Below are 57,671 nucleotides of genomic sequence, written 5' to 3' on the forward strand. Positions count from 1 at the left end.
GGGACATATTTTTCGGACAGTTAGAAACCGGCAAGGTTGATATCGGCATAAGCGGTTACAAAATGGACGAAGTTGATGGTGGCGATGGTTATCTATGGCCGGATGTGGCTATCTTTCCATCAGGCCACACCGCCGAGCAAATGCGCCAAACCTATGGCTTAATGATGCAGCGCTACGTAACCGAACTTTACCATAAACGCAACCAACGTACCTTCGGACTGGTACGTGCCTCAAATGGCGGTGGCGCATCATTGCCCTACGTTATTTACAACGATTACTACAATCACCAGGATTTCATCACAGCCCTCATTAACAGCGGTTTTGCCGGGGTTTTATGGACTCCTGAAGTACGTGCGTCAAAAACATCAGAAGAGTGGCTACGCAGGTTCCAGTCCAACATCTTTTCGCCAATGGCCATGATCAACGCCTGGTCGAGCGGTACCAAACCGTGGACGTTCCCCGATGTGGCCGAACAGGTAAAACAACTGGCTAACCTGCGCATGCAAATGATGCCTTATTGGTATAGCGAGTTTGCCAAATACCATTTCCAGGGCATCCCGCCATTCCGGGCCATGAACCTCGAACCGGGCTTTAATAGTACCCAAGGTATCAAAGTGGTTCAAACCAAAACTAATCTGGAAGAAAACCCTTACGAGGAATCCGTCTCCAAAGAAATCAAAGATCAATACATGGCCGGCGAATACCTATTAATAGCGCCAATGTTTACTGGTCAAAACAGTCGTACAATCATATTACCCAAAGGCAAATGGTTTGATTTTTATACCGGCAAATTTGCCGGCGATGGCGAGGTGATCACTGTAACACCGGGCCTGGATAAAATACCCGTTTACGTTAAAGATGGCGGTATAATACCCATGATGCCACCCTTATTACATGCACCCAAAGCCAACCAGCAGGTCGATCTGGAAATAAGATATTACGGTAATAAACCCGGCACCTATAACTTGTACGACGATGATGGCGAAACCTTCAACTACGAAAAAGGCGACTACAGCTTCCGCCAGATCAAAGTAACCAAGCAGAACGGAAAAATAACAAGCTCAATAAGCAACGCGGCTCCGGGTAAACCCAACAGCTTTAAAAACATCACCTTCAAAATGATGACGGAATAACATAATATCGCCCGGTTAAACCGAGGTTATCTCAATAACCAAAATAACATACATCAGTATCCAACAGTAATTTCAGGGGGGGGGGATAAAGTAGGTTTTATTAAAATATTTTTCAACGAATTCTTAAAACATTCAATTTCTCAGGGTAACTAACTAATTATTCAATACCCAATATTTTTAACTGCTTGTTTACCCAAACGCTCTGCTAACTGACTTAAATAAAGACTTGCCGGAGTAACGGATGTTCCTTTTGAATCGTAAATACCTTCAGGCTGATTTGCGGCACCAGCATCTGCCGGGAACGATGGTATTGGCTTTTTTTGAGATTCGCCATTACTACCTATTACCCAGTTAACTGCCCCCGGCGGCTGTTGGTTAAGGAATGATTTTGCTATGCAATTCCATGCTACCGCCCAGCCAATGGCCCAGCCATGCCCCGACCCCATTGCACCACGATTCATAAAATCAATCCCTCCGTTTGGCACCTGGCAATTATCTATCAACAACCCCGTAGCCCAGCGCTGATGTGGCTGTATCCAGCCATTACCTTTAAAAACACAATTAAGCAAAACAATAGGGCCGCTAACTTTGGCGCCTGTTGCTAAAAAAAATACATTATCGCCGGTAATATTGCAGTGGTTAAACAGTATTTGCGGTCCGCTCCCATTCAGGTCTGCTGGCTTGGCGGCCCCTACTGTAGGTATAGTGTGATTAATATTAACGCCATCTAAGGTGATACACTTCCCCGTTACGCTAACGCTGTTTACGGTATTATAAATATCTATATCTTTTGCCCATCCATCACTCAGGCCACTCATACTCAGCGCACGGTAATGGGCATCATTGATCGTTACGCTTTTAGCCATACAGGTGATCCGTAAACTTTCAACTCCTGTTTGTGATATTTCTCCAGTAGTTTTAATCTTTACAACAGATACGCCCGGCTTGGTATAAATTGCATCGTACGAGTCGGTTAGTGGAACATCAAGCGCTATCTTCTTACCATCAATCTTACTGATAACCCGATCAATTGTTATATCACCCTTTATCCAGGTTTGTTTTTTACCATCACGCGTCAGGGCATCCATACCCATAAATTTAACCCATTCATCAGTCACCGGGCGTGTAATCCGGATAGTATCACCAACAGAAAAACCACTTGCATTATCCAAACTGAATGAGTTACTACCCGATGGAACATAGGCATCAGTTATTTTAGCCGTATTACCTAACGTTGTAGAATTAACATTCCCTTTTACCGAAATACAAAGATGCGCCGTACCTATCATGTTGATAATAGTGCCATCACCCCCCGAACCGCTGCCCCTTAACACAACACCACTGTTATTGATATTAATTTGCCCCGAACAACTATAAGTGCCTTTATTTAGCAGTATCGCACCACGTAAACCATTAACCAATGGCATTTTTGATACCTGTAATATCGCATTTTGTATAGCTTCGGTATTATCCCCGTCAAGCGGGTTAAGTATTACCTTTACAGGGACAGTTGGTATACTAACACCACCACCCATGTATCCCGCATACGAAAAATCCATGATCTTATCACCCCTATCCATAGTTTTGTAATTGAGCTTGCCGGATTTACCGGCATAAATCCATTCGCTTTTATTTTGAGCGTTTACACTTACAACAACATGAACCAGTAATAAGGACAGGGAGTATTTGAATACTTTCATTGATGATGATTAAACTAATGAAATGAATTATCTTGTTGGGCAAAAATTCTATTAAAACGTTAAATTATGTAATTATTAAGCTAAACCCAACAATAATAACTCAACATCTCATTTGTGATGAAGTACCAGTGTTTGATCCGCATTATGCTGATCCGATAAAATATTGCTTAGCATATTTTGGCTTTGAGATACTGAAAATACAATATCATCAGTATCAACATCATCCCAGGTATTCTGCATTAATTGGATGAGTTGCACATCATCCAGATCTTTAAGCATTGAAAAAAGCTCTACAATTTGTTGTGGGCTGGCCTGCTTTATATAATGCAGGTTAAATAAATAGAATACTCTTTTATTAATACTACCCATTTATACGCCGAAAAAATGATCAAGTAACTGTTTATAATAGCACAACAAAAGGCTATATAATACAAGACAATGGGCTGGATAAAAAAGGGGGTATGCTATACCGGTCTTTCTAAAAAAATTTAAAAAACAGTATCGTTATATCACCACGCCCGAGTGGTTTTCCAAATAAGCGCTGATATGAGAAACAGCTAACTGAAGATATTTTTTAACGGTTTCGCGCGATAGATTCATCTTTTGGGCTATCTCGGCATATTTTAACCTATCGTGGCGGCTCAGTAAATAAACCCTTTGTTGTTGAGGAGGCAGGTGATCTATCGCGATATCTAAAAGCGCATAATAATTATCTATTTCTGTTTTCTGCAATACCAATTGCTCTTCGCAACCTTCCTCTTCCCGCCATTGGGTTTGATGCTTTTGTTCCCTTATCGTTTTTTTTATGCAGTTAAGCGCCTGGTTTTTCGACATTACAAAAAGGTAGGCTTTAAAACACTGTATTTCGCAAAGAGCTTCCCTGTTTGCCCATATTTTAACAAATACATCCTGAACAATTTCTTCAGCCATTTCCATCGAATCGGTTAATCTGAAAATGTATGTACCCAACTGCTGATGATACTTATTAAATAACAGGCCAAAGGCACTTTGATTACCTTGTGTAACTTGTAAAATAAGTTCATGCTCGCTGATAGGTTGAGGGATAGACATGACAATGGGTTTTATTGGTAAATAAATTTACCCCATAAGTACCCTATATCAAAGCAATTAACCCCATTATGGCAATCACTAACAATACAAAGCTAATTACACATAATTAGCTTTTTCAGTATGCAAATTACGCGCTATATATTAATCACGTACACGTACCGATTGCTTTAAAGCACCCGAATTAAAAGCCACAACAGTAGTTACTTTTGATACATCGCCACCATCAATTTTGATATTTTTGATCTCCGCGCCCTCTACAGCTAAAAATACATTTGCGGCATTTTTTAACCGTACAGCTGTAACCAAAACATCGCTGCTATTAATAAACCGGCATGCCGATTCCGCTTTTTCATGCCCATCAATATTCAGTCCGTTTACGGCAACGTCGTGTACATTATCCAATATTAAAGCGGGGCGTAAATCGGCATTAGCCATAGCCAAACTAACATTGTGTAGTATTAAACCTTTCACATTACGCGCATATAAACCGTAGGCAGGGGGTACACCTATTTCGTAATATTCGCCGGCTATTTTAGGTACATCGCGTACAGCCCCTTGCTCAATTGTACCACCACCCGGATAGGTGATATGTACATCATTAAAAGTAATGTTCTCTATAAAAACATTATCCATAGCGTTAAGCGTTACGCTCGAAAATATTTCGCCGGGATTATAATTACTCGGATGCTCGCTATCACGCAACGGAACTGGTTTAACTACAGTTGCTGTAATATTGCTGAAAGAAATATTACGCACAATACCCGGTGCTCTTGGGGTGGTATTTTGCCTGGAGTTTTGAGATCCAAGCCCTATTGATATGGGGCCGGTTACACCCCGCATTACAATATTGGAAAAAGAAATATTTTCAAATCTTGAACCAGGACCGCAGCGCATTTTAATTGGGCAGCCGTAGGTTTCGTATATCAAACAGTTAGAAACGGTAATATCCTCGGCTTCGCCTCCGCCAAATCTAAATACCGACCAGCGTGTGCTAAAACTACAATTGGTTACGGTGATAAATTTGCAGCTGCCAAATAACGCGCAGGCATCATCCTGACTTTGTACATTACAATTACTCATATGCACATACCTGCAACTAATAAAATGAAAGCCATCGTTATTATTGATCACCCTTCCGCGAATATGTAATCCTTCCATTTTTACAAACTCACTCTGGATAACTCTTACCGAATGGAATGCGCTATTCAATAAATAAATATCACGAACAGTTAAATTTTTGCATTGATGAAACAGCAAATGGTATGGTCTGTGCGGGCCACTTATACCCGCAGGGGGTAATTCACCTTTAACCGCGCTGCGAAACCTGGATCCATGCCCATCAATGGTACCAGGCCCATCAATGGTAATATTATCTGCTTTAACAGCGAACAAAAGGCCAACATTTCCATCGTTTAATGTGGAATCTCCGCTTAATGGAATAGCATCGGCTGCATAGTATTGCTTACCATCATCGGTACCCAACAAAATACCCTGAGCGGCAATATATAAATGCACATTGCTTTTTAGTTCAACTGTGCCTATTACAAATGTACCTGCCGGTACCAATACAGTGCCCCCTAAATCATGGGTACAGGCATCAATAGCAGCCTGTAAAGCTTTAGTGTCTAAAGCTTTACCGTCGCCTTTGGCACCAAAATCGCGTATGTTGTAAATACGCGCTCCCTGCATGTTATCAGGCTTGGCAGCTGCATTATTCGGTTTTGCTTCGGCGGTATTGTTCAACAAGCCTATACCAATAGTGGCCGCAACAGCCGGTACAGAAACACGCCCAAACCACTCACGACGTGATATATCGGAGTTAACGTCATGCTCAACTTTTGATCTTCCCGAAAAAAAGTTTGCCATCCCTTTTAAGCTTTTACCTATCATAAAACTATGTTTAAACTGTTATTGATGCTGTTGTTCCGTTTTTAATTGTATAAGTCCGTTTCACACTTCCCTGAGTTACCATAATGTTTAACTTATCTTTTCCTTGCCGGGATATGTGCAGATCGAACACTTTGCCAAACGAGTGGATATTACGTAAAGCCATTTGATTCCATTTTTCAGGCAATCTTGGCGAGCAGTCAAAACTATTAAAACCAGTTGGCCTCATACCAAATAACCCCTCGGTATAAATGCGGCAATACAATCCGCTTTCGGCAGATAGATGCCTTTGGTTACCTTCGGGATAAGCTTCAACAGGGTAAGGCACATGCTCACCCAGCAACCTGCGACGCGAGTAATATGCTAAGAATGTGATTGCCCGTTCTGTTTCACCGGCCTGCAATACGCCGCGTAAGGCGTATAATGTTGATCGATCCCAAAAGGTTTCTTTACCTGCCTGTGTTGCCAATCCATCCGCGGTCCATAAACGTGGCGAGAATAGGGCATCAATAGTTCCCTTGCTGCGGTTATATATTCCTGCTGTTAAGGGCAAACATATCCATGCACGCAAAACATCATTGGTTTCATAATATCTGTACGTTTCAAAACCCTGTACATTAGCGCCAAAATATTTCTCAATATTAGCTTTAAGTTGAGCAGCCTGTTTAACGTACGCATCAATTTGTGCTTGTGGCTGGTGCAATTGTTTAGCTAAATACGTGGCAGATACCAGCGCATCATAATATAAACAATTGGTAGATAGGTTTGCCTTGCCCGATGGGAAGCGCCCTTCCAGCTCGTCACTTTTTGACTCTACCACCCCTTGATCGTTAATATGCCTGTGGCTGTACTCTAAGCACCAGGTTATCAACGGCCACAAAACTCTGGCCGAATCAATATTGCCATTAGCAAGCGCGTATCGCGAAGCTCCATAAGCTATCATAGCCTGATCGCCCCGGTCGCCGGCGCCTTTCCAAACGGCATCACCTTCGGCCACAATTGAACTTGGTAATGGTTTATAATCAGGGTTCATATATTTAGCAAAAAGCCGGTAGCAATTCATCGCCGAAAGATTACCTATCCTATCGCCCGAAAAGGCAAAAAACGGACTAATATATTCAGCCTGGTCATTGGCCCAAATAGCGGCATAATAAGCCAGCCCACCAGGGCCATGCATGTAACCGCCCTTGGTTTTATAAATACTTTCTGTGCCACGTATTTTTGCAAAAGCAAAGGCGGTATTTAAAACATTATCAGGAGTTTGCAACTGTAATGGCGATAAAATTTCGGTAACACGGCTTTCTCGTGCCCATTGTTCATGTTCAATATTAACTTTAAGTGGTATTTGCGGCTCATCTGTAGCCAGGTAACAAACCGCATAAGTAGTAGATTTGCCTGGTTGAATCACCCTGCTACCAGGATCTACAGATTGCATAATGATGCTATGTGGCGCCCCTTTGCTTTTGGCCGTATCGGTTACAATCTGTAGCCTAACATGCTCCATCGAAACCGTTACCGGGATGCTGCTCACATTGGTAAATACAAATTTTTCGATAGCCATAGGTTTATCTACCGATGGAAAAAGGCTGCGTTCTATTTGTACCGATGCGGGGTTTCCGGCTTCTGCAGATACCTGCATAATGCCTTTGTGGCTAAAGCTTTTCACTTTGTAGCTCAACTCATTCTTCCCGCCTCTGGCAACATCATTACGCAATGGCTTATTATTAATGGTAAATTTCGGCAACTCATTATCCCGGAAGGTATGGGTGATATGGCTACGGGTATTATCGGGCAACATGCGGAATGTTGGGAATACCACGGTGCGGTTTATAGTGCATACACCCGCGGTGTCAACTCCATACTCAACCCAAAGCGAAACTTTTTCGCCCGACATTTCGATATGATCGGCATGAGGCAACCTGGCTTTTACATCCCATTTTATACTGCCATCGGTTTGTATCTGCCACCTGTCGGTTTGTTCAGGCAACACCGTATTTTGTGCCCGTACCGCTACGGTAATACAAAAGAACAAGCCAGTAAATATTGCAGCTTTCATCATTGATCTCATAAAATTCACTCAATACAAATGTTTAAACTCTATAATTAGCCTATCATTAATTGGCAGATGGTAAGCTAACATGTTTATCATATTCAATATCCTTCTTTATCCCTGGCAGCTTATTCCCACTCAACTGCACCCTGCTATCACTATTGTTTTCAACACGCACAAATGCCGCGGCCGAGCCTTGCACATTACTGTTATTAATGCTCGCACCGTTCACATTCTCTAAACGGATCACGGCTTGAGCTCCTGTAGTTTCGGGAATCGTCCAGTTATTCAGTTCAATATTTTTCCCGTCTTCGCAAATAAATACCGGGCGCACATCATTGCTACCCAAGCTAAATTTAACGTTGATAAGCTTTAAGCCCTCAACATGCCTTGCCCAAATACCATAAGCAGGTACCAGCGGACCAAAGGTTTTAACCTCCGGATATTTATCAATAGCTTCAGGTACAATCTGCCGTGAATTTTCAACCGTACCGCCACCGGCTAATTGGATATCAATGTTCTGGAGTGTAAGGTTTTTGATGGGATGGTTAGGGATACCAGTGATCAATATACCCGACGGGGGCATCAGCTGGGCATTATCTGCAGCTTTGGCCTTCACATTTTTAATAATAACGTTTTCTAATATTCCGGTTTCCTGTTTAGTATCCTGAGCTTTTCTGAATACGCTTAACCGCGAACCTAAACGAATCAGGATCGGGGTTTTAACTTCAACCATCGTAATATCCGATATCTCGATATTATGCAGATACGCGCCATCAACACTAAGCAGTTTAATACCACCGTTGGTTGTGTTATAAATGTAGCAATTTGATATTTTAATGTTCTCAAAAGCGGCCATTGATTCTGTTCCCATTTTAATGGCGCCCTGGTTACTTTTAATACGCAAACCCGATACAACAATATTGCTGCAAGGCATTTTGCTCGAAGTGGTTTTAAAACACAAGCCGTCATCACCACTTTGAATGTCGCTGTCGCTGATGTGTACATCCTGGCATCCGTCAATATCAATACCATCATTGTGCGCTACGCCAACACTTACAATTTTTATATTTTTGATATTTAAATTTCGCGTTTGAAAATAATGCGATGTCCACGCGGCCGAATAATGCAAGGTGATACCATTAATATTCACCCCATCGCACCTCACCACACGCAGCAAAAACGGCCGCCTACCCCAACGTTGCGATTCGGGGCGGGTATCAGTTAGTATTTGCTCGGCTTTTACTTTTGAGCCCTGCCCATCAATAATGCCTTCGCCCTCAATACCTATATTTTTAACATCAATAGCGGCTACCAATGCCCAGCCCACGTCAATACCCAAACCCTCGGTAAATGGGTCAAGGTTTTGGTAATCATTAATATTGGTACTGCCCAATAAAACTGCATCCTTTTGCAGCCAAAGTGTAACCTTATTTTTTAATGCGATAGTCCCCGATAAAAATTTACCTGCCGGGAATATTACTTTACCGCCACCCGTTTTATTACACTCATCAATAGCCTTTTGTATCGCTGTGGTATTTAGTTTGGTTCCATCACCTATGGCGCCATATTTTTCAATGTTAACATCTGTTGCATACAAACAGGTACAAGTTATTGCAGTAATTACACAGGTAATATAGCATTTTAAAAAATTCATTTTTTAGCGATGTTTTAGGGTGATGATTTATATAAAGTCTTTTTGATATTTTAATGGGGTTTTGCCTGTTATCAATTTAAAATATTTATGAAAACTGGCAAAGTTGTTAAAGCCGCATTCGTAGCACAATTGTTTAATAATTACTTTATTTTCCATCAGTAATTTGCAGGCGTACTCTACTTTCAACTCTATTAAAAATTGCGAATAGGTTTTACGCATTTGCGATTTAAAATACCGGCAAAAAGAGTTCGGACTGATATTAGCTACCGCCGCTATCTCATTAAGGTGTATCTTGGTTCTAAAATTAGCCAGTGAGTATTCATAAATAGCATTAATACGCTCGTTATAGGCATTATCAATTTTATTGCTAAACGGCTGCGATGATAATATACATTGTTCGCTACCCGCTATCTGCAGCAATATTTCAAGCAATATAATTATCCTGTCTGGCCCTTCGGCATCATGTATCTTCTCAAGCATATCAACTACTCTTTTCCGCACAGTTCCCCGCACTTCTATACCCCGGCGTGCATTTTCTAAAACAGCTTTAATACTGCTGTTTTCTTTGAGTTTCAAAAAGGTATCGCCCCAAAAATTTTCACAGAAATGCACTACCCTTACATCTACATTTTTATCTGTTTTCTTGTCAAAAAATTCGTTGTCAAATCTCCAGTAATGCGGTAATTTTTTTCCTACCAAAACAACATCACCACTCCTGAAACGCTTAATGCTATCACCTATAAACTGAGTACCCTCACCTTTAATAAAATAAATAAGCTCAACCTCTTCGTGATAGTGCCACTTGTTGTTAAAATGCGGAGCAACATCCCGCCGCACACTAAAAGAATGCGACGGCCCTGTTGATACCTTTAATAATTGTGGCTTCATAGTAATAGCCTTATATTCGGTTAATTTATTTAGCCTTGCGTAAACTAACCATCACTACACCGTGCTGGTTTACATCGGCTTTAAACTCGCCGTCAAAAGCGCCAAGGTCTTTTTGCCGCCATAAATCGCGCACAATGTATTTGCCTTTTATTTTAAGATCGGCCCAGTTTAATACTACTTGCTTTGAGCCTTCGCCAGGGTTAAATAGGCCAACCGCTTTTGAACCATCTTCCATATCCTTAGCCATTACACCGGCATCGCCCTGGCGGGATATTACTGTAGCCTGTTTACCCAAAGCATCCTGGTTAACAGCAATTACTTCGTCGTTAGTTAATAGACTCAGGGTAAAATCGTCAAGCCTGGTAAGGTCGCATCCTAACAGCAAAGGCACAGACATTAAGCACCACGCGCTCATATGAGTATACTGCTCATCCGCGGTTAAATTGCTTGGGTGATAATCTTTACCCCAGCCAACAACGCCAACAACCATCATATCCGGATCATTCCAATGGCCCTGACCAGCGTATGGTTCCCACTTATCCTGCGAAAACAGGCGAGTACTCAAACTCTTCCAACTATCCCTGATATCGCCACCCGTACGCCACGTATTTGACACCTTTGATAATTCGCCAATACTGGCAAAAGGAGTACTGTTTGATAAGCTGAAAACAATATCGCGGCCACTGGCGCGTAAGGCATCAAACATTTTTTTTGTTTCTGGCAGCTCTATCGGGTTCCAATCATACTTCAAATAATCTACATTCCATTTAACCCATTGTTTTACATCCTTGTCGCCAAAATCATAATCGCCAATTTTGTAAGGGAACAATTTTTTATTGCGTGGTACCTTATCCATTTCTGGAGTTCTTTCAAATTTACCTTCCGGGTTATTAGCCGATCCGCCTACATGGTGCCCGTATGATTCTATCCATGGTGTAGAGTAAATACCCATTTTCAAACCCATCGCATGTATCTCGTCACTGGCCTTCTTTAAGTCCGGAAACGTTACAGGGTTAGGTTGTATCGCGTTCAATTCTCCACCGCGCTCACCTTGCCAAACATCATCAATATTCATATAGCTCCAGCCATGGTTAACAAGGCCCGAGCTAACCATGGCTTTCGCATTTGCCAATAGCAATTGCTGCGTTACCTTGGTAGCATAAATATTCCAGCTGTTCCAACCCATTGGTGGTGTAAGCGCCAATGTTTCGCCTATTACCAGCTTGAATTCTCTCTTGGCTTCGCCCGATGAGTTTTTAGCATGAAGCTGAATAACGTAAGTGCCGGGTTTGGTTACAGAGCCTGATATTTGCCCTGTATTGGCATCCAGCTTTACACCCGTGGGTAACTTATCTGCCGAAAACCTCATTGGCCTTACCCCCGTTGCGGGTATGGTAAATACAATTGGGTTACCGGGATGTACACCGAATATTTTTGGCCCGTTAATACGCGGCTCAGGGCCGGATTTAGGAGTGAGTATTACCGCCGGTGCTTTTGCAACATCCTGAGTTTGCGCTTTGGTAACCGTTGCAACAAAGCAAAGTATTGAAAATATAGAAGCCTTGAATAATTGATTATTCATCATAATAAGGGTTATATGAGGTTTGATTTAGTCTAACTCGCCGGTTTTCATTTTACCGTTACTACCTGCTGTATTGCCAACCATTCCTTTTACTTCCAGCTTAATTACCGAAGCAATAGCATCTGGAGCTTTGGCAGGAAGTTGAATAATCAGCCCATCAGCATTAGATTCCGATTTTAAAGCCGAACCATTAGCCAATAGTTTGGCTGATACCAATTGATTTTTCACACCCGGCACAACCAGCTTTCCATCGGCTGGCCAATTAAATACAGATAGGTAAAGCGTTGTATTGCCACCTACTACTTTTTTGGTACAACGCCCCCAGGCTAAAGGTTGCAGCGGACTGGCAGTAGTTGCATAAATAGCTTCGCTGTTGGTTTTCATCCACACCCCAATGGCTTTCAAATCATCAATACTTCCTTGCGGGAACTCTCCTTCCGCGTTTGGTCCCACATTCAGCAAATAGTTTCCACCTTTCGAAGCAATATCAACAAGGTTGTGAATAAGCGTTTCGGGAGTTTTCCATTTGTTATCATAGCTTTTGTAACCCCAGGTTCCATTCATGGTCATGCAGGTTTCCCAGTCTTTACCATCCAGTTCACTAAGGCTTGGTATCTTCTGTTCAGGCGTTTTAGTGTCACCCGGAAAATTAGGTCGCTTTAACCTATCGTTTGTAATAATATTAGGTTGCAGGGCAAGTACAGCGTTTAATTTTTCTGCATATTCATCCGTCATGTTTGTTGGGGTATCCCACCATAAAACTGCTACTTCGCCGTAATTGGTTAATAGCTCTTTCATCTGCGGAACAGCTACCCGGTCTATATACTCGCCCATAGTTGCTGTAGTTTGATAAGGATCAAAATGGCCGTTGTGCTCTTTTGTATAAGCATCTATTTTTGCCGAATCGGGATTAGCCCACCCTTCAGATGATACTTTTCGCGAAACTGCTCCACCCGGATTATTCCAATCCTGCGCATGTGAATAATAAAAGCCAAGTTTAATGCCATACTTTTTACAAGCGGCAGCTAAAGGCTTAAGTACGTCTTTACCATAAGGTGTAGCATCGGCAATATTCCATTTGCTGGCGTTTGATTTAAACATGGCAAAACCATCATGATGTTTGGCCGTGATCACAATATACTTCATGCCGGCATCTTTTGCCATACGTACCCAGGCATCGGCATCATATTTTACCGGGTTAAAGTTTTTAGCCATAGCCTGGTACTCCGCCACCGGAATTTTTGCCCGGTTCATTATCCACTCACCACCATGCCCAACCTGGTGACCTTTATACATACCGGCCCACTGTGCATAATCGCCCCAATGGATAAACATACCGAAACGCGCTTCGCGCCACCATTTCATCCGCTCATCACGGCTCAGTTTCTTTTGCGCAAATACGCCTGTAACAAGCATAAGCAATGCGGCACATATCAATGTTATTTTTTTCATAGTTGAATATTTTTTATAATTATTTGGTACTCTTTTCGGCTTTGATCATTTCCGTTCCGGCTAATAAAATCGCGCCTAAACCATGCGTATCATTAAGCTCTTTGGGGCGGGTATAATAAAATTTAATAGCCTCGTCCATATTAGTTCCTATACAAACATCTTCCAGTTGGCCATCAGTGGTTACTTTAGCGGTAAGCCCTTTCCAGCCTTCACGGGCTATGGAAATATATTTTTCGTTTATCCAACCTTCGTTAACAGCACGCGCAACAGCGTAAGTATACATAGCAGTAACCGAAGTTTCGAGATAAGAATCTGGTTTATCCAGCAATTGATGCCATAAACCGCTCTGATCCTGGTAACGGGCAAAACCTACTATCTGCCTTAACAACAGGCGTATCAACTCTGCTCTCTTTGGATGATTTGCAGGCAGGTTACGCAATAACTCCGTTTGCGCAACAGCTAACCAGCCATTAGCGCGGCCCCAATGCCCCACACCATTCATTTCTACATCGCTATAATAGTTGTGCCAGTACAGGCCGGTGTTTGTATCGTACAGATACTTGTTAAAATTCTCTACCTGTTTAATGGCATCATCAAAATATTTAGTATTGCCGGTTAACTTACCCATGCGTGCTAAAAAGGGAATACTCATGTAAAGATCATCGGCCCAAATGGTATTTTTCCTGGGATTTGGACGGCATAAAGTACCATCGGGCAGGCGTAGTTGTTTGTTCGAGATATAATCAACTGATCGGTCTAAATAAGTACGGTAATCTTTACGGTTATCCAAAGCATAAACATCCATTAATCCTGCCGACATGGCCCCGCAGGCATCCAGATTGCTGATGTTAAAATACGGGCCATATTCAACCTTAACACTTTTATCCTTACGTACCTCTTCAAAATAAGGCAGGCTATTAAAAATAAATTGGAAATTATGTAAGCTATAATCCGAATACTTTTTATCATTTAGCACAGCAGCGGTCTGCATCATGCCCGCGGTAAGCACTCCGTTCACATACATCCATCTATTGTATTTACTTTCGGCCTTAACATCCCCCGATGGGGCAAGGCCCTTGGTTGAGTCAAACTTTTCGCCGGTTTTACTATTCACAAACTTGAAGGTTGTAGTTTTAATAATGTTATCCGCCACGCGGCGCACCACCTCTTCGGTATTGGTTTGTGCAAACACCGCACCCGAACAAGCGGTTAGCAATAGCACTGATAAAAATTTACGCATAATTATGGTTGTTATAATTCATTAATGATTTGGTTACTATTTTTTATTTTTTGCCCTAACCGCTTTAACCTGCGCCACTGTAATTGCAGTGCCTTTATTGCTAAAACTATTGCGCACATAAGTGAGCACATCGGCTATTTCCTGGTCCTTCAGCATATTTTGAGGCGGCATATTGTTAGAATATGATTCTCCATCAATATTAACATTTTGGGCAAAACCATTTAGCACTACCTTGATCAGGCGGACCTTATCGCCGGTTACATAACTGGTTTTAACCAATGGCGGGTTAAGGTTAGGCACGCCACCACCATCAAGCTGATGGCATGATAAGCAGTACTGGAGATATACTTTTTGCCCGCGGGTAATTGAAGCAGCCATCCCCGCGGCAGGTGCAGTTTTTTTAGTTTGCGCGCTTAAACAAAAGGGTACGGATAGTAATAAGATAACGAGTATTCGTTTCATTGAGTAATTATTTTTTAGTGTATATAATGCGATAAATATTGCCTTTAACATCATCTGTTACGTATAACGATCCATCGATACCTAAGGCTAATCCGCATGGGCGGTGTTGTGCCTGGCTGGGCGATTTTACTTCGTCAACACCAGCAAAGCCTTCGGCAAACACCTCCCAATCACCGGCAGGTTTTCCATTTTTAAACGGCTGGAATACCACGCAATAACCTTTTTGAGGTTCCGGAGCACGGTTCCATGAACCATGGAAGGCTATGAAAGCGCCATTTCGGTATTTCTCCGGAAACATTTTCCCGGTATAAAATAATAATCCGTTGGGTGCCATATGGCCGGGATAGGCCGCGGCAGGTTCCAGGTATTTGGCATCAGCTTCTTTTTTGCCATCGCCGCCGTACTCGGGCATTACTATTTTTTTATGGGTTATTTGATTGTAAAACATAAAGGGCCAGCCAGCATCATCTCCTTTTTTAAGCGCATACATGCACTCGGCAGGTAACTCGGCCGATTCTTTGGTGGTAAATAACTCTGGCCATGAGCTGTTCAAATTATCACGGCCATGCTGCATTACAAACAGTTGGTTATCCTGCTGGTTCCAATCCAGGCCCACAATATTGCGCAAGCCGGTTGCATACCGAACACCATCTTTATAAGTCTGGTTAAGTTTATTGGCTTTAAACTGCCATATACCACCGGCAGAATCCAACAAGGGGCAACCCGGTATTCCTGGCGAATGCAGGCCTCGATCCTGAACCTGGCAAGCGCTTAAAGGAGCACCTATATTGATGTAAATATTATCTTCGTTATCCAACACCAATGATTTGGTTTCGTGCTGGCGGCCGGCTTTCAAACCCATAATTATTCTTTCGGGATGCTCCTGGTCAATCACCTTGTTTTGAGCATCCAACTTGTATCTAAATATTTCGGTATTTGACGAGGCGTACATATAACCATCTTTTATATACATGCCCGTACCACCATAATTGCCAAAACCTCCGGTAATCTCGGCCTTACCATTGCTCCCTTCATGCAAGGTGATTATACCTTTACCTTCCTTCGGTTTAGCCAGCTTTACATAAATATCACCCTGCGGGGTAACACTCAGGTGGCGGGCCTTTGCACCTATGTTGGCAACAGTTAAAGCGCCAAAGCCTTCGGGCAATTTTAAGCCAGCATTACCAGCGTCTGCTACAACTCCATTATCCGCTTTTAAAGCATAAATAATTGTACAAATGACTAAGCCTAAAATCGGTGTTATAATGTATTTTAATAATTTACTTTTCATTAGTTGTCACAGACTGTTATTCTATTTCTCTATTAGTACACTGACAAGTTTAATATAGGAATAGAATAAGCTCAGGTTTATATTGACAGTAATACACTGCCTTTAATTATAAGACAATCCGACAAGAAAAAAGGGGGTATGTTTTTCAATTTTTTTTTAATTAAAATACATTTAAAATAGCACCAGTATATTATATTAAACAAGTTAAAAAGCAAACCCGGCAGTATAGGTGCCGGGTTTTGTAGTAAAACAAATATTTATATTAATCAGGCCTGGTGCATAAATTCCTTTTGGTACGTAAGCGGACTTTTGCCTGTAATTTGTTTGAAAAATTTGTGAAAACTGGCAAAGTTGTTAAAGCCGCTCTCATAACATAATTGTTTAATAACTACCTTATTTTCGATAAGCAACTTACAGGCATGGCCAATTTTCAACTCAATTAAAAACTGAGAATAAGTTTTTTGCGTGTGCGATTTAAAATACCGGCAAAACGAATTTGGACTGATATAAGCAATAGCCGCAATTTCTTCAAGATGTATTTTATTACGGAAATTGGCTATTGAGTATTCGTATATCGCATTGATACGGTCACCATCAGCAGATGCCCCGGTATTATGCCTGAAACCGATAGATGACAGCATGGTAACCTGGCTACAATTGGCAATGGTATTTAAGGCTTCCATTAATAAAATTATTTTTTCGGTGCCTTCGCAATGAAGCATACGTTCCAGCAAGGCAGCAACTGTGCTTTTAGTTTTACCCATAACTTTAATACCACGTGTAGCTTTTTCGAGCACGTTTTTTAACATCTTATTTTCGGGTAACTGCAAAAATTGCGGCCCCCAAAAATCTTCGCAAAAATGAGCTACCCTTACATCAACACTACGCTTCGCATCATCCGTAAAATACGAATCGTCAAACCGCCAGTAATGCGGTAATTGCGAACCAATAAGTACAATGTCGCCGGCTTTAAATTGCTTAATACTATCGCCTATAAATTGTGTGCCTTCGCCATTTTTAAAATGGATCAGTTCAACTTCGGGATGGTAGTGCCATTTGTTGTTAAAGTGCGGAACCAGATCCTGTCGAACACTAAAAGAGTTTGCTGGCCCTTTTGAGACTTTGAGTAGTTGTGGTTTCATAATTGGTTATTAAATGCCTTGGCGGCATTGGTTAATTCTTATGGGATATTTACATATCCCCATTGGTTAAACCAAATATATATGCCAATACAGCTTACAAAACCATGTCGTTCTGGTATAAAATACCCGATAAATCTGTTTTTTGGGATGTGGAAAAAGAAAAGAAATCAAGTTAAATACCTGATTTTAAATTAATTAAATAAAATATATGTAATTAGCTCTCTTCGTTAGTAACAGGATGTTCCTTTGGTGTATGTTTAAATTGTTCTTTAAAACACTTGCGAAAATAATCAACATCCATAAAGCCTACCCTGTACGATACTTCGTTAACAGATAGCTGCCCCTGGGCTAATAACTGTGCCGCGCGTTTAAGCCGCACGGTACGGATAAACTCGACCCCTGTTTGATTGGTTAACGATTTAATTTTTTTATAGAACGAACTCTTGCTCATGGCCACTTCTTGGCTCAATTGTTCAACACTCAATTCCGCGTTGGTAATATGTAACTCTATATAGTTTAAAACCTTGTTTAGAAAAACCCCGTCCAAGTTGCTTATCGCAATATTGTGTGGTTCAAGTTTGATCTCTTTCTGATAGCGCTCACGTAATTTTTGCCTGTTCTCTATCAAATTCCAAACCCGGGCCTCAACCATATTAAAATTAAAAGGTTTAGTGATATAATCATCGGCTCCGGTTTCAATACCTTCTATTTTAAATATCATCTGGGTACGGGCGGTTAGTAGTATCACCGGGATGTGACTGGTATTAATATCCGATTTTAACTTACTGCAAAGCTCAATCCCATCCATTCCCGGCATCATCACATCACTAATAATAACATCCGGACCAGCCTCTGTTGCCAGGCTAAAGCCATCAAACCCGTTTGTTGCCGTGAGCACTTCAAAATCATCATCAAAACCCTCTTTAATAAAGTTTAAAACATCTTCATTATCCTCAACAATCAACATCACAAAACGCTCGCGGTCTTCCTTTTTTAAAATAGTTTGTTTTTTAATCTCAAGCTGCGCTTTGATCGTTTTATCACTCCGGGTATAGCTTAATATATCTTCACTATCTTTAAAATCACCAGCTATTTCATTTTCTTTAAGATGATCTTTCCCCAGCGGTAAGCTTATGGTGAAACGCGTATAACCGGGTTCACCAGGCGTTTCTGGTCTGCTTTCTACAGTAAGCTGGCCGTGGTGCAGATCGATTAATTCTTTCGAAAAGGCTAATCCCAAACCGGTACCTTCAATTTTAACCGCACTATCATAATGATAAAACTGTGCAAATATTTTATCGATGTTGGCTTGATCTATACCACAACCATTATCTTCAACATTGATCAATACCTGTTCATTTTCTGTACGTATTGATATGGTTATTTTTCCGTAATCTGGAGTAAACTTTATAGCGTTTGATAATAAGTTGTATATCACTTTTTCAAACTTATCTTTATCAAACCACAATTTCACATCATGCTGTTTAGCATTTAGTTTAAGTTCAATATTTTTCAGTTTAGCCAAGCCATCAAACGCTAACTGAATCTCTTTAATAAAGCCTACTATCTCTGCTTCGGTCGCCTGCAATTGCATGTGCCCCGTTTCGAGTTTCTTTTTATCGAGCAACTGATTAATGAGCCTTATCAAACGATCGCCATTCCGTTGCATCAACATGAGTTGGTTTTGCACTTTATTATTGCCAATATTCATTTCGATCAGTCGCTGTAGTGGAGCCATGATCATGGTTAATGGCGTTTTTATTTCGTGCGATATGTTTACAAAAAAGTTCAACTGCTTTTTAGCCAGTTCCTGATCTTTACTATGACTCAGCGATTCGTATTTCAGATCATTTTTTAACCGCTCTGTTTTTTTAGAATAAATATTGAACAGGTACAATAAACAAATAGCAATAATCAAATATCCCACAAAGGCATACCATGTTTTATACCACGGCGGCAGTACTATTATTTTCAATTCGCGCGGTATATTGTTCCATACACCATTGTTGTTGGCCGCTTTAACTTTAAAGTAATAAGTACCGGGGTCAAGGTTGGTATATGTTGCTATCCGCTGGTTACCTACGTAATGCCATTCGTTATCAGAAAAGCCTTCCAGCTTAAATGCGAACTGGTTTTTTTCGGGATTGATAAAATTAAGCGCGGCAAACTTTATACCGAAAAAGGCCTGGCTATATTTTAAAGTGATCTCGTGGGTCTCGTCAATTGGTTTAAGTAGTGGCGACGACTTATCGGTAAACGGAACAGACTTGTTGAAGATCAAAAAATCTGTAAAAACAACCTGTGGCTTTATTCTATTTATTTTTACCTTGCCGGGATCAAAAACCGTGATGCCATTAATACCTGCAAACGCCATATTTTTATTAGCCGCTGTAATGGCAGCACCCTGTACAAACTGATTGCTTTGCAAGCCATCGGCAATGGTATAATTCTGAATGGTTAGATCATCTGCATTAAAAGGAAGCTTAAATTTATTTATAGCTATTGATGATATGCCTTTATTGGTACTTACCCATAAACGGCCTTGCCTATCTTCTAAAATACCATGAATGGTATTATTAGCTATGCCCAACCCTTCGTCAATAGTATAAAAACGATTGGTTTTAATATCCAGGTAATTTATTCCGCCACCATCGGTTCCTAACCATAACCGGGCCTTTGTGTCTTTGTAAATAAAACTTACCGAATTATTACCCAAACTGTAAGGCTGATGAATATTTGGCTCATAAGAAACCAACTGCTGTGTTTGCAGATCAATCTTATTTAAACCTTTGTTTTTTAGCCCCACCCATAAGGTATTACCATCTTGCAGCAGAGCGGTAGTATTATGCTCACTGGTTTTATAGGAGTGTAATTTATTGGCATTATCCACAAAATACAAACCACTAAAATTGGTGCCGATCCACAAACCACTGTTGTTTTTTAACAGAACATAATTTTGAATATATCCGGGAATTTCAGGCTTTGCTATGTAGTTTGTAGTGGTAAAGCCACCTGTTGTTTTGTCAAAAATATTTAATCCGCTTGCAGTAGCAATCCATAACTTGTTATGGTCAGCGTGATTAGCTATAGCCTTAATGCTGTTCCCCAATAATTCCCGGCTGGCTCCGTTAAACTGGTAATACACCTTATTATTTTGTAAGGTACTATCTAAATGGTTTAGTCCGCCATCATCCGTACCTACCCAGTAATCGCCATGATCGCCGGCAATAATGGCATTCACAATATTGTATGATAAACCTACATTACCCCCTCTTTTACGACCTAAAGAGTAAAAATTATTAAACTGACTGTAAACAGAGTTTAAGCCACCGTTATAAGTACCTAACCAAATATTATCTTCGTTATCTTTAAAAATACAGCGTATAGAATTCTGGCTCAATGAATTGAGATTAAACACATCGTAAGTAAAACTGCTGATCTTACCGGTTTGAGTATTGATAATGTTTAAGCCCTTTTTTGTACCAACCCATATCATATGGTTGTCGCGCTCTAATACAGCCCTTACCGTATTGCTTAGCAAGCCATTGCTTTGTGTATAATTAAAGCATTGGCTTGTTTTAGGATTATAGCAAAACAGGCCGTCTGTTTCGCTTGCTATCCAGTAATTTTTGTCATGATCCTGAATGATGTTACGCACCACGCAGTTTAGGAGTTTTCCATCTTTCTTGATGGAAGTAGGTAATTCTAAAAATCTGTTGTTTGGCTTATCGTATATTTTTAGGGTTTGGCCCGCACTTATCCATATGTGTTGTTCATGATCAACATATAAACTTGTTATTTTATCATTACCACAGATTTTTGAAAGGGTTATTGAGTGTGTATTCAGATCTGATTGCTCGAGGTAAAACAAACCATGATCGGACGCAACCCATATTATACCTTGCTTATCCTGAACAATATCTAAAACCGTGTAATTTGTTGTGGTATTATTGGTTTTATAGCGAATGAACGATTCTGTATCGGGGATGTACAGGTTTAACCCATTTGTGGTACCAACCCACAGGTTACCTTTATCATCTTCAAGTAGTTTATTTATCCGGTTATTACTTAGGCTTTTGCTGTTTTTAGCTTCGTTTTTATAAACCGTAAATTCAAGCCCGTTATACCTGCTTAAGCCATCATAGGTACCAACCCACAGGTATCCTTTTTTATCCTGCAAAACAGATAACACTGTGTTTTGCGATAAACCATTATCAACATTAATATTCTTAAAAACAAGGTTTTGCGCATACGGGTTGCTTATCTGCAAAAAGAGCAGACATACAATGCCTAATAATATTATACGCAGTTTGATCAAAATAATTGGTGTGTTCGTTTATAATTAAATCGGCACACTAAATTACTCCATTTTTTAATATAAAGGCAACTTTGCCGTAAATGAGGTGCGTGGAATAATTATGGTTATTCGGACCTTTTAATTGAGATATCTGCAAACTTGATGTTTTCATCCTGAATATACGACGGGCTTTTTAAACTGCGGTAAATACCCCATTTAGGTCGGCAAAAACTTGTTTCAGAACGCCAAAGGTCAATATCGGTAACACTAAAGCTTAATAGCGATTTGCCATCGCTTATTCTTCTTATTTCAATTTCATAAGTGCCGTGGCTATCATACTTCAATTTTTCGGTTACTTCAACCCATTGGCCTTTAAAATCCGCAAGGTTTACCGCTTTTAATACCCCTTTACTTGTTTGTTTAGACGACCCTGTGTGTATCACTTCCATTCTATCAGGCGAGCCATATCTGGGTGTAAGTGTAATAATTGGGGCTCCTGCATCGCCATCGCCAGCCTTGATCTGATGGATATGTGTAAAAGTAGGTTGCGCTTTAAAACTGCTATCCAATTTAAATTTCCATTGATAAACATAAGTATCACCAAGCTGGCCCTTCAAATTCCGGACAGATGGGCCATATGTTTTTATCTCGTTACGCTGGCGGTCGAAACTCTTACATCTGTCGTTATCAATTGCCGTGTGGATATGAAATACAAATACGTATTCTTTGAGTTGTGTGTCGTATTCTTCAGTAATGTGCTTAACGGGATGTATACAATCGGGCACCTCACAGGCTGCGCCACCTAAAACCTGGTTAATATGTTGATATGCATCTTCGTTACCACCATTTGCTTTTAAAACTGTTTGAGCGCGGAGCATTGTGCTTGCACAAAAAAGTATCCCGGATAGGCATATAAATTTAGTTCTTACCAATTGTCTGATGTTTTTGTACATATCTATTTAACAGCTTTATAACCAACATCTTCCGGTTTTAATATATGGTTAGCCGGGGTTGTTTTAGCATTAGGATAGTATAGGTTTGCATTTGCTGATACAGGAAGATAATACCCTGCAGGTGTTTTCACCAACTTAGGATCAGTCAAAGCATAGCCACCATCTGGTATGGCACCGGGTTTGGTATTAAACACAATATTACCTTCCCATTTCGCACCCGGATAAGGGCCTGTTATTCCGGCAGCCTCTCCGCCGCCTTGAATTATGTTATTAGCAAATGTGGTATTGGTTGCCCCCATCCCATCCTTGCGTTGGGTCATCACATAGTTTTCGGCATTGTTGATCAGTGTGTTGTAGGTAATTAATACACGATCAGGCCTGTCATGGGCGGTGAGTTGGGCACCATCGGCTACCTCGCCGTCACCGTTACCTATAGTTATGGCAGGTTTACAGTTTTCAAAGTAATTGCCTGTTATCAAATGGTCATCGCCAAAAATGCGCAAACCGGGGGTATTGATAAAATAGTTGCCTTGTACAACACTTTTATTGCCATGGCGCAAGGTAAACTGTGCAGGGCAGCCACTAACAGTATTATACCTTAACGTAACACCCGATGCTTTTACGGATATCAGTTCGTTTTCGCCGGCACAATTCTCAAACAGGTTGTATTCAGCAATACTGTTACTGGTTGATAAACTAAAACCGCTTAAGCCAAACTGGAAGGCTTCGGCTCCATTTTTACCCCCCTGACTTGTAAAGTTGTTAAAGTAATTATGGTGGATATTTAATCTTTCGGCAATTTGCTTCCCAGTACCCCGTATCGCTAAAAAGCGCCCCATGGCATTCTTGTTTTGAAAGGTATTATAGTCCACTTCGTGATCAGAACCCGCAATAGTGAGATCTTCACCATCGCCTACATTTTCAAAAATATTCTGTGTCCATCTGCAAAAGCTACTACCGCCCGCTGTTTTAGCTTTGGATGCTTTATGGGTAAATTTGAAACCTTTAATGGTTATGTAAGCAGCACCGCTGGCCAGGTTAAAGCCACCTTGTCCGGTAATTTCGGCGTTGCCAATAGTTTCCGCGCAAATAACTATCGTTTGTTTCTGAGTCCCTTTTTTATCAACTACAATATCCTCTGTTGTGGTATAAACACCGTTTGCAAGAGTGATCACATCGCCAGGTTTAGCCTTGCTTATAGCGGTTTGAAGTGCCGGGATACTGGCTACTTTAATATTTTGGGCAAATACCGAATTAGTTAAAAATACAACAATACAAGCTAATACTATATTCAATGTTTTACTTCTCATTTTTATATAATGGTTAAATTAATTTATGCGTATATATTTATATATGGTACACAAATTTATAAATAGGTTATAGTTAAAATTATCCCATATAAGCTAAAAAGTAAGGTTTATGTACATCAAATAATGTTCAACTACTTTCATTTTGCAATAATGCTAATTGTACTTTTTGCGGCTGTACTGGTTATATTAGTAAGCTGCTTTGGTTCAATTCCCCATACATCATTGTAATAAATAACGTTATCCGCATTAATGCCCGATGAGTTTTTCAAAGCCATAATAAACGGATTATCCTGTGGATGGATCAGCTTTATTCCCGACAGGTTAACGCCAATCACATCATCAAAAAACATGGCGTAGCGACTATCGCGTTTCTCATAATTAAAGGTGCTATTTTTAACCGTAAGTCCGTTTACATGCCTCACCCATAAACCGTACGATGGCTGAACTTTTAAATCGCCAACGTTGTATTGACCTACACCTAACTCGGGCGCGGTATTGGCCGTATCGGTTACGGCATTACCCCCTTTAACCAAAATGTTAACATCGTTAAAAGTGATGTTTTTCACATAGCCCGTGTGCTTGCCGTTCGGTAGTTTAAAATCCAGGCCACCATCAACATCGGCGGCATCGGGTAATCTGTACCCGGCAATTATCGGGCTCGATTTTTTTTGTGTACCATCATAAGCTTTCCACCTTTTACCGCTGTAGGAGCTACCGCTATAAACCTCATATACATCAACACTGTTAATCTTGACATCCTCAACCTCGCCTATGTTTACGTTTTTAACCAATAACTCATTATGTTTTTTGCCGTTTTCCATAAACGAATACTTTCCAGCATCGGCACCGATCACCCTGCCACGGTTTGATATAGAAATGAAGAAGGGGGTAGTACATCTATACATTTTTGAACGGGAATGAATAGGGCCGGTAAAACCGCTATTTAGCTGCACATTTTTAACATGCGAACCATCATTAGCCGAAATGGAAAAACCCGCTTTGTTGCCACCTAAAACATAAACGTTATCTACATAAACATCGGTAATATCATCAACCGTTTCCGAGCCTATTTGCAGCAGGTTACAATTGGTATCACCAACAATATTGCGCACTTTGTAATTGCGTGCCGGGCGGGTAAAACCCAATGAACAATCCGATCCCAGTTTTATAATATCATCTGATGTTGTTTTTACATAAATGTTGGTGGCGTCAACATTATTACATCCCATAAAATCAAAAATATCCCGGGTGTTTGATGTAGAATGCCTGCCCATATAATTATCGTGAATATTGATATTATCAGTACCGGTGGCCAGCAAAACAAAGTGACCCGAGCGATCTATGTTCAGCATATTATCGTTAGATAGCTTTGCTCCATTTTTACCTCTATAATAGGGTTCGTCCTTTTCTTCATCGTACCATAAATCTTCTTTACGATAGATCCCGCCTATTTCCAGGTTTGTACATTGTTTTAAAACGAAGATCTTATCGGCGCGGTTATCGGGAGCGTTGTTCATTACCTTATCGCCATTTACCAGATTTCCATTACCCGTTATCCGGCCATTTCCAATTATCTTAACATTGTTTAAGCGTTCACCAAAAAACATGGCGTTGTTAAAATAATGGTGACCAACGTCTTGCTTGGTCATATAGTTTTCAGGGTCCTGGTATGGGCCGGAATCTGTAGGTGATAAGCCCGACCGATATTTTTTATCGCTAAACCAAGTGGTTTCTGGTGCATCGTTCCCTTTAAGAGCTTGTATGGTAGCATCTTTATCTACATACAAATAAACATTGCTTTTAAGGTGAACCGTTCTTACCGAATAAATACCCTTACTAAAAAACAAAGTACCGCCACCCAAACGTTCAAGGTAGGCTATGGCTTCGTTTATCTTATCAGTATTATCTTCAACGCCATCGCCTTTAAGCCCATAATTTTTGATATCTAACTTACCCGAATAAAACCATGCTATGTTTGACTCACCTTTATTAGCACCACTGGCAACTTTAAGTTTAAATGCATATTCACGGTTAGCCAATAAACCCGAAACGGTAGCCATAGCATTTTTAACATCTATTTTAGCTGTAGCTGATGGTTTCCAGGTTTTGCCTTTATCTGTTGATTGCATCAATTGAGGAGCCGCCGCAAGTGTTGCACCCCATTTAAAACTTGCTTTGGTATAGGTATCCGGTGTTTCACGATATTGCAGATCCTGATCACTAACGCGTTCAAAGCCTGCAATAGTAGATGTTACTTTCAATACGGCTTGCTCCGTACCTTTACCCAAACTGCTTAATTGCTGAGGTTGCGATGTGGTGTACATGGCGCTAAAAACATAATCTCCAACTTTTTTTAATTCGATGTTTTGAAACACGATCTTTAAATCGGCACCATTAGCAGGGCGAAGATCAAGATGGTTGAAAGTTATAAGCTGGCCGCCATTAACGGTTGGGGTTATGCTAACATCGCCAACTTTAGTATACGAATAATGTGTGCCTGTACGGCCTATGGATTGTGTTGCCAGATCTTTCAATTTCACATCGCCACGGCCAATAACATTTACTGTTGTGTTATCCATAGTGGCATTTATGCCGGCAGGTAAAATCAGTTTCACAGTAGCATCTGGCGTACGTTGCCCCGCTGTAAAGTATAGGGTTAAGGCTGTTTTTGTATTGGCTGTAACGGCGCCTTTTTGTAAAATAAGCTTGCCGGTTAAAGCTCCTGGCACAACTGCAATAAAATAGCTTTGGTTTGTTTTGCCATTGGCGGTTGCAACAACAAAATGATCTCCGGTTATAACATCTCCTTCATTTTTGATATTTCCGTTTTTATCTGTGATCGCATATTTATGAATAGCGCCATCTGCTGCCGCAACTTCTGAAAGCAGTTGATTTACATTAGGATTTGTAGAAACCAGTCCCTTATCTTCGGGAGTATCAACTGTATATTGATAGGTACTCCCCCTAACAACGGCCAAAGTATCCTGATGGATATATGCAATGTGTGATGAATTTCCACGGGCTTTAATTTGCGTCTGCGCTTTTGCAAAGCCTAAAAACCCAACTTGCGAAACAGCAGCAAGAGCTAATATTTTAAATGATTTGGAGTACATTATATTGTTTTAAACTTAATGGTAGGCTTTGCAGTAGCCCCGGTAACCAGCCGGGGCATTGTATTTACTGCCTTGAGAAAAATAAAATCCTTCAATAATTATATAGTTAATTCCATCCGGCAAAAAATCGACTGTTATCATACGCCGGTCCGGTAATTGTCCCGTCTATCTGCGATTGCGGAATTGGCCTTAACACATGGAAAGGTTTAATATTTGCTCTCGCATCGGCATTATGTAGTTTAACACGGTTCAATAATGTACCTGTTCTAACCAGATCCTGCCAACGCGATAGCTCACCACACAACTCGCGCGAACGCTCATCTAAAATAAAATCAAGTGTAATATCGGCTGTGGTAATATCCATGATAGCTGTATTACTGTTTGGATATGCCGCACGCTCGCGGATAGCATTAATGTAAGGCAAGGCTTCACCAGCGCGATTGTCCATAAATAAAGCTTCGGCGGCTATTAAATAAGTTTCGGCAAGGCGGTAAATGATGATAGGGCGGATAGATGGCGCGTTCTGATCGGTGCGTTTATCATCATAGTACTTTATCATAGTAGGATAAAGCGTATTCACATACTTGCTTGGCACCAATACCTGGTAACGATATTTGGCTATTTGGGTTGCAGTGAGTTCAACAGCTGGCATCCATATTGCCGTATCGCCAACGGTATACTTTGGTTTATTACTCGCATCTTTTGGTATAGTAGCAGCATTATTGGCTATCCATGCCGATTGAAACGATTTAAAGTAACGGGTATCATTGGTTTTATCTTTAAAAGCGGTATCGGTAAGCCAGCGGGTTGGCATTACCCGCGCATATGGCCGGCCATCAACAACATCACGCTGCATACCTGGTTGTAGTTCATACCTGGGAACAAACAAGTGAACATACAAATTATCAGGACCGCTATTGTTTTGTGCTGACGAACCATTATAAGCCAGGCTTGAAGTGTGTTCAACCGCCCATAAAACTTCGGTATTGGTTTCATTACCCTGAGCACAAACTTTCCCAAAATCCTGCAAAAGCTTTGCACCGCCTGCGGGTGCAACGGTATTAATAATGCTTGTTGCAGTTGTAGCCGCATTTTTAAAATCGTCACTTTTTTTTGACGCTGAGTACCCACGCGTCAAGTAAACCTTAGCCAGCACATGCATAGCGGCGATTTTTGTTGCCTTGCCTGGAAGTATCCCCGTGGTTTGCGGCGTAGCAGGTAAGGCTGCTATGGCATCTGTTAAATCCTGAATAATAAAGTTGTATACATCGGCTGCTTTATCACGCGTGGCCGATAACGTAGGCGAACTTTGAAAATGGAGGTTTAGCGTAACGTCACCCCAATTTTGCACCAGTATAAAATAGTAGTTGGCACGTAAGAATTTGGCTTCGGCAACCATTTCATTCTTAGTGGTTGCGTCAATGCCACTTAAAGCAGGTGCATTATCAACTAAGCCATTACAGGTGTTAATGTAAGTATAACAATTTTTCCATATCCCGGAAACGGTACCGTCCGAAGTAGTATAACCACTGTTATACCTTACCAGCGCGGCGGTACCATCAACCCCGGCCTGAAATTCATCTGTACCGCCAACACTCAATTCAAAATACGAATCGGGGCCGTAAATTGTGCGGAAACCCGCGTAAGCGGCATCCAACCCGGCTTGAAAACCTTGCTGAGTACTAAAAAAACCGGGCGTTAAGTTGGATATAGGTGTTTCTTCCAGCTTTTTATTACAACCCGAATTGATTGATATGATGATCAGCGCGGCTAATAGATATATAGGTATTCTTTTCATAACTGTTTAATTAGAGAGTTAAATTAATTCCAAACGTCATGGACCATGTTGCGGGGGTATCTTCGCCCAATTTTCCGGCAGACTCAGGGTCTATCCCATGGAAAATATTTTTGTATGGCGAAAATAGCGTGAATGGATTTTGCGCCGTAGCGTAAACTTTTAGCGATTTTGCACCTATGTGAGTGATTAAAGATTTAGGCAGCACATATCCCAAGCTAATGCTCCTGATCTTTACATAAGTTGCGCTAAAATAACTGAGCGTTGATGAATACTGCGTATTGGTAAGCGCGTTGGTAGGCTTAGGAAAATAATTTTCGTGATTGGTTGGTGTCCAGTAGCTATAGTTCAAATTATTATAGTTGCCTTGCAGGGTATTCAAAAAGCTACCGCTTTGATAAATTTGCGAGGTTAGGGTGCCGCCTACACGGTATGCTGCTACTACGGTAAAATCAAACCCTTTATAACCGAAGCGATTAGTGATACCCCCAGAAAATAAGGGTTGATCTGTACCGATGATCATCCTGTCGTTAGCATCAAGCTTGTTATCGTTATTCAGATCCAACACTTTTATAGAACCAATAACTGATTGGCCACCCGTAATGGTCAATCCGTATTTTTTAGCTAAAGCAGTATCCGCTGCTGTATTTTGCCATATGCCTACCTTTTTATAATCAAATATGGCACCCAGCGGCTGGCCCACAAATAAATTGTTGGAGATATCAACTGTAGTTCCATTAGCTAACTCGGTTACTTTGCCACGGTTAAATGTAATGTTGAAATTAGTGTTCCAGCTAAAGCCACGTTTCCCTTTAGCGGCAATGTTAACTGTATTCAAATTGATCTCGATCCCTACGTTCTCTGATTTTCCAACATTGGTTAAAACCGCGTTAGGTATGCCCGATGTTGGCGGCAAGGTTTCGGGTAACAATAGTGAGCGGGTAAACTCGTGATAAGCATCTACACTACCGGTAACTCTATCTCCCCATAGTCCAAAATCAATACCGGCATTTAATGTACGTGTGTATTCCCAGTCCAGGTTGGTATTCGGGGCGCTTGTTGGATACGCACCAATGGTATTTTTGGTGCCATAATTATAGGTAACTGTTGATAAGCCACCCAATGTTTGATATGGATTGATAGCCGCATTACCCACGTCGCCATAGCTTAGGCGAATTTTTAAGTTTGATAAAATTTTGGAATCTTTAAAAATAGGCTCTTTTAATACGTTCCAGGCAAATGCTGTAGAAGGGAACAAATGATACTTATTACCCGGTGCCAGTTTTGACGAACCATCAGAACGCAAGGTTACCGTAAATAAATATTTATCATTATAACCATAGTTTAACCTGCCCATGTACGATATCAGATCATACATGGCATAAGAACCCGTGCCTGTTAAATTTGAGCCAACGGCCGGGTTAAAATACTGTACACCATCAGATAGTAAATTGTTATAACTAAAAGAGTTATTCTGGCTTTGATTTTCCTGCAAGCTATACAAACCCGTAAAACTGATATGATGTTTTTTAGCGATCACCTTATCATAGGTGATGATGTTTTCGATCGTGTAATTGTAGTTGTATTTGCTTTGATTGTTTGCCGATGATTGCGCGCCCTGGTTATTATAAGTGGCAGCCGCATAAAAATTACCATAAACCTCCGGCTTAATTTCAGCACCTCCATTAAACCTGTATTTTAAACCCGGTGCCAGGTTTAGCTCGGCGTAAGCTGTTGTAAAAGTTCCTAAACGTTTACGGGTTTCAACCGAAGCTCCCGGAACAAGGTTAGCCAAAGGGTTCCAAACCTGGTTTGCGCTACCGTTCACATAGCCTACTAAAGCTCCGGTTACGTCATCATAAGGAGTTGCCAATGGGCTCGCTCTTAAAGCCTGACCCAATGGGTTAGCATTTTCACCATCAATATAAGTCAGGTTATTTAGTGAACTCAAGCCAATTTTCAGGCTTTTACCAATGTTTTGATCTAAGCTTACCTTAATAGAATAACGTGTAAATTGCTGACCGCCATAAATACCGGTTTCATTATAATAACCTGCAGATATATCATATTTCGTTTTCTCTGTTCCGCCAGAAACACCTATTTGGTGGTTGGTAAGAAAACCATTTTTATAGATCAGATCTTGCCAGTTGGTATTGCGGCCCGTTTGTAGCGATGTTAATTCTTGCGCACCAAAGGCACCGCTTGTTAATATACGTGGATCATCAGGACTGGTATATAAAGGATTTGCGGCCGCGGCATTGTAATAAGCCCATTTTTTCAGCAAAGCATATTGATCGGCATTCATTACATTATATTGGGCAATTGGTTTTGAATACCCCGCATAAGCGCTGTAGGTAACCACAGGTTCGCCTATTTTACCACGTTTGGTAGTTATCAATATAACGCCATTTGCGCCGCGTGAGCCATATATAGCAGTAGACGAAGCATCCTTTAAAACCTCAACCGAAGCAACATCGTCCAGGTTTAAATCCTGAATATTACCGGTGAAGGGGATACCATCCACAACAAATAAAGGATCGTTGGATGCTTGTTTAGATCGTGTTCCCCTTATAATGATGGATGGCACAGAGCCCGGGTGACTGTTACCTCCGCTTTTTTGCACATCAATACCAGTTCCCTGTCCCTGTAAAGCCTGAACTAAATTTGCCGCAGGTACATCTTTTAACGCTTGCGCGGATATGGAGGTAATTGAACCCGTTACATCCGATTTTTTTTGAACACCGTATCCTACCACAACAACCTCATTCAACGATTTGGATTCGGCTATCATATTTACATTAACTGTGCTTTGGCTACCTACATTAACCTTTTGTGTAGCATAACCTATGTAAGTAAAAACAAGCACAGCATTATCGGGCACACTAATACTATAATTACCATTAAGATCGGTAAGTACTCCGGTTGATGTGCCGTCAATTTTTACTGATACCCCGGGTAATGGCTCGTTGTCATCGGTCACTTTACCCTTTATATTTATATTAGCCTTTTCGGCATTAATGATTGTACTGGGTGTGGTATTAACAGTATTTGCAGCTTTAGCATATATTACGATACTGTTATTAATTTCTTTATAATCAAGTTGCGTTTTGTTTAGCAGGCATTTTAAAATCTGAGCCAGTGTCTCGTTCGAATAATTGTGCGCCTCGGTATTATACCCGTCCAGATCATAAGAGTTGAAAGAGAATTTTATCCGGGTTTGCTTTTCTATACTTTCTATCGAAGCTTTTAGCGCATCACTATTTATACTAACGGTAACTGTAGAATTAGCAATTTGGCTGCTTGCACTTTTTGCAAACAGCAATTCACCAAACGCCAGTGAACCAATTATTGCAATCATCGATAATTTCATAAAAAAAACGAATAATTGAGTTGATTTTTTTATCATATTTGTAAAGTTTTACTTGTTAAAACTATGTATGCCATTGGGTTAGCTTGAGACCCTTTTCCAATAGCTACATTTAATAAACTCAAACAATACCCGTAAGCTTAGGCCCGGGTGTTGTTTATCTGTACCAGGTTAATCTTAATCCTTCAATTCAACCTCCTTCCCGTTTATGGTATAGTTTAAACCATGAATAGTTTTTATAATTTCAAGCGCTTCCTTTATATCATCCGAACTTGAAAAATGTATGGTTGTAATTATATCTTTCATTTTTTCACGGTCGTATTTTACTTTTACACTATATACGTTTTCAATAGTAAGCACCAGATCCTCAAACGGAACATCGTACAGGTTAACCTCGCGGGCTTTCCACGCGGCTACCTTATGCGAGTTGATAGGGCGCGCATTATGGAAGCTGGTTTTTTGATTGTAGATGATCTCTTTATCCGGGCTTATCATACCAAAGCTCTGCTTTGTATTACCCACTTCAACTAATCCGGTTACAACGGTTATGCGTACATCATTCAACTTTTTATAGTATTTAATATTGAAGCTTGTACCTAAAACCTGGGCATGCATATCTCCATAATGCACTACAAAAGGATGCTTTGGATTATGCCGGATATCAAAAAAAGCCTCACCATTTACCAACTCTACCGATCTGATCTTACCAAATACTGCGGGATACGCCAGCGTTGAACCCGAGTTTAGCCAAACCTTTGATCCATCCGGCAACGACACTATCGATATATGCCCTCTATCAGCAGTTACGGTGATCAACTTTTGCGATTGATTACTATAAAAAAATAAAAAACCAATAGCACAAACCAGTAAAACAGATGCCGCTAAAGCATAAATTACCGTTTGATGCTTAAAAAAATATCCAGTCCCGTTAATTTGCAGGTGGATATTTTTGAGCATGTCTTTTTCAATGGCAGCCATTGCATGTTCATCATACAAGTGATCGTCGCCATTTATTGGAGCTCTATCAGGTTTAGCCTTTTTAAACATTTATATATTAAATTTAGGTTTGAAACACGCACTGCAGAGGTGGTATTTGCCTTTTGTATACTAATACAAGTAAGTTGGGCAGAGGTACCAGATTTATTTTAAAAAAAATAAAAGAGTGCAATAATGCACACAGCTGTGCGAAGAATTTTTAATGCGGTTGACAGTTGATTTTTCACTGTACGGGGGGCAATATTGAGGGATTGGGATATTTCACTAATTGATAAATGCTGATAACGGGACAATACAAACACCCGTTGCATTTTATCAGGCAGTAATGTTACGCGGTTTTGCAATGTTTGGGCAAGCTCTTTAGCCAGGTAATCATCTTCAACAGTATAAACCGGATCACGTTCAATTGTTTCTTCTGAATAATGCCTTCTTACTTCGGCCTTTTTATAAAGATTGGTAATACCGTTTTTTAGCGATGTAAAAAGGTATGAGACATGGAACCGGCTAACTTCGATGTTCTCCTTATTGTTCCAGAAACTTATAAACACATTCTGAACCAGGTCTTTTGCATCATCAACCGAACCTGTTGAGCGATAAGCCATGTGGTATAATGGCCTCCAATTGTCTTTATAAAACTTATCGAACGCTTTTATATCACCTTTTTGAATTAAAACTATTAATTCTTCCTGAGACATCTGATCTATAATTAGGTCGCATTTATTGCCATCAGGTTTTGGGGCAATAAAGCAATAATTGGTAGTTATAAATATCAGGATATATTGAGGAGAGGGTATTATGCGCTTTTGGCATTTTACTCCGTGAGTTATACCAAAACATAAAGTAAAAAGAAACAGACTTGCTTATAATTATCAATAATTGAACATCTTTTGTCAATTATTAAAAACCTTCAATTGATCTTCTCTTTATTATTGTAAACAATTATATAACCTGTTTACCATGAAAATTCCTGCATTGTTCAGGCGCGTTACGCGTTCTGGATGGGCTGTTCTAATACGTGTTGACGTAGGGGCGGCACCTTCATAATTTATCTTTCTACAGGCATCGTCTGCACATCATTGCTTTCTATCCAACCACTTCACTAACCAAAAACCAATTATATATGAACATTTTTACTTTTTTTAAACGCTGTCAGCTAATACTGATAGTCCTTTTAATTGCCTGGCAGGCTAAGGCCCAAACCCCTGCCTTCCCGGGTGCTATGGGCTTTGGCAAATTTGCTCCCGGTGCTCGCGGTGCTGCCACCAGAGAAGTATATGTAGTTACCAACCTTAACGACAGCGGTACCGGATCTTTCAGAGATGCGGTGAGTAAATCAGGGCGCATTGTGGTATTTGCAGTGGGCGGTATCATTCGGTTATCAACCGATCTGGCCGTTGCATCAAACATTACCATAGCAGGCCAAACCGCCCCCGGTGATGGCATTGTATTTTTTAACAAAGGCATAAGTTTTACCGGTGCCGATAATACCATTTGTCGCTTTTTAAGGGTACGCCTGGGCGCTACCGGTAATTCAGGAAATGACGCAACCGGTTTGGCTCATGGCAGAAACATTATTTTCGACCACCTTTCGGTTTCATGGGGTATGGATGAGAATTTTTCTATCAACTGGGATAACAAGGGCAACTCGCCTGATAATATCACCATTCAAAATTCCATTATCGGTCAGGGTTTATTCAGAGAAAACCATTCGGCCGGAGGGCTTATCCAAACACCTGATGGGGGCAGGGTAAGCTTGCTCCAAAATTTGTATATGAGCAATAAAACCCGTAACCCAAAAGTAAAAGGTGTAAATGAGTTTGTGAACAACGTGGTTTACGATTGGGGTAATGGCCATCGTTTAGATCAGGATTTTAATTATGACTGGGCTGGCGATGCCTATATTATGGGTGGTTCGGCAGGTGTGTCTGAAGTGAATGTGATCAATAATTACTTTTGCGGCGGGCCTCTTACACCATCAAGTAAAACTACACCATTCTCTCGCGGAACCGGGACATTTAATATCTATGGTTCGGGCAACTACTTTGATAATAATAAGAACGGAATTTTAGATGGCGCGGTAGTGCCGTTTGACACTGTAGGGTATCCCGGCATAACCGGCGATGCATTTAAACAACAGCCTTTCGCTTACCCAACGGCAAATCCGATCATGACCGCCGAGCAGGCTTACCAGCATGCCATAGATAGCGTTGGTGCATGGTATCCACGCCGCGACCAGGTTGACAGCTTGATGATTAGCGAAGTGGCATCTAAAGGAACTAAAGGCATGTATGTGTACCGCGAAACCGACCTGCCATTTTCTAATGGCGGCTTAGGCAATATTTTTGGTGCTCCGGCCCCGTTAGATAGCGACAGCGACGGTATGCCAGATGCGTGGGAAACTGCTCATGGCTTAAATAAGAATGACAAATCGGATGCTATTGCTTTCAGTACAGAAGATCCGCGATACCTGAATATTGAGGTTTATATCAACTCATTGGTAGATAATCCGCCACCTGTATTTGTTAAGCCGCCTACTGGTTTGGCGCTAACCGCTACCTCGCAGGAAGTACCAGCCGGTAGTACAGTAAAATTAACATGGACAGATAACTCAACCAATGAAACCAGTTTTGTTATAGAGCGATCTGCTAACGGCACTACCTTTACCGATGTTGCCCATCCTAACGCTGATGCCACCACTTATTCGGATAACATAGGCCTTACTCCAAATACAACTTACTATTACCGTGTAAAGGCTGTTAATGCAACTGATGTTTCGGCATATAGTTCCATCGTATCTATCACAACGCCACCCATTCCATCGGCACCAGCTGTCACAGCTAATCCAACACCTGTAAATGGGTTCCAGTATGCGGCTTTAACCTCAGGTAAATTGCCCTTAAAATGGACGGGCAGTACCAACACCGTAACTTACTCGGTGTACCTGGGTACCGATCCGGCCAACTTAATTAAGCAGGCCGATGTTGCCTATGCAGTGGCTCCATCCTATACTACAGGTGTGTTATTAGATAATACAACCTATTATTGGCGTGTTGACGCGGTAAATACCAAAGGCTCGGCTGTAGGTCAGGTTTGGTCGTTCCGTACGCCACCAATTATCCCGCAAGGTTTGGTTGGCTATTATGCTTTTGATGAGCCGCTTGATGCGGGAACAAGCCAGGTTACAGACTCTACCGCCTACGCCAATACCGCTACAATAGGTTTGGATGCTGATAATCAAAGTGTACGTATCACCGGTAAATTGAAAAACGGACTCGATTTTGCCACTGCCGATCCAAGTATCTATGTGGTACGCATCCCTAATCAGGATCAATTGTACCTGGATAAAAGTTCATTTTCTGTTTCGTTTTGGATGAAAGCACCTGCAACGTTGCTTCCTCAGGATAATAATACCAGTGCCTATTTGCTTTGTAAAGGCTCTATCACCAAAAACGCCACAACTGGCGCGTTAGGCAAAAGGTTTGACATAGAATTTAAAAACAAACAGATCCGATTCGCGATAGATGATGATAACGATGCAGGCGGAGGCGGGAAAGACGAGTTGCAGGTTAACGCGATTCCTTTCTTTACCAATAGCTGGGTACACGTTGTGGTTGTTCGCGATGTAACCAACAAAAAGCTATTGATGTACATGAACGGTGCTTTGGCTGGGTCTGTAGCCATTACCAAAGCCAACTCAGGCATTGGCGAGGCAAGTGCCCTGGTACTTGGCAATATTGGTGAGTTGGAGTTTTTAGCCACAACTAATAAACCTGCGCCGTACAAAGGTATGCTTGATGAAGTAAGGATATATAATTATGTACTCACTACGCCACAGATAACCGCGTTGGCCAGTGTGAAAAACACGCAAGCTATTACATTTGCTGCTATTGACGACAAAAAAGTAGGCGTTCCTGATTTTGATGCGCAGGCTACTGCAAGCTCAACCCTGCCCGTAACGCTAAGTAGTTCGGATACAACAGTGGCCACCATAATAAGCGGAAAGATTCACATTAAGGCGGCAGGTACATCAACCATTACAGCAAAACAGGCTGGCGACGCAAATTATAATGCAGCTCCAGCCGTAAGCCAGCCATTAACAGTAACTAAATACGATCAAACCATCACCTTTAACCCTTTACCTGTAAAAACAGTAGGAGATACCGCTTTTAGCGCCGGCGCTACTACAAGTTCAGGTTTGCCGGTAATACTCAGCAGTTCGGATACGCTGGTGGCTATTACCAATGCGAACGGCTATATTTTTGCGCGCCATCCCGGAACGGCAATTATTACTGCATCGCAACCAGGTAATGTTAAGTTTAATGCTGCTGGCAGCGTAAGTCAGCAACTTATAGTGAACAAACAATCGCAGATCATCACCATTGCTCCGCTTCCTAACAAAACACTAGGCGATGCCGACTTTGATCCCGATGCGAAAGCAAGTTCGGGTTTAACTATTACGTACTCAAGTTCGGATACCCTGGTAGCTGCAATATTTAACGGGAAGGTGCATTTAAAAAGCGCCGGTACAGCCATTATTACGGCTACACAAACCGGAAATGAGTTTATTGATACCGCTACGGCTGTAAGCCAACAACTTACAGTATTTGGAAGACCACAAACCATTACCTTTAATCCACTGCCAGCCAAAACTATTGGCGATGCCGATTTTACGCTTTCGGCGACTGCAAGCTCTGGTTTGCCGGTAACATTTAAAAGTAGTAATGATCAGGTTGCGACCGTAGTTAACGGTACTGTACACATTACCGGGGCAGGTACCGTATCATTTAAAGCAATACAAGAGGGCAACTCTCAATTTGCTTTCACTTCCTTAACCCAAACCCTAATTGTGCGCGGCCTTAATATTCAGATATTAGCTCAGGATGGCGATAACGGACAGTTAAGTAATAACAACATCAAGCCATATCTTAAAATTGTAAACAATGATTCCCTTGCTGTTGCATATAACCAACTAACCGCACGTTACTGGTTTACTGCCGAAAATTTTGCCGGCATAAACACCTGGATAGATTATGCTCAAATGGGTAATAATAACATCAGCATGAAGTATGTTACTTCTGATCAGCCAAGAAATGGAGCTTTAGGTTATATTGAATATAGCTTTACAACCAATGCTACACTTGCTGCTCATGGTAATTCGGGGCCAATCCAAACAAGGCTCGCCAATAAAGATTGGTCGAATTTATTAGAAGCTGATGATTATTCTTATCAGGGTAACCCAAGTAGTTATACAGCCAATCCGCATATTACCCTTTACCGTAATGGGCAATTAATATACGGTCAGGAGCCTGTGGTTACCCCGGCAATAACTAAGGTTAATGTAGCCTATCAAAGTCAAAACTCCGGCAATAATACCATCAGTACTTATCTTGCTTTAAATAACACGGGGAATACTCCACTTAATTATAGCGATATTAAAGTAAGATATTGGTTTACAAAAGAAGGAACAGCAGGATTAAATTATTTTATTGATTATGCTAAGTTGGGTAACAATATGGTTAGCGGGAGGTTCGTATCCTTATCGCCGGTATTGACCAATGCAGATACCTATTTTGAGCTATCGTTCAATGCATCTGCCGGAACCTTAAATCCGCTAAGTACATCAGGCAATGTTCAGTACCGCATTAGTAAAACTGATTGGTCTGCATTTAACATGACCAATGATTTCTCGTATTTACCACACAGTGCAATGCAAGAAAACAGCAACATCACTGTTTACTACCAGGGCCAGTTGATTTATGGAACGGAACCAAGCGGATACAGTGCGTTTGGAATTGGTAACTCAATGGCTTCTGCTGTTCAGGATACCAAGGTTTCAACAATTGTATTACCCGAGAACATTGTTCTTTACCCTAATCCTTTAACTACTAAACAGTTCTCAGTTAAACTGACTTCTGACCTGTTGAATAAGGATATTGACTTAAAGATAGTGGACTCGTTTGGCAAAACACTTCAAACCAATTCTTTCCATGGGAATGACGGATCGTTAAACGTTGCGTTAAACGGCAACTACATGCCTGGCGTTTACTTTGTTCAGATCAATAATCAATCTATGATACGATTGCTGATCAATCACTAATTAACTATCCTATTTTCGGTAAAGGGGAGAAGTATCGGATACTTCTCCCCTTTTTTATACCTTATCTTTTATTTAATAGTGTGTAATGGTTAAGTTATACATGGTAACCCTTCCGCCATCTGTACTGTTTGGGAACAGACCATCGTTAGGTGTATGCTCTTGCACGTAGTCGCCAGCCGCAAAATGTACCTGAACGCTTGATGAACTAAAGGCTGTTGGCACGGCATCTTGCCAGGTTGATGTGGTGCTACTACCACCCGGAGGGGTTGTGATCACATTAAAATAGATTGTAGCTCCGTTGGTATAGATAGAATAATAGATTTTTGTACCAGTTGATATGCCAGAAATCAAATTCTGTTTATGGTATATACTAGCCGTTAATGATTGCTTGATCACCACCTGAATTATACCATCCTTTAAATGCAGCATCACAAACGGAACACCACTATAGGTATTACTGCAATGTATCTGACCGATGATGATATCAGCCGTATCAATTGGATGCCTGTTTACTACCAGGGTTGATTGAAGTTTTCCTTTTGCTGCCATTGTCCAATTAAGGGTTTCACGTAATTCTGTACGCGGATGATCAGAACCCTGACCGGGTGACGTTGTCGCACCATCCGTTGGACACCAGAATACCACCCCGTTATCTGAGCTGGTATAAAAATAAGATGATGTATACGTCGAATTTAAAACACTGGTTTTTATGGTGGTAGCGCTACCTGTATTACCGCCATTAGAATCAACGGGGACAGATAAGGACCATAATGAAAGATCAAGAATATCTTTAGGAAGCACCGTTGTTGTAAAAACACTGGTATTATTCTTCGCATCAAATGCGATATTAGTTTGACCAGCCGAAACTACATTAGCTTCGTTTTTTGAGCATGATGCTATTGCAAACGTTACAATAACGCTTGCAATACAATAAAACAGTTTTTTCATGATAGCTTGTTTTAAATGATGAAAATATAATTACCACCCCGGATTTTGGGCACTGAAAGGTATACCCGGATTAAGCGTTAACTCACCAATAGGTATAGGGAAAACAGTATCCCTTGCCGTAACATTTTTATAGGGCTGCGCGGCACTTGTGCGCCCGGTATAACCATAGGTTGAAGTGGCATTAGCACTTGGCGCCTGTACCGGGATAATGGCGGCCAGGTTTTGCATAACACTTAAAAATGTACCCCAACGCACAAGGTCAAGTTTACGGTGCCCTTCGCCACCTAACTCGCGCGAGCGCTCATCCATTATAGTTTGGCGGAACACGGCCTTACTTGAGTACTGTGCAGGCAATAGATCGGCATCTGTTAAGTTGGTAAGGGTTGCTGTAGCCGTTGCGCCACTACCTACACCATTGGCGCTGGTTATAGTAACCGTAGGCACGGATGTATAAAAGCTTCCCGGATCGGTAATGCTAATAGCTGTAACTTTACCGCTTGTTATTGTAGTGGTAGCTGTAGCGGTTTTGGTAGCGCCACCGCCTGTAATGGTAACAATTGGTGCCGCGGTATAACCGGTACCCGCGGTAGCTATGGTTATTGTACCCACAGTACGGCCTAATAGTACTGTTCCGTATGCCCGTTCTCTAACCTGGTTAACATAGCCCTCGTTAGTAGTTGTTGGGCCGTTAATTTCGTTATCTGCTTCGGCAAGCATCAATAATACATCGGCGTATCTAAGCAATGGCCAATTGGTTGGGCCAACGTTTTTAACGGTCATGTTACTTGGAGTTTGATAATTACGGCGCCATTTGGCAAGATAGCGGCCCCATATTGCTGTACTCAAAGTTGTTGCTGTTCCCTTGGCTGCGTCATTGCCCACATAGTAGTATGGGGTAATTGTCCAATCGCGTCTTAAGTCACCTTTACCAAATAAATTGTAATAGGTACCCAGGGTTTGATACTGGCCCTGCATAAAGCCAAAATCGATATTGGTGTTTTGCACACCAATTGTTGATCCAAAACGCTCGTAATTACGGTATACACCCGCTGCATCTTGATAAAATTCAACTTCCCAAATGCATTCTTTGATATCTTCTACGTCTTGACTTTCATTAATAAAAATTTGCTTGTAATCCGTATTTAAGCTATGAACTCCAGCGGTAACAACTTTTTGTGCCCAGGTTTGAGCCTGCTGATAATAAGAGGCATCGCCCAGGCGGCCGGCGGCATGTAAACACACTCTTGCTAAAATACCTTCGACACCTGTTTTTGATATTCTACCGCAATTATTCCAAACAACTGATGTTTTGACCAAGCCCTCGGCGGTAGTCATATCCTTAATAATTTGGGTATAAACCTGCTTTTTAGGAACACGCGGATAGTTAATGTCCGTTACGCTACTTGTTGGTTCCAGCTTTAGCGGAACATCGCCCCAGTAACTTACCAATATAAAAAAGTAATAAGCCCTCAAAAACAAAGTTTCACCCTTGATCTCGTCCTTTACGGACTGCGCCACCGGAGATCTATCCAAACTGGCTAATAACAGATTAGCACGTTCAACACCTTCGTACAGATCATTCCAACAATTGGTAAAGTTGGCGTATGATGAGTTTGAATTATAAGCAGAGGCAGCTACCGAACTCGAGCTCCGGATATAATATTCATCATTTGAAGCATTAGCTTCCAAAGATAAAAACCTCGAATAGGTTGCCTCGTCAGAATTGCCCAATTCGGCATACACAGCCATTAAAGCAGCTGTCAATTGGTCGGCTGTGCTATAATAAGTTTGTGGAGCCACAGAATCCTGAGGAAGCTGGGTTAAAAATTTTTTACATGATGTTAAACCACTTAAGGTTATGATCAACATCACTATTCCAATTCTCTTTTTCATTTGATATCTTTTATAGTATGCAACTATTGTATGTATTCTATTAATCGTTAAAACGTAATGTTCATTCCCAATGTGATTACTTTAGCCCGTGGGTAGGCCGAATAATCATACCCTGCGGTTAAAGCTCCGGGGTATGAATTAACCTCGGGATCTAAGCCTGAATATTTTGTCCATACGTATAAGTTTTGTGCCGATGTATATACCCTTACGCTTTTCACATTCACTTTTTTAACAAGCTTATTGCTAAAAGTATACCCCAGGTTCACTGTTTTCAATCGCAAAAACGAACCGTCTTCAACATCGCGCGAAGCATAAAAATTTGGCGCACTTCCACCAGCATTCGCCCTCGCGTAAGTATTGCTGGGATTATCAGGTTCCCATCGGTTTGCATAGGTAGCAAACTGATTAGCACCTACCGTAGCCGATACACCACCACCACCTTCTAAAAGAATGCGGTTAATATTCATGATCTGGTTACCGTATACAAACTGGAAAAATATATTCAGATCAAAACCTTTGTAAGTAAAGTTGTTAGAAAAGCCTCCAAAAAATTTAGGGTTGGGGTTACCGATAACCGTCAGATCGTTAACATCTATTACACCATCGTTATTAAGATCTTTAAATTTCCAGGCACCGGGGGTTTTGAGCGCGGTTGTTCCATATGTTGGCAAGCCGGGGTTTAACACATAAGTGCCTGGTGTTGGCTGTGTGTAATCGCTATTTTGATAAACACCATCAGAAACCAAGCCATAGAACATAGAAACCGGTTGGCCTATTTGAGCAATAAAGCCAGGGCTTGCTGCTATATTATTATTAGCCCATTTTTGGATGGTTAATAAATATGGTTGGCCCGATGTTAACTCTAAAACCTTGGTACGATTAAACGAAATATTGAACGAGCTTGACCAGTTGAAGTTTTTAGATGCTACGTTTACTGTAGATAGCAAGAACTCCAGACCCTTGTTTTGCGTTGCCCCAATGTTTTCATAAGCTGTAAGGTAGCCGGTTGTGCCTGGCAATGAAGCATTCAATAACAGATCGGTAGTTTTTTTATTGTAAACATCTGTTGTTAGAATTATCCGCGAGTTAAAAAATGCCAGATCAAGCCCAAGATCTGTTTCTGTTGTATTTTCCCATTTCAGGTTCGGGTTAGCCAGATTTAGCGGGTATGCTCCGCTGATATAGGTATTGCCCGGTGTATACGCGCCTCCGGCCCCCCCTTGTCCCAGCAAGGCATAGGCGGCTGTGGGCGGTACCCGGTTATTTCCAATAACACCATAGCTGCCGCGCAATTTAGCATCCGAAAGAAAGCTTATTTTTTTGGCAAATTGCTCTTCGCTGATGTGCCATGCTAATGCGCCGGAAGGAAAGTAACTCTGCTGATTATCTCCCAAAAATTTTGATGAACCATCGCTACGGAAACTTAAAGTGGCTAAATACCTCGAACTATAATTGTAATTAACACGCCCTAAAAAAGAGGCTAATGTATAGGCTGTTTTTGTACTTGCTATTGAAAACGCTGTACCTTGCGATAGCCCATTTATTCCTAAACTTTCGTTTGGAACCAATATAGCTCCGCCCCCATTGGTTGAGGTAGTGTTTTGACTTATGGTAAACCCTGCAACAACATTAACGGTGTGCTTTTTAGCGAATACCTTATTATAGGTAAGCGTATTTTCATTAACCAGATCGGTTACCTGAGTATTAAGTACCGAGCCATTAGGGCCGCCATTACCCAAAGGACTTAACGGGCTCCCTAAACGGCTTTGAGAATTATTAAACACATCATACTCTACATTACTTGAATTAATACCACCTGTAATTTTAAGCCTAAGCTCCGGAATTATGGAGTAATCAATAGCTGCGTTTGTAGTAAGTATTTTGGTAAAACGGTTACGCAATTCGTTTTGCAAAGTGAGCACAGGGTTCCACTGATAATTAGTTGATGAAACTACATCCTGATCCTGGGCTCCGGTAAGTAACGAGTTCAAATCTTCGTTAGGGCCTGCCAGGGGCCTGTAACGCCAGGCACTCACCAAAGTAGCGTCAGATGTTGAGTAATCTCCCCCTATCTGCCTTCCGTTGGTTTGCAGGTAACTATAGTTAGTATTAACGCTTACCTTAAGCTTATCAGTAACATTTTGATCTAATACAAATCGTCCTTGAAAACGTTTATAGCCGGATGCTATGATCGTACCGTCTTGCCCCAAATATGAACCGGATATAGAATATTTTGTATCCTTATTTCCTCCTCTGATAGAAAGCGCATGAGTTTGCATAGCAGCTTTACGGAAAATTTGCTTTTGCCAATCAATACCCGGAGCATCTTTATAACTCTCTAAACTCCGGGTTCCGGTAGGGTTAGCAACCGGGTAATAAATATCATATAGTTTACTATTGGCTAATGAGTCTACCTCTAACTGATACTTTACATAATTATAGGGATCCATTACAGCCACACTACCGGTATTTTGTTGTATGCCATAATAGCCCGAGTAAGTAACTACCGGGGCTCCGCTTTTACCCTTTTTAGTGGTAATAATAATTACACCATTTGCGCCCCTTGCACCATATATTGCTGTGGAAGACGCGTCTTTTAAAACCTCTATAGATTCGATATCAGAAGTTTCGATCGCGTTATTGGTATAATTCTCGATCGGAAACCCATCAACAACGTACAGTGGCGAGTTATCCTGCGTAACAGAATTGCCTCCCCTGATAACAATACCCGGTGAGTTGCCCGGTTGCCCATCCGGAGATGTAACCTGTACGCCAGATACCCGGCCAGCCAATGCATCATCAAATGATTTTACGGGAGCTTTGCTAAGGCCAGCAATATCAACAGTGCCTACGGTTCCGGTCAGGTCCCGGCGGCGAACCTCTCCATAACCTATCACAACAATTTCGTTCAGGTTGTTGGCTTGGCCCGTCATAGTCACATTCAGTGTAGTTTGCCCAGCAACCAACTCTTCAACAGTTGTGTATCCTATATAAGTGAATACAAGTATCGCCTTAGTATTATTAACCGATATTTTGTATCGCCCTTCAACATCTGTCGCTGTTCCTCCGGTTGCTCCTTTAACTCTTACCGCAACACCTATAAGCGCTTCGCCTTTGTCATCTTTTACAATACCGGCTACCTGTATCTTTTGCGCATAAGCCGATGAGATAAAAACAAGGAGTAAAATACCTGTTATAAGCCAGGGTTTAGTTTTTTGTTGTTTAATTGAATAATGATTTGTATCCGCTGTTTCCAATTTGAAAATTGGAAGAGAAAATAACCGCTCAAAAAAACAATTAACGCTACTTAGTTTAAGTAATTTTTTCTTTTTCATATATAATAAAGGCATTGGTTAATTGGTAAACCAATTATTGGTTAACCAAAAGTAATTATTAATAATTAAAAACCAAATCTTTTCAATCATTATCAGTTTTATTTAATTATAAAAAAGGAAATCAACTATAAAATAACCTATACAATAAAACTGAGCCTTATCAAGACAGCATTTTTATTTTGCAAAAGTAATTTGGTAATTAAAAAAATACTCATAATTTTGGTGAACCAATTATTGGTAATCCAAAAACATAACCAGTGAAAAACATTATTAAAAACATACAGGCACTTCAGGTTGAATCTCCCACAGATAAGATCATCCTTCAGTTAAAGCAATTAATTACATCCGGGCAATTAAAACCCGGCGACAGGTTACCTGCTGAAAGACAACTTTCGGAAAGGTTTGGTGTTGGCCGCAGTTATGTTCGCGAGGCCATATTAAAGCTTGAGTTTTACGGCTTGTTAAAAACATCACCACAAAGTGGCACCTATGTTTCTGGTTTAAGTATTAAGGTATTAGATAACCTGATCAGTGATATCATCAAGTTTAACAAAGACGATTTTAGCGCCCTGATTGAAGCCCGCTATTACATAGAACTGGACGCTGTACGTTTGGCGACCGAAAGACGGACAGCCGAAGACCTGCATGCCTTAAAAATAGCTCTTGCTGATTATGAGCTAAAAATATCACAGGGTTTAGATGCGGTTGAAGAAGACATGTTGTTCCATATCAAGATCGCGGAAGCTACCAAGAACTCGGTAATCGAATCGATGATGATCGCGCTCATCCCCGATCTGATCAGGAACATTATTGAGAACCAGATATGCGGTAAAGACCGTGGTAAACTGGCCATGAAAGAACACCGCGATATTTTAAGGGCGATAGAAGAGCAGGATATTGATGCTGCCGAAAACGCCATGGCTTCGCACCTTGACGAAGTTTTACAGGTGGCGCGCACAGCTTTTGCAGCTAACCAAATAGTTAATAAGCAATAGCCTACAATTGATATGAAATTTTCTCAAAAGCTATTTCTTGCGCTTTGTTTCTTGCTCTATACGGCTACTTCGCAAGCGCAAACACACCCAAACCTAATGCTGACGGCCGGTAATATTCCGGCTGTTAAAGCAGGCTGCAATGATTATCCGCTGCTCAAAAAATCCTATCAGGAAATTAAAGCTAAAGCCGATAAGGCGCTGTCCGAAAAAATGGATGTACCGGTACCCAAAGATGGAGCCGGAGGTTACACGCACGAACAGCATAAAAATAACTCCGCAAATATTTTAGCCTGTGGTACAGCTTTTCAGATCACCGGCGAGCCTAAATACGCGACCTATATCAAGAACATGCTTTTGTTGTATGCATCACAATACGAACAATGGCCAAAGCATCCCAAACAAAAAAGCAATCAAATACCTGGCAAATTATTCTGGCAATGTTTAAATGATTTTGTTTGGCAGGTAACCGTAATACAGGGTTATGATATGGCTTATAATGCTATCCCGGCGAACGACCGTGCTACTATTGAACAGCATTTGTTCGTCCCTATTATGAAATACTTTACCCAGGATTGTAAAGAAACTTTTAACCTTATTCATAATCATGGTACATGGTGTTTGGCTGCCGTTGGTATAACAGCCTATGTGATTAACAAGCCGGAATATGTAGAAATGGCGCTTAAAGGGTCTGACAAGGATGGCAAAACTGGCTTTTTAAAACAGTTAGATGAGCTATTTTCGCCGGAAGGATATTACACCGAAGGCCCTTATTATCAACGTTACGCCATAATGCCTTTTGTGATATTTGCCAAAGCGATACAGCAAAATCAACCATCGCTTAATATATTCAAGTACCGCAATAATATACTGGCTAAGGCCATTCATGCGGCTCTACAATCTACCTACACCACCGGTAATTTCTTTCCTGTTAATGATGCCATGAAGGATAAAAATTTCATATCTGATGAAATGGTATACGGTGTGGATATAGCTTATGCCGATATAGCACCAGAGGCGGATCTGTTAGATATTGCCCGTCAGCAAAATAAAGTGGTCGTTTCTAACGCGGGCTTGGCTGTGGCTAAGGCCATAGCAGAAGGTAAGGCAAAACCATTTAATTATAAAAGTACTTTTTTAAGCGATGGCGCCAAAGGAGAAGATGGCGGCTTAGGTATATTACGATACGGAAGCAATGCTTCGCAACAATGTTTATTATTAAAGGCAGCCAGCCAGGGTATGGGACATGGCCATTTCGACAGGCTGAACCTTTTGTATTACGATAACGGAGCCGAAGTGTTTTCTGATTATGGCTCTGCCCGGTTCATCAATATCGAATCAAAATTTGGTGGCGATTATTTGCCCGAAAACAAAACCTGGGCCAAGCAAACCATAGCGCATAATACCATTACGGTTGATCAAACATCGCAATATAACGCAAACCTGAAAAACGCCGAAGCCAGTCATGCAACCTTAGTTCATTTTGAGGTAAAAGATAACCTGCAAGTAGTTAGCGGCAGGGAGGACAAAGCTTACCCGGGCGTTGGCATGTTAAGGAGCAGTATCCTGTTTAAGCCCGAAGGGTATACCAAGGCATTGATGATCGATGTTTTCCAGGTAAACTCAACTGCAGAACATCAATATAGCTTACCTTTTTGGTATCAGGGCGTTATAACTGATGCATCTTTTAAATTTAGCGCGGCAACCACCGAGTTGAAGGCAATGGGTAAAGACAATGGTTTTCAGCACATCTGGCTTAATAGCGATAATAGCATTACTGATGAAAACAGTTATATCACCATGCTAAATGATAACCATTTTTACACTACACACTTTACCGGCACATCGCCATTACAGGTAAAGCTGGTAACCTTAGGTGCCGGCGACCCTAACATGAATTTGCGTAACGAACGCGGTTTTATATTAGAGCAAAAAAAGAGTGGCAGCCAAGCCTTCATCAGCATTACCGAAACACATGGTAAAACCGATCCAACTGCCGAAACCACAACAGGTGCCAAAAGTACAGTATCCGCATTAAAAGTAGTAAGTAATGATGCTGCCGGTACCACATTTACATTTACGGCAAAAGGCAAAAGCTATACCTGCAAATTGGATTATAGCAGTAAAGACAAATTTATCCAGATACAATAACACCAACTGATATGGCACAAAGCGATTTATTCCAGATAGAAACCGAGATAGAGTGGGAAGTGCCCGCCGAAAAGGTAAAAAGACAGGTATACGGCTACGATGATAAAATCATGCTGGCAAAAGCCCTGTTTGAAACAGGCGGCGTTGGTACACTGCACAAGCACCCGCACTCGCAGGTTACTTATGTAGAAAGCGGTGTTTTTGAAATGCAGATTGGTGATGAGAAAAAGATCATCAAAAAAGGTGACGGCTATTATGTACCACCCGAAGTTATCCACGGCTGCGTTTGCCTTGAAGCCGGTTTGCTTGTTGATGTTTTTAGTCCCTTACGGGAAGATTTTTTGTAACCATTTAGTACCAATAAATATGAGAAGAAGATTAATTGCTATACTATTACTGGTAGCAGGCACTTTACATGCCCAGGAACAAGTTCCGGATACTGCCAAAACTAAAAAGCAGGTAGCTACGCCAAGTGGCTATACCCGGCAAATTGATGCGGTTTACACCCATGTTGATAATTGGGATGGCCGGATGGATATTTACCTCCCTGCAAAGGGCAGTAAACCAACACCGCTGGTAATAAACATTCACGGTGGCGGTTGGAATCATGGCACTAAAGAAGAGCAAACTGGCTTCTCTGCATTTTTTAAGGCCGGATACGCTGTTGCAAATGTAGAATACAGGTTGGTTCAGGTAGCTAAAGCGCCGGGTGCTATCGAGGATATTCGCTGCGCGATGATCTATCTCATCAAAAATGCAAAATCGCTTAATATCGATGTTAATAAGATCGTTATATCTGGCGGCTCATCGGGTGGGCATTTGGCTTTGATGGGCGGCCTGCTTGCAAACGACCATAGGTTTGATACCAATTGCCCCGGAGTTGAAAATATTAAAGTTGCCGCCATTATTGATAAATATGGCATTACTGATGTTTGGGATTGGGGCTATGGTGTGATCAAAAGTAAATCGGCAATAAACTGGTTAGGAACGCATGCTACAGATAAAGATTTTGCCAATACGGTTTCGCCAATAGCTTATGTTAAAAAAAGCAGCCCACCAACTATCATCATCCATGGCAATGCGGATACTACGGTGCCCTACCAGCAATCGGTAAACTTACATCAGAAGTTTTTGGATGCAGGAGTTAAAACAGAGTTTATCCCTGTTGAGGGTGGCGGCCACGGCAAGTTTACTCCCGATAAGAACCGTGAACTGGATGCTGCTATTATGAAGTTTTTAAAAGAAGTGGGAATATAAGTGATGAGATATCTTTTAAAAGCCTGGGACTATAACATATGAAAATTAAAGGCTTACGCTGGTACATTATCGCCCTTATAGGGCTGGCAACGGTGATCAATTATATTGATCGCAGCGCCATTAACATTATGTGGCCATACATTTACAAAGAATTTGGCATTACTGATGCTGACAGCAAAAATGCGCTGGCATTAATAACCACCTTTTTTATGATAGCCTACGCCCTCGGTCAAACCGCCACAGGCAAAATAATGGATGCTATAGGCACACGTTTAGGCATGGCCTTTTCTATTTTAGGCTGGAGCATTTCAATAGCCTTGCATGCCCTGGCCAGAGGATTGTTATCTTTTAACATCTTCAGGTTTATGCTGGGTTTTAGCGAGGCTGGCAACTGGCCGGGTGCTACCAAAAGCAACGCCGAGTGGTTCCCCGCGAAAGAGAGGGCAATTGCGCAAGGTATTTTTGGCGCCGGGGCATCATTAGGTTCGGTTATAGCCGCGCCTATTATCGCTATACTTTTCATATCGCTGGGTTGGAAGCTTACATTCGCTTGTGTAGCCGTGTTGGGTATCATCTGGGTAATACCATGGTTAATCATCAATAAAAACACACCTGATAAACATCCCTGGATCACTAAAGAAGAACAGGAGTATATTCTTTCCATTAGCCCCAACAATACCACTATTATCCCCGAAACGGTATATACCTGGAAAGAGCTGTTAAAATTTAACAATACCTGGGGTATAATTCTGAGCAGGTTTTTTATCGACCCGGTTTGGTGGCTTTTTGTAACATGGCTACCTACCTTTTTAAAAGAGCAGTTTTTATTCGATATCAAGCAAATTGCAGGTTTTACCTGGATCCCTTATTTAATTGCCGCCTGCGGCAGTTTACTTGGCGGTTATTACTCCTCGTTGTATATTAAGCGTGGTAAAGATGCTGCAAAATCGCGCAAGAGCGCTATAACTATTGGTTGTGTGCTGATGCTTGGCGCCCTGATCGGAATTGTGCTCAACCTGTCGCAATTGAAGAGCCATCCCGGTTTAGCCATGTTCTTGATCAGCATAACGCTTTTCGGTTTCCAGTTCCTGATCAATAACCTGCAAACATTACCGTCAGATTATTTTAACGGTAAAAACGTAGGCACCGTTGCAGGCATGGGTGGCACGGCTGCCGTAATAGGAACCTTATTTACTACCTGGGCAGTACCGGTATTAACGCAAAACAGCTATACCTCGTTCTTTGTTCTGGGCGCTGCGCTGGTTCCGCTGGCCTGGTTATGTATTACATTCATTTCATCAAATAAATCAAAATCTTAATAATATGCGTTTAAAAAATAAAGTAGCCATTGTAACTGGCGGTGCCCGTGATATTGGCAGAGCAGTATCTCTAAAGCTTGCCGTCGAAGGTGCTAAAGTTGTGGTTAACTATTTCCAGAAAGAAGAGGATGCGAAAGAAACTCTTGCCCAGATAAAAAACAATGGCGGAGAGGCTATTGCCGTATATGGCGATATGACCAAATCGGCAGATGTGACCAGCCTTGTTGATAAAACCCGTGAAGCCTTTGGCGAGGAAATTCATATCCTCATCAATGTCGCGGGTGGCTTAGTGGCCCGCAAAGCAACATTAGAAATTGACGACGAGTTTTGGGATCTGGTATTCAACCTGAATGTAAAATCGGTATTCAAGGTTTCGAAAGCCGTATTACCTTACATGCCTTCGGGCGGTGCTATTGTCAATTTCTCATCCCTGGCGGGAAGAGATGGCGGCGGACCGGGTGCTTCGGTTTACGCCACAGCAAAAGGTGCTTTAATGACCTACACCCGTGCTTTAGCAAAAGAATTAGGACCTAAAGGTATCCGTGTAAACGCGGTTGCGCCGGGTATGATCGCTACCACCTTCCATGATACATTTTCGAAACCAGAAGTGCGTACCAATGTAGCTAATGCCACCCCATTACGTCGCGAAGGGAAGGCCAGTGAGGTTGCCGATCTGGTTACTTACCTGGTTAGCGATGAATCAAGCTTTATTACGGGCACCAATATTGATATTAACGGCGGTTTGGCATTCTCTTAGTCACAACACACCCTTCCAAATTGGAAGGGTGTGTTCATTGATTTTTCCGCGCCACATTGGTTACACGTTTTCCATTTGAAACCTTTTATCCGTAACTTGTACTATTCAAACAAGTTATGGCAACAATAGCGCTACACAGTACCGCGGGCAAATGGATTATGGTTTCGGCCATACTGGCTTCGGCTATGGCCTTTATTGATGGCACGGCCCTTAACGTAGTACTACCCGCCTTGCAGCAAAGCCTCAACGCCAGCGGTGCTGATCTTTTCTGGATCCTCAACGCCTATCTGCTCATGCTGGCCTCGCTTATTTTGATCGGAGGTTCGCTGGGTGATAAACTTGGCCGTAAAAAGATCTTTATGGCGGGTATTTTCATCTTTATAGCTGGTTCTGCAGCTTGCGGAATCTCGACAAGCGTTTTGCTCCTTATCGCGTTTCGTATTGTTCAGGGCATTGGTGGCGCGCTCATGATACCCGGCAGCTTATCACTCATTTCATCATCTATCAACGAAAAAGAACGGGGTAAAGCTATCGGCACCTGGTCGGCTTTTACAACCGTAGTAACCATGGGTGGCCCCGTATTGGGCGGCGCTTTAGCGGATGCCGGGCTGTGGCGATACATCTTCTTCATCAATGTACCTATTGGGATAATTGCTCTCCTGATGCTCGCCTTTAAAGTGAAAGAAAGCAAAGACGAAGATAGCGACCATACCATTGATTACCCCGGAGCCATAACCATAGCGCTCGGGCTGGCCCTCATTACCTTTGGTTTTTTGCGAATCCCGACCGTTGGCTTTCACAACTGGCAAGCTTATGGCTCATTAGCATTGGGCATGCTATTGCTTATCGCCTTCATCATCATTCAAGCCAAAAGCAGGCATCCTATGATGCCTTTGCAACTCTTCGCCAATTTAACATTCAGCGGCGCAAATCTGCTCACCTTATTCCTGTATGCAGGTTTAGGTTCGGGCATGCTGTTCCTTTCGCTCAACATGGTGCAGGTACAAGGCTACAGCCAATTACAATCCGGACTAACATTTTTACCCTTTACGGTGATGATGATCAGCTTGGCGCGATACGCCGGCACCCTCGCCGATAAATTCGGACCACGCCTACTCCTCATCTGCGGCCCCGCCGCCGCCGGAGCAGGCTTACTCATGCTCTCCTTCGTTAAACAAACCAACGGCCCTGCTGACTATTGGACAACCTTTCTACCGGGCATTATCGTCTTCGGCTTAGGCATGTCGTTCACCGTGGCTCCACTAACTGCCGCCGTAATGGGTTCCGTAAACGATCGCTTCTCCGGAACAGCATCAGGCGTGAACAATGCCATAACGCGTATTGCCAATGTTTTCGCAAACGCCATATTCGGCGCATTGGCAGTGTTGTTCTTTTCAGGGGCCTTATCGCAGCAGCTCAAATCCCTGCCCATTGATGCCAGCCAAAAGCAAATCATCATGGCCCAATCCGTTAACCTTGGCAATGCCAAAGTACCAACTATTATAAATAAAACAGGTAAAGCTAAAATAGAAAACACCTACCATCAAAGCTTCATTTCCGCTTACGCCAGCATCATGCGCATCTCGGCAGGTTTAGGTTTTTTAGGGGCTATCATGTCCGTCATTTTTATCCGGAACAATGCCATCAAAAAAGAATAACCGCAATGACAAATTATGCCTGCCTGTCGGCAGACAGGGGTATTTATGGGTGGTTTCAATTACCTAAATCGTTATGCTGAATTAAGTTCAGCATCCTACTTGCTAAGTCTGCAACCTGCTAACCTTACTAATCAAAGTAACAAAATACTGTGTCCGCCAATTAGGGGGGGGGTAAAAGTAGGTTTATTTTCAACTACGCCAAGTTCTTCGTGAACAAGCGCTGTGCTCCTATAAAGATACGAAAATTCCACCAGGTTCCGGCATTGATCACCCTATCCGCTTATAAAAATCAGCTTTAAACGTGTCCGATATCGGTATCAGTTCCTCTCCAATCCTGATTCTGTCGCGTTCAATGGTTTCTATCTTACCCAACGCAACAATATACGATTTATGCACCCGGCAAAATTGTTTGGCAGGTAACTCTTGCTCCAGTTCGCCGAAAGTCTGCAAGGTCATTATCCGCTTTTCGGTGGTCACTATACTCCGGTAATCCCGCATCCCTTCAATAAAAAGAATATCTTGCAGCTGTACCTTCTCAAGCCGGTACTCGGTTTTGATAAAGATGTAATTCCTGGTTTCTGTCTGGTTTTGCAAATTCAGTTTATCGTAAACTTTGCCTATGGCCTGTAAAAAGCGCTCAAAGGTAAAAGGCTTTAATAAATAGTCGGATACATTAAGCTCAAAACCTTTCAGCGCGTATTGGTCAAAAGCAGTAGTGATAATAACCTCGGGCCGCTTGGTTAACGATTCCAGTAATTGAACCCCCGTAAAACCGTCCATCTGTATATCCAGTAACAGCAAGTCAATTTTCTCGGTTTTGATCAGGCTAATGGCATCAAAAGCATTATCAATACATTGTACCAAGTTCAAATATTTAACTTGTAAAACATAGCTTTTAAGGCGTTCCATGGCCAGCGGCTCATCCTCAATAATTACACAGTTAATGGTCATCGGCACGTATCATTAAATTCACGCTAAACAAGTTGTTTTCTTTACTGATGGTTAGTTGATGGTTACCCTGATAAAATAGGTTTAGCCTGTTGTTGATCAACTCCAAACCCAAACCACTGTTGGGCTGCTGCAAAGCCTGGGTATTATCAAACACATTCACACAGCTAAAATTGATCTCATCGCCATTAATGTCGATCAATATTTCAATAGCATCCTCCACCTTTTTATTGGTCGAGTGTTTAAAGGCGTTTTCAACAAAGGGCATAAATATCATAGGCGCAATATACAATTCATCAATGTTGCCTTTAACCTCAAATTTAACAAAGTTGGCATTTGATGTCCGTATTTTTTGCAGATCGATGTATTGTTCAATACCTGCTATTTCCCGTGAAAGCGGTATAGTTTCTGCCGGACTTTCATAAAGGGTGAAGCGCAGCAGGTCAGATAGTTTTTTCAGATAGATCGAAGCCGTCTCCGCATTCTTCTCAATCAATATATCAATGTTATTCAAGGTATTAAACAAAAAGTGCGGGTTAATTTGCGCCTTTAAAAGTGCCAGTTCCGTTTGCAGGTTCCGGTTTTCCAGTACCTTTTTATAATGGATATCGTTATACCAGGCAATAAAGCCCCTTAACATAGATCCGGTTATACCTAAAGCCATCAATTTGAAAAATATTGCTATATCGTTTACAACATTAAGAGGGTATTTATTAGTAACCTTACTTAAAGCAGTAGGTAAGTTAAAGCTACCGGATAAGATATGACTGGCTGTGACATTAAATAAGCATATGATCAACCCGGCAATAAACCCCGCATACACAAAGTTTTTGATCCGTTGATTGTTGAGATACCGGGGAAATAGGTAAAAATAAAAAAAGTAAAATATGGCTGCATCTGCAATAATAGATATGCCGCTGTTTAACCCACTAAACAGGTAATAATCCCTAACATTAAAAGTGGCGTTAGAGGGGCTGGTCAGTTTTGAAAACACATAAATAAACGAGATTGGCTGAAACAAATAAGGTAGCCAAAAAACAATATGGAAAATTGCGATGTATGATTTTTTCATGCTCTTGTTAGATTAATTTAAACATGATCAAAAATCAATTTTCATAACGCATTCAAAATATCTATTCTGCAAAATGGCTAAATCATCCTGCAAACCAAAGGATTGTTTCTTCCGGTCTTCCAGACTTTCCGTCTTTCAGGCTCCCTTTACCCCAATCTTCCTATCACCACAAACTTCTTAAAAACCTCTTCCGTGTGTGGGGCATCTTTTAATTCATCCGTTAGGTCTTGCCCAGCCCAGTGCTCGTAGTGTTTACCATTGCGCCATAAGCGGCTCTCGGTAACGTCATATATCATACCCAGATAAGCAACCCATATTTGCGGCTTATCCTGCCCGTTGCGTAAAGCCAACTGGCTCTTGGTATATATTGGTAACTCAGTTAGCATTCGCAACTCCCTTCTTCCTCAAATACTCAAAAAAAGCAATATTCATCAGCAACAAGGCCATGCAATAAAAATGATCTTCCAGCGGTATGGTACCTATCCGTTTGCCTAAATTTTCGGCATTGTTATATAGCACCACAGGTATTGATGTGAGTAAGCCATTTATTACATAAAACGGTATCAGTGTGATCGCGTAAGCTAAAAAAAAACGATTGAGCCATTTGGCCTTCAAAACAAAAAAAAGGTAAAAAAGTAATGGCGTTAGCGTACCGAAAGTAACCAGGGTGTACAACCTGTTATAATTGAAGCAACAGTTTAAAATACCGTAAACTATGGTAGCGCCACATATGGCACTTACAATAAAATCGGCAGGTTGCCATTTAACGTAATACCTTAAACACTCATAAATAAAGATACAGGCAAAGGGTACCGTTAAAAAAAACAATACCTCTTCAAGCGGGAGCTCAAAAAATGTGATGCCCAAAATGTAATTGGCATTAAAACTCCATACCCCTTTCACGGTAAACAGAACATCCCATATCAAAAACAACAAACCGGTAATGCCCATACCCGGCCAAATAAATTTCCAGCTTTTATAAAAAGCCACCCGCTTATCAAACGATAATACCAGCGGAAAAAACACCGTAGCCAAATTAATGAGCAGGTAAGTATACTTCGTCATAAGGCTGTTAATTGTTTATGGAGCTTTTCGTTTTCGGCTGCGGTGCAGCGTTTGCTACCTATCAAAAATTTAATGATACTTATAGTGAGTTCCCTATCTGCCGTTCCGTAGTTTTTCCGGCTAAGCTGCGCTATCATATCCTCTCTATCGCTCACCAAATTTTTATTAAAGCCTAAAAACCCGGGCACATTATGCTGTATAGAAAATCGCATAAACAGTATTTCAATATTATGCGGATCAGCGTCAACAGCTTGCTGCATTAACTTTTCGGATGTGTCGAGATATTTGATCTTACTGTAGGGGTTCCAGCTATGTTTGGCCTTCAAAGCATCAAGGGCGCCCATATAGGCCGTAGTTAAAGCCGTTTTATTAGGTAAATGATTGAGCGCGTTATAAAGTGAATCGGTAGTTTTGCTGCTGCCGATAGCGATGATCAGCTTTTTACGAAGCAGCTTCAAGTCTGATTGCTGATTATCGGCATGGCCCAGGTTCCAGGTGCCTATTAAAGCTATCGCTAAAAAAAATGCCCTCATATCGTATTAAGCTTCTGCTTTAGCATAGCCTTAAAATATAAAGCCGTTTTATGCATGTTTGATACCCGTATCCGTTTTTGCAAAATAATATGGGCAGGTGTGCGCTTTATTTTTTTAAACAGTTGCAAATAGTAAATATAAGCAACATAAACACCCAATTTAAACCCATTGGGTAATTGTTTAATGCCTGCAAAAGCATCGTCAAAATCGGTTTTAATATTAGCCTCTATCTGCTGTTTATCATGCTCGGTAAAACACTT

The 57,671-nt window shown here is 41.4% G+C and carries 39 protein-coding genes (2 of these 39 cut by a window edge); 9 read left to right on the top strand and 30 right to left on the bottom strand.

Going from position 1 to position 57,671, the window contains the following annotated elements; translation table 11 throughout:
* Window positions 1–1,133, top strand: partial view of a TIM-barrel domain-containing protein gene (locus ABIN91_RS03195; RefSeq protein ID WP_348048368.1) — the 3' portion only. Its footprint begins 1,015 nt before the window's first position; only the last 1,133 of its 2,148 coding nucleotides appear in the window; the start codon falls outside the window, past its left edge; the stop codon is at window positions 1,131–1,133.
* A 161-nt stretch (window positions 1,134–1,294) separates the two neighbouring features.
* Here ABIN91_RS03195 and ABIN91_RS03200 read toward each other — a convergent pair whose 3' ends face one another.
* The 21 genes from ABIN91_RS03200 to ABIN91_RS03300 all read right to left on the bottom strand — a co-directional run bounded on the left by ABIN91_RS03200 (window position 1,295) and on the right by ABIN91_RS03300 (window position 34,081).
* Window positions 1,295–2,833, bottom strand: coding sequence for a hypothetical protein (locus ABIN91_RS03200; protein ID WP_348048370.1), 1,539 nt, complete (start codon window positions 2,831–2,833; stop codon window positions 1,295–1,297).
* Between the two features lie 108 nt (window positions 2,834–2,941).
* Window positions 2,942–3,202, bottom strand: a complete 261-nt coding sequence (locus tag ABIN91_RS03205) for a hypothetical protein (protein ID WP_348048372.1) — start codon at window positions 3,200–3,202, stop codon at window positions 2,942–2,944.
* A gap of 135 nt (window positions 3,203–3,337) precedes the next feature.
* Window positions 3,338–3,904 carry an RNA polymerase sigma-70 factor gene (locus ABIN91_RS03210; protein ID WP_348048374.1) on the bottom strand — a complete coding sequence of 189 codons (567 nt, stop codon included), beginning with the start codon at window positions 3,902–3,904 and terminating at the stop codon, window positions 3,338–3,340.
* A 141-nt stretch (window positions 3,905–4,045) separates the two neighbouring features.
* On the bottom strand, window positions 4,046–5,794 hold the full coding sequence (locus ABIN91_RS03215; RefSeq protein WP_348048376.1) for a glycosyl hydrolase family 28 protein: 1,749 nt from the start codon (window positions 5,792–5,794) through the stop codon (window positions 4,046–4,048).
* Between the two features lie 10 nt (window positions 5,795–5,804).
* The gene (locus ABIN91_RS03220) at window positions 5,805–7,850 is read right to left on the bottom strand and encodes a hypothetical protein (RefSeq protein ID WP_348048378.1); all 2,046 of its coding nucleotides are present in this window, start codon (window positions 7,848–7,850) and stop codon (window positions 5,805–5,807) included.
* A gap of 55 nt (window positions 7,851–7,905) precedes the next feature.
* A complete protein-coding gene (locus tag ABIN91_RS03225; protein ID WP_348048380.1) occupies window positions 7,906–9,498 on the bottom strand; it encodes a glycosyl hydrolase family 28 protein in 1,593 nt (530 codons plus the stop codon).
* Between the two features lie 27 nt (window positions 9,499–9,525).
* A complete protein-coding gene (locus ABIN91_RS03230; protein ID WP_348048382.1) occupies window positions 9,526–10,386 on the bottom strand; it encodes an AraC family transcriptional regulator in 861 nt (286 codons plus the stop codon).
* Window positions 10,387–10,411: 25 nt separating this feature from the next.
* Window positions 10,412–11,971, bottom strand: coding sequence for a putative Ig domain-containing protein (locus ABIN91_RS03235; RefSeq protein WP_348048384.1), 1,560 nt, complete (start codon window positions 11,969–11,971; stop codon window positions 10,412–10,414).
* A 24-nt stretch (window positions 11,972–11,995) separates the two neighbouring features.
* The gene (locus ABIN91_RS03240) at window positions 11,996–13,420 is read right to left on the bottom strand and encodes an alpha-L-fucosidase (RefSeq protein WP_348048389.1); all 1,425 of its coding nucleotides are present in this window, start codon (window positions 13,418–13,420) and stop codon (window positions 11,996–11,998) included.
* 19 nt (window positions 13,421–13,439) lie between these two features.
* A complete protein-coding gene (locus ABIN91_RS03245) occupies window positions 13,440–14,660 on the bottom strand; it encodes a glycoside hydrolase family 88 protein (RefSeq protein ID WP_348048391.1) in 1,221 nt (406 codons plus the stop codon).
* A gap of 36 nt (window positions 14,661–14,696) precedes the next feature.
* A complete protein-coding gene (locus tag ABIN91_RS03250; protein WP_348048393.1) occupies window positions 14,697–15,122 on the bottom strand; it encodes a cytochrome c in 426 nt (141 codons plus the stop codon).
* Between the two features lie 7 nt (window positions 15,123–15,129).
* Window positions 15,130–16,413 (bottom strand): PQQ-dependent sugar dehydrogenase, encoded by a 1,284-nt coding sequence (locus tag ABIN91_RS03255; protein WP_348048395.1) that lies wholly within the window; start codon window positions 16,411–16,413, stop codon window positions 15,130–15,132.
* A 266-nt stretch (window positions 16,414–16,679) separates the two neighbouring features.
* The gene (locus ABIN91_RS03260; protein WP_348048397.1) at window positions 16,680–17,555 is read right to left on the bottom strand and encodes an AraC family transcriptional regulator; all 876 of its coding nucleotides are present in this window, start codon (window positions 17,553–17,555) and stop codon (window positions 16,680–16,682) included.
* A 214-nt stretch (window positions 17,556–17,769) separates the two neighbouring features.
* Complete coding sequence (locus ABIN91_RS03265) at window positions 17,770–21,873, bottom strand: two-component regulator propeller domain-containing protein (protein ID WP_348048399.1); 4,104 nt, start codon at window positions 21,871–21,873, stop codon at window positions 17,770–17,772.
* Between the two features lie 104 nt (window positions 21,874–21,977).
* Complete coding sequence (locus tag ABIN91_RS03270) at window positions 21,978–22,730, bottom strand: heparin lyase I family protein (protein WP_348048402.1); 753 nt, start codon at window positions 22,728–22,730, stop codon at window positions 21,978–21,980.
* A gap of 77 nt (window positions 22,731–22,807) precedes the next feature.
* Window positions 22,808–24,115 (bottom strand): polysaccharide lyase 6 family protein, encoded by a 1,308-nt coding sequence (locus tag ABIN91_RS03275; RefSeq protein WP_348048404.1) that lies wholly within the window; start codon window positions 24,113–24,115, stop codon window positions 22,808–22,810.
* Window positions 24,116–24,252: 137 nt separating this feature from the next.
* Window positions 24,253–27,228 (bottom strand): glycosyl hydrolase family 28-related protein, encoded by a 2,976-nt coding sequence (locus ABIN91_RS03280; protein ID WP_348048406.1) that lies wholly within the window; start codon window positions 27,226–27,228, stop codon window positions 24,253–24,255.
* 106 nt (window positions 27,229–27,334) lie between these two features.
* Window positions 27,335–29,026, bottom strand: coding sequence for a RagB/SusD family nutrient uptake outer membrane protein (locus ABIN91_RS03285; RefSeq protein ID WP_348048408.1), 1,692 nt, complete (start codon window positions 29,024–29,026; stop codon window positions 27,335–27,337).
* Window positions 29,027–29,036: 10 nt separating this feature from the next.
* Window positions 29,037–32,393, bottom strand: a complete 3,357-nt coding sequence (locus ABIN91_RS03290) for a TonB-dependent receptor (protein WP_348048410.1) — start codon at window positions 32,391–32,393, stop codon at window positions 29,037–29,039.
* 174 nt (window positions 32,394–32,567) lie between these two features.
* Window positions 32,568–33,437 (bottom strand): FecR family protein, encoded by an 870-nt coding sequence (locus ABIN91_RS03295; protein ID WP_348048412.1) that lies wholly within the window; start codon window positions 33,435–33,437, stop codon window positions 32,568–32,570.
* Between the two features lie 98 nt (window positions 33,438–33,535).
* Window positions 33,536–34,081 (bottom strand): sigma-70 family RNA polymerase sigma factor, encoded by a 546-nt coding sequence (locus ABIN91_RS03300; protein WP_348048414.1) that lies wholly within the window; start codon window positions 34,079–34,081, stop codon window positions 33,536–33,538.
* 425 nt (window positions 34,082–34,506) lie between these two features.
* Between ABIN91_RS03300 and ABIN91_RS03305 the strand changes: the two genes are divergently transcribed.
* Window positions 34,507–39,483, top strand: a complete 4,977-nt coding sequence (locus ABIN91_RS03305; protein ID WP_348048416.1) for a cellulose binding domain-containing protein — start codon at window positions 34,507–34,509, stop codon at window positions 39,481–39,483.
* Window positions 39,484–39,555: 72 nt separating this feature from the next.
* Here ABIN91_RS03305 and ABIN91_RS03310 read toward each other — a convergent pair whose 3' ends face one another.
* Genes ABIN91_RS03310 through ABIN91_RS03320 form a run of 3 tightly spaced genes read right to left on the bottom strand, consistent with a single transcriptional unit; the run spans window position 39,556 to window position 45,659 of the window.
* Window positions 39,556–40,431 (bottom strand): polysaccharide lyase family 7 protein, encoded by an 876-nt coding sequence (locus ABIN91_RS03310; protein ID WP_348048418.1) that lies wholly within the window; start codon window positions 40,429–40,431, stop codon window positions 39,556–39,558.
* Between the two features lie 30 nt (window positions 40,432–40,461).
* The gene (locus ABIN91_RS03315) at window positions 40,462–42,324 is read right to left on the bottom strand and encodes a RagB/SusD family nutrient uptake outer membrane protein (protein WP_348048420.1); all 1,863 of its coding nucleotides are present in this window, start codon (window positions 42,322–42,324) and stop codon (window positions 40,462–40,464) included.
* Between the two features lie 47 nt (window positions 42,325–42,371).
* Window positions 42,372–45,659: a TonB-dependent receptor gene (locus tag ABIN91_RS03320; protein ID WP_348048422.1), complete on the bottom strand. Its 3,288-nt coding sequence runs from the start codon at window positions 45,657–45,659 to the stop codon at window positions 42,372–42,374.
* Between the two features lie 257 nt (window positions 45,660–45,916).
* Here ABIN91_RS03320 and ABIN91_RS03325 point away from each other — a divergent pair, with 257 nt between their 5' ends.
* From ABIN91_RS03325 to ABIN91_RS03355, 7 genes are all read left to right on the top strand, one after another.
* Window positions 45,917–46,654, top strand: coding sequence for a FadR/GntR family transcriptional regulator (locus ABIN91_RS03325; RefSeq protein ID WP_348048424.1), 738 nt, complete (start codon window positions 45,917–45,919; stop codon window positions 46,652–46,654).
* Between the two features lie 12 nt (window positions 46,655–46,666).
* The gene (locus ABIN91_RS03330; protein WP_348048426.1) at window positions 46,667–48,802 is read left to right on the top strand and encodes a heparinase II/III family protein; all 2,136 of its coding nucleotides are present in this window, start codon (window positions 46,667–46,669) and stop codon (window positions 48,800–48,802) included.
* Window positions 48,803–48,813: 11 nt separating this feature from the next.
* Window positions 48,814–49,149, top strand: coding sequence for a cupin domain-containing protein (locus ABIN91_RS03335; RefSeq protein ID WP_348048428.1), 336 nt, complete (start codon window positions 48,814–48,816; stop codon window positions 49,147–49,149).
* Between the two features lie 19 nt (window positions 49,150–49,168).
* Window positions 49,169–50,059 (top strand): alpha/beta hydrolase, encoded by an 891-nt coding sequence (locus tag ABIN91_RS03340; protein WP_348048430.1) that lies wholly within the window; start codon window positions 49,169–49,171, stop codon window positions 50,057–50,059.
* A gap of 38 nt (window positions 50,060–50,097) precedes the next feature.
* Window positions 50,098–51,378, top strand: a complete 1,281-nt coding sequence (locus ABIN91_RS03345; RefSeq protein ID WP_348048432.1) for an MFS transporter — start codon at window positions 50,098–50,100, stop codon at window positions 51,376–51,378.
* A 4-nt stretch (window positions 51,379–51,382) separates the two neighbouring features.
* On the top strand, window positions 51,383–52,135 hold the full coding sequence (locus ABIN91_RS03350; protein WP_348048434.1) for a glucose 1-dehydrogenase: 753 nt from the start codon (window positions 51,383–51,385) through the stop codon (window positions 52,133–52,135).
* Window positions 52,136–52,251: 116 nt separating this feature from the next.
* Window positions 52,252–53,793, top strand: a complete 1,542-nt coding sequence (locus tag ABIN91_RS03355; RefSeq protein ID WP_348048436.1) for an MFS transporter — start codon at window positions 52,252–52,254, stop codon at window positions 53,791–53,793.
* Between the two features lie 267 nt (window positions 53,794–54,060).
* On the opposite strand, the gene ABIN91_RS03360 is transcribed toward ABIN91_RS03355, so the two are convergent.
* The 6 genes from ABIN91_RS03360 to ABIN91_RS03385 all read right to left on the bottom strand — a co-directional run.
* The gene (locus tag ABIN91_RS03360; protein ID WP_348048438.1) at window positions 54,061–54,744 is read right to left on the bottom strand and encodes a LytTR family DNA-binding domain-containing protein; all 684 of its coding nucleotides are present in this window, start codon (window positions 54,742–54,744) and stop codon (window positions 54,061–54,063) included.
* Window positions 54,734–55,813, bottom strand: a complete 1,080-nt coding sequence (locus ABIN91_RS03365; RefSeq protein ID WP_348048440.1) for a sensor histidine kinase — start codon at window positions 55,811–55,813, stop codon at window positions 54,734–54,736. The genes ABIN91_RS03360 and ABIN91_RS03365 overlap by 11 nt, the downstream gene beginning before the upstream one ends.
* Window positions 55,814–55,959: 146 nt before the next feature.
* The gene (locus tag ABIN91_RS03370) at window positions 55,960–56,199 is read right to left on the bottom strand and encodes a cytochrome b5 domain-containing protein (RefSeq protein WP_348048442.1); all 240 of its coding nucleotides are present in this window, start codon (window positions 56,197–56,199) and stop codon (window positions 55,960–55,962) included.
* On the bottom strand, window positions 56,189–56,878 hold the full coding sequence (locus ABIN91_RS03375) for a lycopene cyclase domain-containing protein (protein WP_348048444.1): 690 nt from the start codon (window positions 56,876–56,878) through the stop codon (window positions 56,189–56,191). Before ABIN91_RS03375 ends, ABIN91_RS03370 begins: the two co-directional genes overlap by 11 nt.
* Window positions 56,875–57,411 (bottom strand): hypothetical protein, encoded by a 537-nt coding sequence (locus ABIN91_RS03380; RefSeq protein ID WP_348048446.1) that lies wholly within the window; start codon window positions 57,409–57,411, stop codon window positions 56,875–56,877. The genes ABIN91_RS03375 and ABIN91_RS03380 overlap by 4 nt, the downstream gene beginning before the upstream one ends.
* Window positions 57,408–57,671 carry the 3' portion of a phytoene/squalene synthase family protein gene (locus ABIN91_RS03385; protein ID WP_348048448.1) on the bottom strand. 582 nt of this gene lie beyond the right edge of the window, so only the last 264 of its 846 coding nucleotides appear in the window; its start codon lies beyond the right edge, outside the window; the stop codon is at window positions 57,408–57,410. The genes ABIN91_RS03380 and ABIN91_RS03385 overlap by 4 nt, the downstream gene beginning before the upstream one ends.

Origin of the sequence: Mucilaginibacter sp. (genome assembly GCF_039921305.1) — a bacterium.
Taxonomy (GTDB): Bacteria; Bacteroidota; Bacteroidia; order Sphingobacteriales; family Sphingobacteriaceae; genus Mucilaginibacter.

What these genes read in the sequence shown, in the direction of transcription:
- ABIN91_RS03200 (WP_348048370.1), bottom strand. Translation starts at nt 2,833, where the DNA reads ATGAAAGTATTCAAATACTCCCTGTCCTTATTACTGGTTCATGTTGTT.
- ABIN91_RS03205 (WP_348048372.1), bottom strand. Translation starts at nt 3,202, where the DNA reads ATGGGTAGTATTAATAAAAGAGTATTCTATTTATTTAACCTGCATTAT.
- ABIN91_RS03210 (WP_348048374.1), bottom strand. Translation starts at nt 3,904, where the DNA reads ATGTCTATCCCTCAACCTATCAGCGAGCATGAACTTATTTTACAAGTT.
- ABIN91_RS03215 (WP_348048376.1), bottom strand. Translation starts at nt 5,794, where the DNA reads ATGATAGGTAAAAGCTTAAAAGGGATGGCAAACTTTTTTTCGGGAAGA.
- ABIN91_RS03220 (WP_348048378.1), bottom strand. Translation starts at nt 7,850, where the DNA reads ATGATGAAAGCTGCAATATTTACTGGCTTGTTCTTTTGTATTACCGTA.
- ABIN91_RS03225 (WP_348048380.1), bottom strand. Translation starts at nt 9,498, where the DNA reads ATGAATTTTTTAAAATGCTATATTACCTGTGTAATTACTGCAATAACT.
- ABIN91_RS03230 (WP_348048382.1), bottom strand. Translation starts at nt 10,386, where the DNA reads ATGAAGCCACAATTATTAAAGGTATCAACAGGGCCGTCGCATTCTTTT.
- ABIN91_RS03235 (WP_348048384.1), bottom strand. Translation starts at nt 11,971, where the DNA reads ATGATGAATAATCAATTATTCAAGGCTTCTATATTTTCAATACTTTGC.
- ABIN91_RS03240 (WP_348048389.1), bottom strand. Translation starts at nt 13,420, where the DNA reads ATGAAAAAAATAACATTGATATGTGCCGCATTGCTTATGCTTGTTACA.
- ABIN91_RS03245 (WP_348048391.1), bottom strand. Translation starts at nt 14,660, where the DNA reads ATGCGTAAATTTTTATCAGTGCTATTGCTAACCGCTTGTTCGGGTGCG.
- ABIN91_RS03250 (WP_348048393.1), bottom strand. Translation starts at nt 15,122, where the DNA reads ATGAAACGAATACTCGTTATCTTATTACTATCCGTACCCTTTTGTTTA.
- ABIN91_RS03255 (WP_348048395.1), bottom strand. Translation starts at nt 16,413, where the DNA reads ATGAAAAGTAAATTATTAAAATACATTATAACACCGATTTTAGGCTTA.
- ABIN91_RS03260 (WP_348048397.1), bottom strand. Translation starts at nt 17,555, where the DNA reads ATGAAACCACAACTACTCAAAGTCTCAAAAGGGCCAGCAAACTCTTTT.
- ABIN91_RS03270 (WP_348048402.1), bottom strand. Translation starts at nt 22,730, where the DNA reads ATGCTCCGCGCTCAAACAGTTTTAAAAGCAAATGGTGGTAACGAAGAT.
- ABIN91_RS03275 (WP_348048404.1), bottom strand. Translation starts at nt 24,115, where the DNA reads ATGAGAAGTAAAACATTGAATATAGTATTAGCTTGTATTGTTGTATTT.
- ABIN91_RS03280 (WP_348048406.1), bottom strand. Translation starts at nt 27,228, where the DNA reads ATGTACTCCAAATCATTTAAAATATTAGCTCTTGCTGCTGTTTCGCAA.
- ABIN91_RS03285 (WP_348048408.1), bottom strand. Translation starts at nt 29,026, where the DNA reads ATGAAAAGAATACCTATATATCTATTAGCCGCGCTGATCATCATATCA.
- ABIN91_RS03290 (WP_348048410.1), bottom strand. Translation starts at nt 32,393, where the DNA reads ATGAAATTATCGATGATTGCAATAATTGGTTCACTGGCGTTTGGTGAA.
- ABIN91_RS03295 (WP_348048412.1), bottom strand. Translation starts at nt 33,437, where the DNA reads ATGTTTAAAAAGGCTAAACCTGATAGAGCTCCAATAAATGGCGACGAT.
- ABIN91_RS03300 (WP_348048414.1), bottom strand. Translation starts at nt 34,081, where the DNA reads ATGTCTCAGGAAGAATTAATAGTTTTAATTCAAAAAGGTGATATAAAA.
- ABIN91_RS03305 (WP_348048416.1), top strand. Translation starts at nt 34,507, where the DNA reads ATGAACATTTTTACTTTTTTTAAACGCTGTCAGCTAATACTGATAGTC.
- ABIN91_RS03310 (WP_348048418.1), bottom strand. Translation starts at nt 40,431, where the DNA reads ATGAAAAAACTGTTTTATTGTATTGCAAGCGTTATTGTAACGTTTGCA.
- ABIN91_RS03315 (WP_348048420.1), bottom strand. Translation starts at nt 42,324, where the DNA reads ATGAAAAAGAGAATTGGAATAGTGATGTTGATCATAACCTTAAGTGGT.
- ABIN91_RS03320 (WP_348048422.1), bottom strand. Translation starts at nt 45,659, where the DNA reads ATGAAAAAGAAAAAATTACTTAAACTAAGTAGCGTTAATTGTTTTTTT.
- ABIN91_RS03330 (WP_348048426.1), top strand. Translation starts at nt 46,667, where the DNA reads ATGAAATTTTCTCAAAAGCTATTTCTTGCGCTTTGTTTCTTGCTCTAT.
- ABIN91_RS03335 (WP_348048428.1), top strand. Translation starts at nt 48,814, where the DNA reads ATGGCACAAAGCGATTTATTCCAGATAGAAACCGAGATAGAGTGGGAA.
- ABIN91_RS03340 (WP_348048430.1), top strand. Translation starts at nt 49,169, where the DNA reads ATGAGAAGAAGATTAATTGCTATACTATTACTGGTAGCAGGCACTTTA.
- ABIN91_RS03345 (WP_348048432.1), top strand. Translation starts at nt 50,098, where the DNA reads ATGAAAATTAAAGGCTTACGCTGGTACATTATCGCCCTTATAGGGCTG.
- ABIN91_RS03350 (WP_348048434.1), top strand. Translation starts at nt 51,383, where the DNA reads ATGCGTTTAAAAAATAAAGTAGCCATTGTAACTGGCGGTGCCCGTGAT.
- ABIN91_RS03355 (WP_348048436.1), top strand. Translation starts at nt 52,252, where the DNA reads ATGGCAACAATAGCGCTACACAGTACCGCGGGCAAATGGATTATGGTT.
- ABIN91_RS03360 (WP_348048438.1), bottom strand. Translation starts at nt 54,744, where the DNA reads ATGACCATTAACTGTGTAATTATTGAGGATGAGCCGCTGGCCATGGAA.
- ABIN91_RS03365 (WP_348048440.1), bottom strand. Translation starts at nt 55,813, where the DNA reads ATGAAAAAATCATACATCGCAATTTTCCATATTGTTTTTTGGCTACCT.
- ABIN91_RS03370 (WP_348048442.1), bottom strand. Translation starts at nt 56,199, where the DNA reads ATGCTAACTGAGTTACCAATATATACCAAGAGCCAGTTGGCTTTACGC.
- ABIN91_RS03375 (WP_348048444.1), bottom strand. Translation starts at nt 56,878, where the DNA reads ATGACGAAGTATACTTACCTGCTCATTAATTTGGCTACGGTGTTTTTT.
- ABIN91_RS03380 (WP_348048446.1), bottom strand. Translation starts at nt 57,411, where the DNA reads ATGAGGGCATTTTTTTTAGCGATAGCTTTAATAGGCACCTGGAACCTG.